The 57,671-nt window shown below is 58.1% G+C and carries 51 protein-coding genes and 1 riboswitch (2 of these 52 running past the window's edge); of the genes, 35 read left to right on the forward strand and 16 right to left on the reverse strand.

Features of this window, described 5'->3' with window-relative positions:
- Positions 1-184 carry the start of a hypothetical protein gene (locus ACR0J7_RS12595; RefSeq protein WP_480914466.1) on the reverse strand. It extends 680 nt beyond the left edge of the window, so only the first 184 of its 864 coding nucleotides appear in the window; it begins with the start codon at positions 182-184; its stop codon lies beyond the left edge, outside the window.
- Positions 185-306: 122 nt separating this feature from the next.
- On the opposite strand from ACR0J7_RS12595, the gene miaB reads away from it, so the two are divergent.
- The 10 genes from miaB to cmk all read left to right on the forward strand — a co-directional run bounded on the left by miaB (position 307) and on the right by cmk (position 10,789).
- Complete coding sequence (miaB, locus tag ACR0J7_RS12600) at positions 307-1,626, forward strand: tRNA (N6-isopentenyl adenosine(37)-C2)-methylthiotransferase MiaB (RefSeq protein ID WP_480900156.1); 1,320 nt, start codon at positions 307-309, stop codon at positions 1,624-1,626.
- 172 nt (positions 1,627-1,798) lie between these two features.
- Positions 1,799-2,563: an outer membrane protein gene (locus ACR0J7_RS12605; RefSeq protein WP_480900154.1), complete on the forward strand. Its 765-nt coding sequence runs from the start codon at positions 1,799-1,801 to the stop codon at positions 2,561-2,563.
- A 136-nt stretch (positions 2,564-2,699) separates the two neighbouring features.
- Positions 2,700-3,722: a PhoH family protein gene (locus ACR0J7_RS12610; protein ID WP_480538620.1), complete on the forward strand. Its 1,023-nt coding sequence runs from the start codon at positions 2,700-2,702 to the stop codon at positions 3,720-3,722.
- Between the two features lie 36 nt (positions 3,723-3,758).
- The gene (gene ybeY / locus ACR0J7_RS12615) at positions 3,759-4,253 is read left to right on the forward strand and encodes an rRNA maturation RNase YbeY (RefSeq protein WP_480900152.1); all 495 of its coding nucleotides are present in this window, start codon (positions 3,759-3,761) and stop codon (positions 4,251-4,253) included.
- A gap of 35 nt (positions 4,254-4,288) precedes the next feature.
- Entirely contained in the window at positions 4,289-5,176 is an 888-nt protein-coding gene (locus ACR0J7_RS12620) for a hemolysin family protein (RefSeq protein WP_480484022.1), read from the forward strand.
- Positions 5,173-6,687 (forward strand): apolipoprotein N-acyltransferase, encoded by a 1,515-nt coding sequence (lnt, locus tag ACR0J7_RS12625; RefSeq protein WP_480900150.1) that lies wholly within the window; start codon positions 5,173-5,175, stop codon positions 6,685-6,687. The genes ACR0J7_RS12620 and lnt overlap by 4 nt, the downstream gene beginning before the upstream one ends.
- 30 nt (positions 6,688-6,717) lie before the next feature.
- A riboswitch (SAM-SAH riboswitch) is annotated at positions 6,718-6,766 on the forward strand.
- Positions 6,767-6,771: 5 nt separating this feature from the next.
- A complete protein-coding gene (gene metK, locus ACR0J7_RS12630) occupies positions 6,772-7,953 on the forward strand; it encodes a methionine adenosyltransferase (protein WP_480484020.1) in 1,182 nt (393 codons plus the stop codon).
- 96 nt (positions 7,954-8,049) lie between these two features.
- Positions 8,050-8,760, forward strand: coding sequence for a tRNA (guanosine(46)-N7)-methyltransferase TrmB (gene trmB / locus ACR0J7_RS12635; RefSeq protein WP_480484019.1), 711 nt, complete (start codon positions 8,050-8,052; stop codon positions 8,758-8,760).
- Positions 8,761-8,828: 68 nt separating this feature from the next.
- Positions 8,829-10,175: a 3-phosphoshikimate 1-carboxyvinyltransferase gene (aroA, locus tag ACR0J7_RS12640; protein ID WP_480914470.1), complete on the forward strand. Its 1,347-nt coding sequence runs from the start codon at positions 8,829-8,831 to the stop codon at positions 10,173-10,175.
- The gene (gene cmk, locus ACR0J7_RS12645; RefSeq protein ID WP_480488256.1) at positions 10,172-10,789 is read left to right on the forward strand and encodes a (d)CMP kinase; all 618 of its coding nucleotides are present in this window, start codon (positions 10,172-10,174) and stop codon (positions 10,787-10,789) included. The genes aroA and cmk overlap by 4 nt, the downstream gene beginning before the upstream one ends.
- A 24-nt stretch (positions 10,790-10,813) precedes the next feature.
- Here cmk and ACR0J7_RS12650 read toward each other — a convergent pair whose 3' ends face one another.
- Positions 10,814-11,290, reverse strand: a complete 477-nt coding sequence (locus ACR0J7_RS12650) for a YHS domain-containing (seleno)protein (RefSeq protein ID WP_480473785.1) — start codon at positions 11,288-11,290, stop codon at positions 10,814-10,816.
- A 629-nt stretch (positions 11,291-11,919) separates the two neighbouring features.
- On the opposite strand from ACR0J7_RS12650, the gene rpsA reads away from it, so the two are divergent.
- The 6 genes from rpsA (at position 11,920) to ACR0J7_RS12680 (ending at position 18,850) form a co-directional block, all read left to right on the forward strand.
- The gene (gene rpsA / locus ACR0J7_RS12655) at positions 11,920-13,596 is read left to right on the forward strand and encodes a 30S ribosomal protein S1 (protein ID WP_480473784.1); all 1,677 of its coding nucleotides are present in this window, start codon (positions 11,920-11,922) and stop codon (positions 13,594-13,596) included.
- Positions 13,597-13,866: 270 nt separating this feature from the next.
- Positions 13,867-14,151, forward strand: a complete 285-nt coding sequence (ihfB, locus tag ACR0J7_RS12660; RefSeq protein WP_050603110.1) for an integration host factor subunit beta — start codon at positions 13,867-13,869, stop codon at positions 14,149-14,151.
- Positions 14,152-14,158: 7 nt separating this feature from the next.
- Entirely contained in the window at positions 14,159-14,509 is a 351-nt protein-coding gene (locus tag ACR0J7_RS12665) for a LapA family protein (RefSeq protein ID WP_267365457.1), read from the forward strand.
- A 5-nt stretch (positions 14,510-14,514) separates the two neighbouring features.
- Positions 14,515-15,159 carry a phosphoribosylanthranilate isomerase gene (locus tag ACR0J7_RS12670; RefSeq protein ID WP_480484014.1) on the forward strand — a complete coding sequence of 215 codons (645 nt, stop codon included), beginning with the start codon at positions 14,515-14,517 and terminating at the stop codon, positions 15,157-15,159.
- Positions 15,160-15,257: 98 nt separating this feature from the next.
- Positions 15,258-16,505, forward strand: coding sequence for a tryptophan synthase subunit beta (gene trpB, locus ACR0J7_RS12675; protein ID WP_209505407.1), 1,248 nt, complete (start codon positions 15,258-15,260; stop codon positions 16,503-16,505).
- Positions 16,506-17,194: 689 nt separating this feature from the next.
- Complete coding sequence (locus ACR0J7_RS12680) at positions 17,195-18,850, forward strand: Ig-like domain-containing protein (protein ID WP_480914472.1); 1,656 nt, start codon at positions 17,195-17,197, stop codon at positions 18,848-18,850.
- A 28-nt stretch (positions 18,851-18,878) separates the two neighbouring features.
- On the opposite strand, the gene ACR0J7_RS12685 is transcribed toward ACR0J7_RS12680, so the two are convergent.
- From ACR0J7_RS12685 to ACR0J7_RS12715, 7 genes are all read right to left on the reverse strand, one after another.
- On the reverse strand, positions 18,879-19,253 hold the full coding sequence (locus tag ACR0J7_RS12685) for a DUF2237 family protein (RefSeq protein ID WP_209505410.1): 375 nt from the start codon (positions 19,251-19,253) through the stop codon (positions 18,879-18,881).
- A gap of 9 nt (positions 19,254-19,262) precedes the next feature.
- Complete coding sequence (locus ACR0J7_RS12690) at positions 19,263-20,426, reverse strand: serine hydrolase domain-containing protein (RefSeq protein ID WP_480774047.1); 1,164 nt, start codon at positions 20,424-20,426, stop codon at positions 19,263-19,265.
- Between the two features lie 83 nt (positions 20,427-20,509).
- Positions 20,510-21,190 carry an aminoacyl-tRNA hydrolase gene (pth, locus tag ACR0J7_RS12695; RefSeq protein ID WP_480507078.1) on the reverse strand — a complete coding sequence of 227 codons (681 nt, stop codon included), beginning with the start codon at positions 21,188-21,190 and terminating at the stop codon, positions 20,510-20,512.
- A 143-nt stretch (positions 21,191-21,333) separates the two neighbouring features.
- Positions 21,334-21,981 carry a 50S ribosomal protein L25/general stress protein Ctc gene (locus tag ACR0J7_RS12700; RefSeq protein ID WP_267366092.1) on the reverse strand — a complete coding sequence of 216 codons (648 nt, stop codon included), beginning with the start codon at positions 21,979-21,981 and terminating at the stop codon, positions 21,334-21,336.
- A gap of 247 nt (positions 21,982-22,228) precedes the next feature.
- Positions 22,229-23,395: an alpha-hydroxy acid oxidase gene (locus tag ACR0J7_RS12705; RefSeq protein WP_480484008.1), complete on the reverse strand. Its 1,167-nt coding sequence runs from the start codon at positions 23,393-23,395 to the stop codon at positions 22,229-22,231.
- A 145-nt stretch (positions 23,396-23,540) separates the two neighbouring features.
- The gene (gene trpA, locus ACR0J7_RS12710) at positions 23,541-24,332 is read right to left on the reverse strand and encodes a tryptophan synthase subunit alpha (protein ID WP_480900144.1); all 792 of its coding nucleotides are present in this window, start codon (positions 24,330-24,332) and stop codon (positions 23,541-23,543) included.
- Positions 24,333-24,411: 79 nt separating this feature from the next.
- Positions 24,412-24,900 (reverse strand): acyloxyacyl hydrolase, encoded by a 489-nt coding sequence (locus tag ACR0J7_RS12715; RefSeq protein WP_267365474.1) that lies wholly within the window; start codon positions 24,898-24,900, stop codon positions 24,412-24,414.
- Positions 24,901-25,100: 200 nt separating this feature from the next.
- On the opposite strand from ACR0J7_RS12715, the gene ychF reads away from it, so the two are divergent.
- The 6 genes from ychF to ACR0J7_RS12745 all read left to right on the forward strand — a co-directional run bounded on the left by ychF (position 25,101) and on the right by ACR0J7_RS12745 (position 33,163).
- Complete coding sequence (ychF, locus tag ACR0J7_RS12720) at positions 25,101-26,198, forward strand: redox-regulated ATPase YchF (RefSeq protein WP_480914474.1); 1,098 nt, start codon at positions 25,101-25,103, stop codon at positions 26,196-26,198.
- A 65-nt stretch (positions 26,199-26,263) separates the two neighbouring features.
- Positions 26,264-27,145, forward strand: a complete 882-nt coding sequence (locus ACR0J7_RS12725) for a LysR family transcriptional regulator (protein ID WP_267365476.1) — start codon at positions 26,264-26,266, stop codon at positions 27,143-27,145.
- A gap of 85 nt (positions 27,146-27,230) precedes the next feature.
- Complete coding sequence (locus tag ACR0J7_RS12730) at positions 27,231-28,934, forward strand: NAD(P)H-dependent oxidoreductase subunit E (protein ID WP_480914476.1); 1,704 nt, start codon at positions 27,231-27,233, stop codon at positions 28,932-28,934.
- 13 nt (positions 28,935-28,947) lie between these two features.
- Positions 28,948-31,731, forward strand: coding sequence for a formate dehydrogenase subunit alpha (gene fdhF, locus ACR0J7_RS12735; RefSeq protein WP_480914478.1), 2,784 nt, complete (start codon positions 28,948-28,950; stop codon positions 31,729-31,731).
- A gap of 111 nt (positions 31,732-31,842) precedes the next feature.
- Entirely contained in the window at positions 31,843-32,631 is a 789-nt protein-coding gene (locus tag ACR0J7_RS12740; protein ID WP_480914480.1) for a cyclase family protein, read from the forward strand.
- A gap of 10 nt (positions 32,632-32,641) precedes the next feature.
- The gene (locus ACR0J7_RS12745) at positions 32,642-33,163 is read left to right on the forward strand and encodes a thioesterase family protein (protein ID WP_480559739.1); all 522 of its coding nucleotides are present in this window, start codon (positions 32,642-32,644) and stop codon (positions 33,161-33,163) included.
- Positions 33,164-33,185: 22 nt separating this feature from the next.
- On the opposite strand, the gene ACR0J7_RS12750 is transcribed toward ACR0J7_RS12745, so the two are convergent.
- The gene (locus tag ACR0J7_RS12750) at positions 33,186-37,232 is read right to left on the reverse strand and encodes a translocation/assembly module TamB domain-containing protein (RefSeq protein WP_480914483.1); all 4,047 of its coding nucleotides are present in this window, start codon (positions 37,230-37,232) and stop codon (positions 33,186-33,188) included.
- 38 nt (positions 37,233-37,270) lie between these two features.
- Complete coding sequence (locus tag ACR0J7_RS12755) at positions 37,271-39,076, reverse strand: autotransporter assembly complex protein TamA (RefSeq protein WP_480914484.1); 1,806 nt, start codon at positions 39,074-39,076, stop codon at positions 37,271-37,273.
- A gap of 328 nt (positions 39,077-39,404) precedes the next feature.
- Between ACR0J7_RS12755 and ACR0J7_RS12760 the strand changes: the two genes are divergently transcribed.
- Positions 39,405-40,340, forward strand: coding sequence for a LysR family transcriptional regulator (locus tag ACR0J7_RS12760; protein ID WP_267366562.1), 936 nt, complete (start codon positions 39,405-39,407; stop codon positions 40,338-40,340).
- 36 nt (positions 40,341-40,376) lie between these two features.
- Here ACR0J7_RS12760 and ACR0J7_RS12765 read toward each other — a convergent pair whose 3' ends face one another.
- The 3 genes from ACR0J7_RS12765 to ACR0J7_RS12775 form a co-directional block, all read right to left on the reverse strand.
- Positions 40,377-41,363 (reverse strand): type I glyceraldehyde-3-phosphate dehydrogenase, encoded by a 987-nt coding sequence (locus tag ACR0J7_RS12765; protein ID WP_480914486.1) that lies wholly within the window; start codon positions 41,361-41,363, stop codon positions 40,377-40,379.
- A gap of 53 nt (positions 41,364-41,416) precedes the next feature.
- Complete coding sequence (locus ACR0J7_RS12770; protein ID WP_267366558.1) at positions 41,417-41,740, reverse strand: hypothetical protein; 324 nt, start codon at positions 41,738-41,740, stop codon at positions 41,417-41,419.
- A 111-nt stretch (positions 41,741-41,851) separates the two neighbouring features.
- Positions 41,852-42,685, reverse strand: a complete 834-nt coding sequence (locus tag ACR0J7_RS12775; protein WP_267366556.1) for a bifunctional allantoicase/(S)-ureidoglycine aminohydrolase — start codon at positions 42,683-42,685, stop codon at positions 41,852-41,854.
- Between the two features lie 225 nt (positions 42,686-42,910).
- Between ACR0J7_RS12775 and ACR0J7_RS12780 the strand changes: the two genes are divergently transcribed.
- Positions 42,911-43,219: a hypothetical protein gene (locus tag ACR0J7_RS12780; RefSeq protein WP_480914488.1), complete on the forward strand. Its 309-nt coding sequence runs from the start codon at positions 42,911-42,913 to the stop codon at positions 43,217-43,219.
- A 14-nt stretch (positions 43,220-43,233) separates the two neighbouring features.
- Here the strand turns inward: ACR0J7_RS12780 and ACR0J7_RS12785 are convergent, their stop codons facing one another.
- Positions 43,234-44,169: a 2-hydroxyacid dehydrogenase gene (locus ACR0J7_RS12785; protein WP_480914490.1), complete on the reverse strand. Its 936-nt coding sequence runs from the start codon at positions 44,167-44,169 to the stop codon at positions 43,234-43,236.
- Between the two features lie 231 nt (positions 44,170-44,400).
- Between ACR0J7_RS12785 and ACR0J7_RS12790 the strand changes: the two genes are divergently transcribed.
- From ACR0J7_RS12790 to ACR0J7_RS12800, 3 genes are read left to right on the forward strand one after another with little or no spacing between them, the layout of a single operon-like run.
- Positions 44,401-45,204, forward strand: a complete 804-nt coding sequence (locus ACR0J7_RS12790; protein WP_480914492.1) for a thioesterase family protein — start codon at positions 44,401-44,403, stop codon at positions 45,202-45,204.
- Between the two features lie 44 nt (positions 45,205-45,248).
- Positions 45,249-45,923: a DUF1007 family protein gene (locus ACR0J7_RS12795; RefSeq protein ID WP_480914494.1), complete on the forward strand. Its 675-nt coding sequence runs from the start codon at positions 45,249-45,251 to the stop codon at positions 45,921-45,923.
- Positions 45,908-46,822 (forward strand): nickel/cobalt transporter, encoded by a 915-nt coding sequence (locus ACR0J7_RS12800; protein WP_480559732.1) that lies wholly within the window; start codon positions 45,908-45,910, stop codon positions 46,820-46,822. Before ACR0J7_RS12795 ends, ACR0J7_RS12800 begins: the two co-directional genes overlap by 16 nt.
- Position 46,823: 1 nt before the next feature.
- Here ACR0J7_RS12800 and truA read toward each other — a convergent pair whose 3' ends face one another.
- Positions 46,824-47,591 (reverse strand): tRNA pseudouridine(38-40) synthase TruA, encoded by a 768-nt coding sequence (gene truA / locus ACR0J7_RS12805; protein WP_480914496.1) that lies wholly within the window; start codon positions 47,589-47,591, stop codon positions 46,824-46,826.
- 107 nt (positions 47,592-47,698) lie between these two features.
- On the opposite strand from truA, the gene ACR0J7_RS12810 reads away from it, so the two are divergent.
- The 8 genes from ACR0J7_RS12810 to ileS all read left to right on the forward strand — a co-directional run.
- The gene (locus tag ACR0J7_RS12810; protein WP_480914498.1) at positions 47,699-49,114 is read left to right on the forward strand and encodes a YcjX family GTP-binding protein; all 1,416 of its coding nucleotides are present in this window, start codon (positions 47,699-47,701) and stop codon (positions 49,112-49,114) included.
- The gene (locus ACR0J7_RS12815; RefSeq protein ID WP_480832751.1) at positions 49,111-49,566 is read left to right on the forward strand and encodes an N-acetyltransferase family protein; all 456 of its coding nucleotides are present in this window, start codon (positions 49,111-49,113) and stop codon (positions 49,564-49,566) included. Before ACR0J7_RS12810 ends, ACR0J7_RS12815 begins: the two co-directional genes overlap by 4 nt.
- Entirely contained in the window at positions 49,559-50,548 is a 990-nt protein-coding gene (locus ACR0J7_RS12820) for a YcjF family protein (RefSeq protein ID WP_480914500.1), read from the forward strand. The genes ACR0J7_RS12815 and ACR0J7_RS12820 overlap by 8 nt, the downstream gene beginning before the upstream one ends.
- A 62-nt stretch (positions 50,549-50,610) precedes the next feature.
- Positions 50,611-51,321 carry a VIT1/CCC1 transporter family protein gene (locus ACR0J7_RS12825; RefSeq protein WP_267367744.1) on the forward strand — a complete coding sequence of 237 codons (711 nt, stop codon included), beginning with the start codon at positions 50,611-50,613 and terminating at the stop codon, positions 51,319-51,321.
- Between the two features lie 76 nt (positions 51,322-51,397).
- Positions 51,398-52,714, forward strand: a complete 1,317-nt coding sequence (locus ACR0J7_RS12830) for an SDR family oxidoreductase (protein ID WP_480900118.1) — start codon at positions 51,398-51,400, stop codon at positions 52,712-52,714.
- A complete protein-coding gene (locus ACR0J7_RS12835; RefSeq protein WP_480900203.1) occupies positions 52,714-53,193 on the forward strand; it encodes a DUF2269 family protein in 480 nt (159 codons plus the stop codon). The genes ACR0J7_RS12830 and ACR0J7_RS12835 overlap by 1 nt, the downstream gene beginning before the upstream one ends.
- Before the next feature lie 80 nt (positions 53,194-53,273).
- Positions 53,274-55,982: a DUF2339 domain-containing protein gene (locus tag ACR0J7_RS12840; RefSeq protein WP_480914502.1), complete on the forward strand. Its 2,709-nt coding sequence runs from the start codon at positions 53,274-53,276 to the stop codon at positions 55,980-55,982.
- Between the two features lie 164 nt (positions 55,983-56,146).
- On the forward strand, positions 56,147-57,671 hold the 5' portion of the coding sequence (gene ileS, locus ACR0J7_RS12845) for an isoleucine--tRNA ligase (RefSeq protein ID WP_480914504.1). It continues 1,388 nt past the right edge of the window; 1,525 of the gene's 2,913 nt are visible here — the first part of the coding sequence; the start codon lies at positions 56,147-56,149; the stop codon falls past the right edge of the window.

Raw genomic sequence — 57,671 nt, forward strand, 5'->3', positions numbered from 1 at the left:
ACGCGGGCTCCAGTCGGAACTCCTGAGGCATGAAGGCGATAACGGATTTGAACCCTAGTTTCAGATGGTGATGCAGAGTACTTTCCAACTCGACCTCATCCTCGGCAAAGACCATCGCAACGGGGCCTTGCGCCATTGCGGGTTGCCCGGCTTTCAGGAAATGGTCGAGGGAATCGTATTGCATCGGCTGTTTTCAGTTTTGTCTTGCTGGAAAGTTCCGCCAAATTCGGGTAATTGCGCCCGCATTGCAAGCGGCGTTCGAAGCATATAGACGACGCCGGTCCAGCGAATGCAAAGGCCCGTCTCATGTCCGAACCGAAGAAGCTGTTTATCAAGACCTATGGCTGTCAGATGAATGTCTATGACAGTGAACGCATGTCCGAGGCGCTGGGCGGGCAGGGCTACGTTGAAACCCAGACCCCCGAAGATGCGGATATGATCCTGCTGAACACGTGCCACATCCGCGAGAAAGCGGCAGAAAAAGTGTATTCCGAACTGGGGCGCTTCAAGGGTCTGAAGGCCGAGAAGCCTGATCTGAAAATCGGCGTGGCGGGCTGTGTTGCTCAGGCGGAAGGCGAAGAGATCATGCGCCGCCAGCCTTTGGTTGATCTGGTGGTCGGTCCGCAAAGCTATCACCGCCTGCCCGAGATGGAGGCAAAGACCCGAGCGGGCGAAAAGGCGCTGGACACGGATTTCCCCGAAGAAGACAAGTTCGAAAAATTGAAAAACCGCCCCAAGGCCAAGCGCGGACCGACGGCGTTTTTGACTGTTCAGGAGGGCTGCGATAAATTCTGCGCCTTCTGCGTGGTTCCTTATACACGCGGTGCTGAAGTCAGCCGCCCAGCCGATCGCATCATCCGCGAAGCCCATGATCTGGTCGAACGCGGCGTGCGCGAGATCACGTTGCTGGGCCAAAACGTCAACGCCTATCACGGTGCCGGGGCGAATGGTGACATGACGCTTGCCGGCTTGATCTGGGAACTGAACAAGGTCGACGGGCTGGAGCGCATCCGCTTTACGACCTCGCACCCAAACGACATGGCCGACGACCTGATCGAGGCACATGGCACCTGTGACAAGCTGATGCCTTATCTGCACCTGCCGGTTCAGTCGGGTTCGGACCGTATCCTCAAGCGGATGAACCGTAGCCATACGGCAGAAAGCTATCTGCGGCTGGTCGAACGCATTCGTGCGGCGCGTTCAGATATCGTGATGTCGGGGGACTTCATTGTTGGTTTCCCAGAAGAGACCGAAGATGATTTTCAGGCCACGATGGATTTGGTCGAAGAGGTCAAATACGGCTATGCCTATTCCTTCAAATACTCCACACGTCCGGGAACCCCGGCAGCTGAACGGTTGCAGGTTGATCCGGCTGCGGCAGATGAACGGTTGCAGCGGCTTCAGGCCTTGATCACGCGCCATCAGCGAGAGATTCAGGACGGTATGGTCGGACGCACTGTCCGCGTTCTATTCGAAAAACCGGGTCGCTTGTCCGGGCAGATGGTTGGAAAGTCCGAATATTTGCATTCGGTGCACGTAAAAGGACCAGAGATCGCCACGGGTGACTTGAGAGAAGTCCGGATCACTGAGTCGGGGGCGAATTCTCTGGCCGGTGAGTTGTTGTAGGTCGGTGTAAACACCTCCCGGACACCATAGTTGGTGTTTGTTTCCGAAATTTACCCTTGATTTATTGCTCGGAACTATGCTCCGAGAGGAGCCATGGTTTTTTGGGCGCAAGGTTCTGCGTCTGCAAATCGGCTGTATGCCGGTCCCGGAAAACGGGATGAGGGAGGTACGAGTGACGACTATCAAGAGCTTTAGGAGCCTGAGCAGGTTGAAAACGCTGACGCTAACTGCCGCTGTTACACTGATTGCCGGCGCATCCATGGCCGGTGATTTGAAAGGTGAGGTAACCGATCCGGAAGTGGTAGGCCCGGAAAGATTCAGCACTGATGTCAGCGCTTTTTACCTGGGACTTACCGGCGGTTATGGGTCTGGTGGGGACGATCGGTTTGGCCTGACAACGCCCAGCAGGCAGTTTGATATCGGTGATCAGGACTTGTCGGGGACATACGGGGGGCTCCGGGGGGGGTGGCGTGGTATTTTACCTGCTACCGGTGGGCGCGACTATGTCTATGGCTTTGAAGTCGGGTATGAATTCGGTTCCCTGGACGACACTGTCAGCAGGCGGATCGGCGGCGTCAATGTGCAAGGCGGAACAGAGATTTCGGATGTTCTGGCAGTCCGATTTCGTAATGGTCTGACAAACCGCAGCGGACGAATTCTGTATTTCTTCAGTGTCGGATATCTGTGGGGCGATGTGGAAACAACCAACAGCTTGGCATTGGGCCCGACGGTTCAGAATTTCTCGGCGTCAGATCGGCGGAACGGTTATTCGGCAAGCATAGGGGCCGAGCATAAGTTGTCCGACAATTGGTCGATTACGGGCGAATATGAATATGTCCAATTCCAATCAAAAAACGTCCAGTTCAGTTCTGGCTTTTCCACAAAGTCCACACCAAAATACAGCGGTTTGAGATTCGGGCTGAACTATACCTTCTGATGTTCGCCCAATCGGCAACCGATCACCGTTAAATCGGCTGTTATGACATCTCAGCGTTTATTTTTGAAACTGTGGCTTGCGCCTACCAAGATTTGTTGTCTACGCTCGGAGTGAACAGCCAAGACAGGAGAGCGGATTGGCCATCGGTGCCCTGACCCCACCGCAAGATGAAATGCCCCAACACGAGGCGTTCGTAGAATTTCCAGACAACCGATTGCTGATTGACCTGTGCGGTGAATATGACCGCAATCTGGCCGAGATCGAAACCAAGCTTTCGGTCCAGATTGTACGTCGCGGCAATCAGTTGGTTGTTATGGGCGATGATGATGCTCAGAAACAGGCGGTTGAAGTGCTTCAATCGCTGTATACACGGCTTGAAGGTGGGCGCGAGGTTGAGGCCGCAGACGTCGATCGCGAGTTGCGGATGGGTGTTTCGGAGCAGGGAACTGGAAGCCGCGATGGCGATCAGCTTGAGATGTTCAAGGGCGGTTCTGTCGAGATCAAGACCCGCAAGAAGCTGGTTGAGCCGCGCACCGACGCCCAGAAAGCCTATGTCCAGTCACTGTTCAACAATGAGCTGGCCTTTGGAATTGGTCCAGCGGGGACGGGTAAGACCTATCTGGCGGTGGCGGTCGGGGTTTCGATGTTCATCGGCGGGCATGTGGATCGAATCATCCTGAGCCGTCCGGCGGTCGAGGCGGGCGAGAAACTGGGCTATCTGCCGGGTGACATGAAGGATAAGGTCGACCCTTACATGCAACCGCTTTATGACGCGCTGAACGATTTTCTGCCCGGAAAACAGTTGGCCAAACTGATCGAAGAGAAACGAATCGAAATCGCTCCGCTGGCCTTTATGCGCGGTCGTACGCTGGCCAACGCATTTGTGGTTCTGGACGAAGCGCAAAACGCCACCACGATGCAGATGAAGATGTTTCTGACCCGTCTGGGGGAAGGAAGCCGCATGGTCATCACCGGCGACCGGTCACAGGTCGATTTGCCGCGTGGTGTTCAATCGGGTCTGGCGGATGCTGAGAGGTTGTTGAAAACGATCCCGAATATCAGTTTTAACTACTTCACCTCGAAAGACGTGGTGCGCCACCCGCTTGTCGCTGCGATCATCGAGGCGTATGAGGCCGATGCGGGCCGTGAAACCACGTGAGCACATAGCCCGTTAACGAGGCTGTTGTGCGGTAAGATGACCCTGGATCTCATTTTCGAAGACGAAAGGTGGCAAGATCTTGAGGTCTTGTCACAAAAGGCGATTAACGCCGTTCTGACCCATTGCGGTTTGACCCCGGAGCTGTGCGAAGTCAGTATTCTGGGGTGCAACGATGCGCGGATTTCCGAACTGAACGCAGAATTTCGGGGCAAACCGACGCCCACCAATGTGCTGAGCTGGCCTGCGGGAGACCTGGCTCCGGACGAGGCAGGGCAATCACCACGCCTGCCAGAGCCGGACTTTACCGGCGAGATTGTTCTGGGCGATGTTGCGATTTCCTATGACACCTGCGCCCGAGAGGCGGCCGAAGCCAACAAGGCAATGAGTGATCACGTGACCCATTTGCTTGTTCACGGAACGTTGCATTTGCTGGGTTATGATCACATTCGTGACCCCGATGCCACCTTGATGGAAGGGATTGAGGTCAAGATACTTGGCAAATTGGGTATTGATGACCCATATAAGGTATAATGTGGGTTCAAGACCCGATCAGTTGGAACAAGGTAATGGGCGATATAGAAGGCAGTTCTAGGGCGGCGCAAAGCGCGCAACCTCAGGACAGCAGTACTGAAACGGAAGAGAAAACCGGTTTGTTTTCTCGAATCCTCGAAGTGTTTTCGAGCGATGATACTCAACCGGACCAGACGGTGAACGGACAAAACGCGGCTGTGGCGCAGCCACGCGGGATGATTAACCTGCGCCGGATGCGCGTTGAGGATGTTGCCATCCCTACCGCTGAAATTGTCTCGGTACCTTCGACGATCACAAAAGATGAACTGGCGGACGTTTTCCGAAGCAGTGGTATGTCGAGGATTCCAGTCTATGAGGGAACCTTGGATACACCGCTTGGTTTTGTTCACCTCAAGGATTTTGCTCTGACCCACGGTTTCAACGGTGGGGGTAAAAAGTTTGATCTGACCTCTATGCTGCGGACGCTATTGTTCGTGCCGCCATCCATGCCAATCGGCGTCTTGTTGACCAAGATGCAAACCGAGCGGCGTCACATGGCATTGGTGATTGATGAATATGGCGGCGTTGATGGTCTGCTGACGATCGAAGACCTGATCGAGCAGGTCGTAGGTGAAATCGCTGACGAGCACGATGCGGATGAAGACCAGCTTTGGGTGCAGGAAAAGCCCGGATGCTATGTGGTACAGGCGCGTGTGCCGCTCGAAGATTTCGAGGCCGAGATTGGCCGGTCTCTGACCAGTCATGAAGACGTCGACGAAGAGGAAATCGATACTCTGGGCGGGCTTGTCTTTATGCTCTCCGGCCGCGTTCCGGCGCGGGGTGAGGTTGTCATTCACCCAGAGGGCCCGGAATTCGAAGTGATCGAAGCCGATCCACGCCGAATCAAACGGCTGCGCGTCATGCTGCCGGACGTTGCTGCATGACCCCAGTAAGGGGCTGGCCATTATCGTTGAGATTGTTGGTCGCTGCCACCCTTGGCGGGGCAGGCGCGTTTGGTCAGGCGCCGCATCTGTATTGGGGCGCAACCGTTTTGGCTCTGGTTCTGATTGTGCCGATTTTCCTTGCCAGCGAAACCCGAGGCCGGGCGGCATGGGTCGGCTGGGCCTTCGCGACCGGCTATTTTGCCCATGCCCTTGGCTGGATCATTGAGCCGTTTCAGGTAGATGCTGAACGCCATGCCTGGATGGCCCCGTTTGCGTTGGTGTTCTTGGCGGGCGGACTGGCCTTGTTCTGGGCTGCCGCCTTTGGCCTGTCGCGCAATAATGGTGCCACGCCCATTCGTCAGGGCATATTACTGGTTGCAGTCTTGTCCCTGGCCGAGGTGGCGCGTGGATATGTGCTGACCGGCTTTCCATGGGCTGGAGTCGCGCAGATCTGGGTGGATACACCGGTGGCTCAGGTGCTGTCTCTGGTTGGGCCATATGGGTTGAACGCGCTGACCTTTGCGGCAACGCTCCCAATTGGCGCGGCATTGGTGCAGGATAAACCCTTGAACGGTTTGGCGCGGACCCTGGGTTTTACAGTCGCGATGGCCGCGCTGGCGATTACTTATGGGTCGACGCGACCCGTCGTTCAGGACGGTTCGCATCTGGTTCGCGTGGTTCAGCCGAATGCCCCCCAGCACCAAAAATGGGATCCGGCATATGCGCCTTTGTTTTTTGCGCGTCAGGTTGAATATACCGCAGCCTTTCCCAGACCCGACCTGATTGTCTGGCCCGAGACCGCAGTTCCAGCTTGGTTAGGTGGCGCACAACCGTTTCTGTCAACTGTTGCGGATGCCGCGCAGGGTGTGCCGGTGATATTGGGGATTCAGCGCGCAGAAGGCCCGAGAATCTTCAACTCGCTGGTCTATCTGGATGAAACCAGGCGTCAGGCAGGGTTGTATGACAAACACCACTTGGCGCCTTTCGGTGAATACGTCCCCTTGGGTGACCTGATGGGGCGTTTCGGGGTCAGTGGCTTGGCAGCCACAACCGGGCACGGGTTCAGCGCGGGGCCGGGCCCCGCCCTGCTGGACCTCGGCAAGCTTGGAAGCGCATTGCCCCTGATTTGCTACGAAGCCATATTCCCGCAAGATGTGAATGGTGCGCCGGGTCGGGCTGACTTCTTATTGCAGATCACAAATGACGCGTGGTTTGGTACGCGGTCGGGACCGTTTCAACACCTGGTGCAAGCCCGGATGAGGGCAATTGAGCAGGGCTTGCCGATGATCCGTTCGGCCAATACCGGTGTATCGGCCATGATTGACCCATTGGGTCGGGTGACTGCGTCGTTGGCTCTGGGTGAGGCAGGATATGTGGACGCCGTGCTGCCGCAACCACACCGTCGCACGACTTATGCACGTATCGGGGACAGTCCGATCGTTGTTGTCTTACTGTTTATTCTGGCGATGGCGCTGTTTGGTACTCGCGGCAACCGGGCAATTAGAGATTGACCCCAACTTTGGGCAAGCGTATGCGTCTGTGGTCTGCCACAACGGCTTCCTGGCGTGGCGGAGAAACCTTAATGGAGCACATTTATGTCCCGACAGAACTATACTTTTACTTCGGAATCCGTTTCTGAAGGGCACCCGGATAAGGTCTGTGACCGTATCTCGGATGCTGTCCTTGATGCATTTCTAAACGAAGAGCCTGAGGCGCGCGTGGCCTGCGAAACCTTTGCCACGACCAACCGCATCGTTATCGGTGGCGAAGTTGGTCTGTCGGACAAGGACAAACTGCATGACTACATGAGCCGCATCGACGAAATTGCGCGCGAGTGCGTGAAAGACATCGGATATGAGCAGGACAAGTTCCACCACGAAACAGTCGAGGTGACGAACCTTCTGCACGAACAATCCGCCCATATCGCGCAGGGCGTGGATGCCGCGGACAACAAGGACGAAGGCGCTGGCGACCAGGGCATCATGTTTGGCTTTGCCACAACAGAAACGCCTGCGCTTATGCCTGCGCCGATCCAGTATTCGCACGCAATCCTGCGGCGTCTGGCCGAAGTGCGCAAGAACGGCACCGAGCCTGCACTGGGGCCGGATGCGAAATCTCAGTTGTCCGTCGTTTATCAAGACGGCAAACCAGTCGGCGTCAGCTCGATCGTTCTGTCGACGCAGCATCTGGATGAGGCGCTGACGTCGGATGACATCCGCGCCATCGTTGAACCCTATATCCGTGAAACTCTGCCCGAAGGCTGGCTGTCGGCTGATACCGAATGGCACGTCAACCCGACCGGCAAATTCGTTATTGGCGGACCGGATGGCGACGCGGGTCTGACCGGTCGTAAGATCATCGTGGATACCTATGGTGGCGCGGCCCCGCATGGTGGCGGTGCTTTCTCGGGCAAAGATCCGACCAAGGTTGACCGTTCGGCGGCCTATGCCGCGCGCTACCTGGCGAAAAACGTCGTAGCCGCCGGTATGGCCGAGCGCTGCACCATTCAGTTGAGCTATGCCATTGGCGTATCGAAGCCGCTGTCGATCTATGCAGACACGCATGGCACGGGTCAGGTTGCAGATGCGGCGATCGAAAAAGCAGTTGGCCAGATCATGGATCTGACACCCCGCGGTATTCGTCAGCACCTTCAGCTGAACAAGCCGATCTACCAGCGTACAGCGGCTTACGGGCACTTTGGTCGCGAACCGGATGCGGATGGCGGTTTTAGCTGGGAACGCACTGATCTGGTCGACGCACTGAAATCAGCAGTTTGATCTGAAAAATCCAAAGCGCGCCTTCAGGGGCGCGCTTTTTCTTTGGGGCGGTGCACGCTCTTGCAACGTACTCCGCTGCGCAGTATGGCCACCGCCATGAGCACCGAGACCCCACAACGCCCGCGCAGAAACTTTTATGGCCGTTTCAAGGGCAAGACCCTAAAGCCCAGTCAAAAGACCTATCTGAACGAAGATCTGGCTGAATTGTCACCCGGCGCTGTGGACTGGGACATTAACCCTGAACGCAAGCCGCTGGACCTGGATGGCCTGTTCGGCGGTAAGCCGGTCTGGTTGGAAGTCGGCTTTGGCGGTGGTGAGCATCTGGTGCACCAGGCGCAAAACAATCCTGACATTGGCATCATCGGGGCCGAGCCTTACATCAACGGTGTTGCCATGCTGCTGGGCAAAATCCGTCAGGCAGGTGTTGAAAACCTCGCCGTGCACCCCGGAGATGCGCGTGATCTGTTCGACGTGCTGCCAGAGGTCAGCATTTCGCGCGCGTTCCTTCTCTATCCCGATCCATGGCCCAAAACGCGGCATCATCGCCGTCGGTTTGTAACCCAGGAACATCTTGAGCCATTCGCAAAGGTGCTGAAACCCGGGGCGATCTTCCGGGTTGCTACTGACATTCCCGATTACGTGCGTCAGACATTGGAAGAGGTTCCGCGCGCCGGGTTTGAATGGCTGGCCGAACGCCCTTCGGACTGGCGCGAACCGTGGAACGACTGGATCTCTACGCGATACGAGCAGAAGGCGCTACGCGAGGGTCGGACACCTCACTACCTGACCTTCCGACGCAAAGGCTGATTGCCGCTGGACCAACGGGCATCAATTCGCTAATCGGCTTGAGCACTGATAGCGCAAAAGGAGCCCTCATGTCCGGACACGGCACGCCCATCCCGATGACCTCGCATCCCTGCGGCCCGCTGACCGGCATGGCAGAGGTGCCCGGCGATAAGTCGATTTCGCACCGGTCGCTGATCCTTGGGGCGATGGCCGTAGGTGAAACCCGGATTTCGGGTTTGCTCGAGGGCGAAGACGTTCTGGATACCGCCAAGGCGATGCGTGCCTTCGGCGCCGAGGTCACAGATCACGGAAACGGGGAATGGACAGTGCACGGCGTGGGTGTCGGTGGCTTCGCCGAACCGGGCCAAGTGATCGACTGTGGCAACTCGGGAACCGGCGTGCGCTTGATCATGGGGGCGATGGCGACCTCTCCGATCACTGCGACCTTTACTGGTGATGCCAGTCTGAACAAACGCCCCATGGCCCGGGTGACTGATCCTCTGGCCCTGTTTGGGGCAGAATCGGTTGGACGGTCCGGCGGGCGCTTGCCGATGACCATCGTTGGCGCGGCGGACCCGACCCCTGTGCGATACGAAGTTCCGGTGCCGTCGGCGCAGGTGAAATCCGCCGTTCTGCTGGCGGGTCTGAATGCCCCCGGAAAGACCGTTGTGATCGAGAAAGAGGCCACGCGCGACCATTCCGAACGGATGCTGGCTGGATTTGGCGCCGAGATCACGGTCGAGGATACCGACGAAGGCCGTGTTATCACGCTAACCGGTCGTCCGGAGCTGAAGCCGCAGGTCATCTCTGTACCACGCGATCCGTCCAGCGCGGCTTTTCCGGTTTGCGCGGCACTGATTACACTTGGATCCGATGTTTTGGTGCCGGGGATCGGTTTGAACCCTACACGCGCGGGCCTCTTTACGACCCTGCGTGAGATGGGCGCTGATCTGACCTATGAAAACGAGCGCGAAGAGGGCGGCGAGCCGGTTGCCGATCTGCGCGCGAAATACTCGCCAAACATGAAGGGCATTAACGTGCCGCCAGAACGCGCGGCCTCGATGATCGACGAATATCCCGTTTTGTCCGTGGTTGCTGCAAACGCCACGGGCACCACGATGATGGGCGGAGTAAAGGAACTCCGGGTGAAGGAAAGCGACCGCATCGATGCCATGGCGCGCGGTCTGCGAGCCAACGGGGTGACTGTCGCTGAAGGCGACGACTGGTGGTCGGTTGAAGGGCTGGGTATCGGCAACGTTCCGGGTGGAGGCGTCTGCGAAAGCTTTCTGGATCACCGCATTGCCATGTCGTTCATGGTGATGGGTATGGGGGCGCAGAATCCCGTAAGCGTGGATGATGGTGGCCCGATTGCAACGTCGTTCCCGATCTTTGAACCACTGATGGCGTCGCTGGGCGCAAAGGTACAGCGCACGTGAGTTTCACGGTTGCCATTGACGGACCAGCGGCTGCGGGCAAGGGCACGATATCCAAGGCTGTGGCGGCGCATTTCGGCTTTGCCCATCTGGACACGGGCTTGCTGTATCGCGCTGTCGGAAGGCGGACCCTGGAAGGGGTTGACGCGCTTGAGGCCGCACAGGCGCTGACAGCGGAAGAACTTGAACAAGGCGACCTGCGCACCGCCGAGATTGCGCAGGCAGCTTCCAAAGTGGCGGTTCTTCCGGAAGTTCGTGCAGCCTTGGTCAATTTTCAGCGCGCTTTTTCCCGCAGGGCAGGTGGGGCCGTTCTGGACGGTCGTGATATCGGCACGGTGATTTGTCCGAATGCCGAAGTGAAGCTGTTTGTAACAGCCAGTGCTGAAGTGCGCGCCGAGCGACGCTTCCTGGAGCTAAGTGCAAAAGGCGCTGACGTAACCCGTGAACAGGTTCTGGCAGATGTCAGAGAACGGGATGCGCGAGATGCTGAGCGCAGCACCGCTCCGATGAAACCCGCTGAGGATGCCGTGCGGTTGGACACCACCGATTTGAGTATCGAGGCGGCGTTGGCCAAAGCCCTTGAGGTGATCAACGCAAAACTGCCCGCGACGCGTTAACGCCGCAGGCAAACGGGGCAGGTCTTACAGCTCGCCCACGGCGACGGTTTTGATATTCGCCCATTGGTCATCCGCCGTCTTTGCGGTGGCGACAACGTCCTTCAAAAAGGCTGCCCGGGTTTCCGCGTTCAGGAACAGAAACAGTTTTCCGTCTGCGACAAGGTATTGATCCGGGTCACCGTCAAACTTCTTGCCGACCGATACGCCGAATGAACAGAAGCCACCATGCTGCGGCAGGTATGCAGCAGGGTTTGCCTCGAACGCTTCACGGTTCGCGGCGGACGTGAAATAATAGGAGGCTCCGTCATAAGTTGACGAGTGAGTGGCGAAGCCTTCGACCGGGTTGCCATCATTGACCAATGCAACCAGATCAACCCCATGTGCGGCCAGCGGCGCACCAGCGGCTGAAATGCCGTTGGACACGTTGATTTCGTCAGCAGCAAAGGCCGGGGTGGACAGGGCAATTGCAGTCGCCATGGCGGCAAAGATGAGAGATTTCATGATATTTTCCTTTTGGTTCTGGTTTCGGGTCGACCTCTTTGTCGACCGATAAAGCTAAGTTAGGGAAAGGATACGGAACGTTTAATCTCAGATACGTCACCAAATCTTGCAGATCGTACAAACAGACGAATGGTTGGCGTTCACTCTCCAATTCTCCACCGTCCATCCTGTGACGCAGAAAGCCGGGCGCCGCGTGACGCGCGAAAAGTTGAGACATATCACCTTTGCGTTGCATGCTGAGGCTTAGCCGCGTGGTTCGGTTCCCGGTACCAAGATTCCTTCGGACAAGAACCTGCCGCGGACCATGCAGACTTTTTCAGTCAGAACCTGCTATCATTCAGGTTGCCATCTCGCATTGGGGATCAGCGCTAGGCAGGAGTTCCTGCGCGCGCTGCCGCGCACCATAGGCTTTGCACTTGCACCGGTTCAAGATTCAGCCTATACGCGCGCTGTCGATACAAGGGCGGTCAACGTCCGGATGACGTTTCTGAGCAGGGCCGGGTTAACTCGGCCCTTTGTGTTTGTTTGCTCGGGGCGCACCGGATCACGCCTGAAGACGTCATGAAACAAGACCGGCGGAGACAACCGCTCGGCCAGCAAAAACGTACTGTAAAGGAAATGAACGCCACATGGCTAACACATCCATGGAGGAATTCGAAGCCCTCCTGAACGAAAGCTTCGAAATGGACACGCCCGAAGAGGGTTCTGTTGTCAAAGGCAAGATCCTGGCGATTGAAGCCGGTCAAGCCATCATCGACGTCGGCTATAAGATGGAAGGCCGCGTTGATCTGAAAGAATTCGCAAATCCCGGCGAAGCCCCTGAAATCGCTGTCGGCGACGAGGTCGAAGTTTACCTGCGTGCCGCAGAAAACGCCCGTGGCGAAGCCGTCATCTCGCGCGAGATGGCCCGCCGCGAAGAGGCATGGGATCGTCTGGAAAAAGCATATGCCGACGACCAGCGTGTCGATGGTGCAATCTTTGGCCGCGTCAAAGGTGGCTTCACCGTCGATCTGGGTGGCGCAGTTGCATTCCTGCCTGGTTCGCAGGTTGACGTACGCCCCGTACGCGACGCAGGCCCGCTGATGGGTCTGAAGCAGCCGTTCCAGATTCTGAAAATGGACCGCCGCCGTGGCAACATCGTTGTGTCGCGCCGCGCAATCCTGGAAGAATCGCGTGCCGAACAGCGCGCCGAAGTCATCGGCAACCTGACGGAAGGTCAGAACGTCGAGGGCGTGGTCAAGAACATCACCGAATACGGTGCATTTGTTGACCTGGGCGGCGTTGATGGCCTGCTGCACGTCACTGACATGGCATGGCGCCGTGTAAACCACCCGTCCGAGATCCTGACGATCGGCGAAACCATCAAGGTTCAGGTCATCAAGATCAACAAAGACACCCACCGCATCAGCCTGGGCATGAAGCAGCTTCAGGAAGATCCGTGGGATCTGGTTGCAGCCAAGTACCCGCTGGGCTCGGTCCATCAGGGTCGCGTCACCAACATCACCGACTACGGCGCATTCGTCGAACTGGAAGCCGGTGTCGAAGGTCTGGTGCACGTGTCCGAGATGTCCTGGACTAAGAAAAACGTCCACCCCGGCAAGATCGTCTCGACCAGCCAGGAAGTCGACGTCATGGTTCTGGAAATCGACGGCGCCAAGCGTCGCGTGTCTCTGGGCCTGAAACAGACACAGCGCAACCCATGGGAAGTGTTTGCAGAAACACACCCCGAGGGCACCGAAGTCGAAGGCGAAGTCAAGAACATCACCGAATTCGGTCTGTTCATCGGCCTCGAAGGCGACATCGACGGCATGGTTCACCTGTCGGACCTGTCCTGGGACGAGCGTGGCGAGGATGCGATCCAGAACTACCGCAAGGGCGACATGGTTTCGGCCGTTGTCTCGGAAGTGGATGTCGAGAAAGAGCGTATCTCGCTGTCGATCAAAGCTCTGGGCGGTGACAAGTTCGCAGAAGCCGTTGGCGGCGTGAAGCGTGGCTCGGTCATCACTGTCGAAGTGACTGCAATCGAAGATGGCGGCATCGAGGTCGAGTACGAAGGCATGAAGTCGTTCATCCGTCGTTCCGACCTGTCGCGTGACCGTTCCGAACAGCGCCCCGAGCGTTTCTCGGTCGGTGACAAGGTTGATGTCCGCGTAACCAACGTCGACAGCAAGACCCGTCGTCTGGGTCTGTCGATCAAGGCACGCGAGATCGCAGAAGAGAAAGAAGCCGTGGAACAGTACGGTTCTTCCGACTCGGGCGCGTCGCTGGGCGACATTCTGGGTGCAGCGCTGAAGTCTGGCGACTAAGCCCGGGGCGCATCCCAAGCATGATTTACGGCCTCGCATGGAAGTGCGGGGCCGTTTTTGTTGCGAATCAACATGTTCCAAACACGCTGTTTAAACTCGATAATGTTCGCGCTTGAAGTGTGTAAATCGCCCTGTCGGGCAAAATTTCGCGTGAGAATATGGCAAAATAAAGCCTTAACACGCAGAGTATCCGTTCCCCCGTTCTGGGTTTTTTCCTATACTGTCAAAACAGTAGACCTGTCACACCGGCTGCCTGGGAGGGTATCACGAATGATCCGTTCAGAACTGATTCAGAAAATCGCTGACGAAAACCCGCATCTCTATCAGCGTGATGTCGAGCGGATTGTGAACACCGTGTTCGAAGAAGTCACCGATGCCATGGCGCGCGGCGACCGGGTCGAACTGCGTGGCTTTGGCGCGTTTTCGGTGAAAAAGCGGGATGCCCGCGTTGGGCGCAACCCCCGTACCGGTGAAACCGTTCAGGTCGAGGAAAAATGTGTGCCATTTTTCAAAACTGGTAAGTTGCTCAGGGATCGTTTGAACGGTAAAGCCTGACCTCATGATGCGTTACCTTCGATATGCTTTTCTTGGGACTCTCGGGATCGTTCTGATTTCCGTTTCCCTGGCGAATGTTCAGTCTGTTGAACTGAAACTGATGCCCGATGCTCTGGCCGAGCTTTTGGGCTTTAACGTCAGTACCTCTTTACCGCTTTTTCTGGTCGTTCTGGGCGGTGTTGTCGCCGGTTTGATCATCGGTTTCATGTGGGAATGGCTGCGGGAACACAAACACCGCCGCGATGCGACCGTGAAAAAGGGCGAGGTCCGCAAGCTTGAACGCGAGGTCAAGAAGCTCAAGAAAAAGCAGAACGAGGGTAAGGATGATGTTCTGGCCCTGCTTGACGAGGCCAGCTGAGGCTTATGTCTACCGATGTGTCCGTTAAAATCTGCGGTTTGACCGCCTCAGAACATGTGCGCGCAGCCGTTGCAGCCGGTGCGCGCTATGTCGGGTTCAACTTTTTTCCCAAATCGCCCCGTTACGCACCGATACCGCAAGCCGCGGCGTTGGCCGCCGAAGTACCAGTCGGCGTCGCCAAGGTCGCTCTGGCCGTGAATTTCTCGGACGCGCAGCTTGATGAGATTGTCGCGGGGGTTCCGCTGGATATGTTGCAGCTTCACGGCGGAGAGAGCCCCGAGCGTGTGGCAGAGATCAAGCAGCGCTATGGCCTGCCCGTCATCAAGGCGATCGGTGTTGCCGAGGCCGAGGATTTGGCTGCGATTGATCTGTATTCCGAAGTTGCAGACCAGCTTCTGATCGATGCAAAGCCGCCGAAGAATTCGGAACTTCCCGGCGGCAACGGTCTTCCTTTTGACTGGCGGCTGCTGGCAGGTCGAAAATATTGGCGCAGGCCGTGGATGTTGTCCGGTGGTCTGAACCCAGACAATGTCGCTGAGGCGATCCGCATGACGGGTGCGCGGCAAGTCGATGTGGCGTCGGGTGTTGAAAGCGCGCCGGGCGTAAAGGACGCTGGACTGATACAGGCATTTATCGACGCGACACGCTGATTTTGTTTGCCGCTGCCAGGGGGCGACGTGGTGCGTTTTGCCATGGCAAATCCCGCGACGACCACCTATGACAGTCAGGTACGACGAGGGAGACACCCATGGCCAACGATCTTTTCAATTCCTTCATGTCCGGCCCTGACGAGCAAGGGCGCTTTGGCATCTTCGGCGGGCGTTTTGTCAGCGAAACGCTGATGCCGCTGATCCTGTCACTGGAAGAGGAATACAACAAAGCCAAGGATGATCCGACCTTCTGGGCCGAGATGGATGATCTGTGGGCCAACTATGTGGGCCGCCCCTCACCTCTGTATTTCGCGGAACGCCTGACCGAGCATCTGGGCGGGGCGAAGATCTATCTGAAACGTGATGAGCTGAACCACACCGGCGCACACAAGATCAACAACGTGCTGGGCCAGATCATTCTGGCGCGACGCATGGGCAAGACCCGGATCATTGCCGAGACCGGGGCAGGGCAGCACGGTGTGGCCACAGCCACGGTCTGCGCGAAATTTGGTTTGAAATGCATCGTCTATATGGGTGCCCATGACGTGCAACGTCAGGCCCCGAACGTGTTTCGTATGCGCCTGCTGGGGGCCGAGGTGATCCCTGTGACCTCTGGTCGCGGTACGCTGAAGGACGCGATGAATGACGCGCTGCGTGACTGGGTGACCAATGTGCGCGATACGTTCTACTGCATCGGCACAGTGGCCGGTCCGCACCCATACCCGGCGATGGTGCGTGATTTCCAGTCGATCATCGGCAAGGAAGCGAAAGAGCAGATGATGAAGGCCGAAGGCCGTCTGCCCGACACGATCATTGCAGCTATCGGCGGCGGCTCGAACGCGATGGGCCTGTTCTATCCTTTCCTTGATGACAAGGCCGTCAACATCATCGGTGTTGAGGCCGGCGGTAAAGGTGTAAACGAAAAGATGGAGCATTGTGCCTCGCTGACAGGCGGTCGCCCGGGCGTTCTGCATGGCAACCGGACCTATCTGTTGCAGGATGATGACGGGCAGATTCTGGAAGGCTATTCGATTTCGGCTGGTCTGGACTATCCGGGTATCGGGCCCGAACATTCCTGGTTGCATGAGGTCGGTCGCGCGACTTACGTCTCGATTACCGACAAGGAAGCGCTTGAGGCATTCCAGCTGTGCTGTGCCACCGAGGGTATCATTCCGGCACTGGAACCCAGCCACGCTCTGGCGCATGTCATGAAGATCGCGCCCGAGTTGCCCAAGGACCACCTGATCTGCATGAACATGTGTGGACGCGGTGACAAGGATGTTCAGACCGTCGCAAAATACCTGAACTTCGATATGTCTGACACCGAGGGTCGCACTGTCGGTTGATTTCGAACCGGAGCCACATGCCCCGGTTTACAGTCTCGATCAATCAAGCTGCCGGAACACCCTTCGGTCCACCCGTGATTGTAATGCTGCTCCGAAATGGCCTTCGGATCTAATTGGTGTTTTAACGGGCGCAGACGGATTGTTGTTCCTGCCCTGGTGTGGCATCCGGTTTTGTCACCGTATGTTGGCCCTCGCAGGCGATCTTTTTGGACCCGACGGAGCCCGGTTAAAGAATCGTCCACAAGCGATATTACCCCGTTCAACCTGCGCCCGAAGGTTTCCAATTGGAGATCAGTGTAGCAAGCGGTGCCGTACTGTTGCAAAATTGCTGGACTGTCAGTGACTATGTCCTTTCTGTCTTTGCAGGTGATTTTCCAGCGCAGCCTGCCTCAGGTTTCCTTCTTCGCGCGACGACACTGTAAATATTGGGTGTTTCAAGCCGTTTGAGATTGGGTCCAGGTCAAAACCCGGTTGTTCCAACAACACGACGTGTCCCGCACGCCCCAGTTGATTCCTGCCGCGTTCTATACAGTGTCTTCCAATTGAATTAACTTCGCATTAACCGGCGATTTGCCGCCGGTTCTGGGGATGTCTCTGCGAAGATGGGGCAAGGATGACGCTGCTTGGGATGCGATTTTAACCCCGGGCACTCTGGTGTTTGGCACCCACGCGGTGCTGTAGGAGGTAATATGGTTTGGTCCGCAATTACGAGGCTGTCGTGCCTGGGTCTTTTGGTTTCCGCGCTTTTGATGGGAAGCGTCAAAGAGGGTCTGGCGTTTGGCAACCCTTCGTTTCCGTCCCAGACCGTCGCAACACCTAACGGCGGGCAGATTTTCTTTTCCAATCTCCAAAGTACTGCGACAGCGTTCATGTCGTTGGGCGGCTCGGGTGAAGGCCCGGGAGGATCGTTCTATTTCAACAATGGTGTTTTGACTCAACCTGCTATTACGCCAGCAGGATTGGCCAATCTTGGATATATTGGCGCGACGATACTCAGCCAGAATGGAGCCGATTCCACTTACGCCGCTGATGGCTATCTTGGGGTCATGTTCACCGCGCGCGAAACCGTCGGAGGGCCACTATACCTTTATGAAATCGCGCTGTCGGGTGTCACGAATACCCAGATTATCAACACTCGGACTTTGGCAGACACGACGCAGCCGACGGCCTCAATTGGTGCGCTGACAACAATCGGGAACGGTACGTTCCAAGCGGTGATCACACTGAGTGAACCCAGCACAGATTTCACGGTGGGCGACTTGTCGGTCACCAATGCGTCCGCCACCCTGACTGGGTCCGGATCCAATTATGTCGCAACGCTGACTGCGCAAAGTAACGGTACAATTGAGCTGTTTATTCCCGCAGGCGTTTTTTCGGATGCCGCCGGGAACCTGAACCTTGCGTCCAACAGGGTCAGCACACAACAGGGTGTAACGGACACACAGCGACTGGTGCAGGCCTTTCAGAACGCCCGGGCCAACAGCCTCGTGACCAATCAGCCAGAGCTGACGCAGTTTCTTCAGCAATCAGGATCAGGTGCGCTGGACTCGTCGGTGACGCAGGGATCGGGGTATCTGAAATTTGCAAGTGATCCAACCCAACCGGTCTGGTTCAATCTGTCCGGGAACTGGAGCTCGCAAAACGATTACGACAGTTCTTATGCCTTGGCCGTGGTGGGGGCGCATGGCTGGGTGAACTCGAACCTTCTGATCGGCGCCATGCTGCAGATCGATTATGCCGAAACCGAAAACGGCCCGGCCAGCGTGGATGGCACAGGGTGGCTGGTCGGACCTTATGTCGTCGCCAAACTGCCCAACCAGCCAGTGTTTTTCGAAGGGCGTGTTCTGTACGGTCAGGCTGATAACGACATTTCTCCACTGGGCACCTATACCGACAGTTTCGATAGTGAACGCTGGCTGATCCAGTCGCGCGTAACCGGAGAGTTCAAGCGCGGTGACCTGACGCTTATGCCGTTGCTGGATGTTAGCTATGCCAGCGACGATCAGGAGGCTTATACCGATAGTCTGGGCAACCTGATCCCACACCAGGATTTCAGCCTGACCACTGCACGGCTGGGTATGGATTTCAGTCACCCAATCCAGGTGTCGCGCGGTCAGATGATGCTGACCGGTGGTCTGTCTGGTATTTGGAGCACAACATCCGGCACAGGCACTGTTCCTGGCTTGACACCCATTGGCGACACCGCCCGCGCCCGCGCTGATCTGGGTTTTGACTATCGGCTGGAAAACGACAGCCTTCTGGCTGCAAACCTGTTCTATGACGGTATCGGCGAAAGCGGTTTTGAAAACTACAGTGTCAGCCTGATCTGGCAAATGGCATTCTGAATCAGCCATGCGCCCCTTAGGGGGTCCTTTAGGTCTTTGCCTTATTTTGAAGCAAAATGTCGAGCGGTACGATCTCAAGCGCGCGTTGATGTGTCGCCTCCAGATGAACCTGCGGTGCACATCCTTCGTCATGAGCTTGCAAAAACCGGCTGGCGCATAAACACCAACTGTCGCCGGGGCGAAGGCCTGGAAAGTCGAATTCGGGTCGTGCCGTGCTCAGATCATTGCCGACATATTTTGAGAATGCCAGAAACTCGGCCGTCATCACGGCGCAGACGGTATGACTGCCCTGATCCTCGGGGCAGGTATTGCACGCGCCATCCCGGAAAAACCCTGTCAAAGGGTCGCGAGAGCACGGGGCCAGAACGCCACCCAGTACATTGATACTTTCTTGTTTCTGCATAATGGCATCTTACAGACTTTCCGCAATCTTGCGGAACATTTCGATGTTAAGATCATTCACGCCGGGTTCACGGAATAGCCTGTCTGCACCAGTGGACACAATCAGAACGCCCCTGGGCTGGTTGAAATAGATGTATTGCCCATAGACGCCACGGGCCAGAAACTCTCCTTCATGCGCGCCGCGGGGAATCCACCATTGATACCCGTACCCGATCTCTCCTTGTGCGGTCGGTGCGCTGGGTTGGGTGGCTTCGAAAATCCATTCGGCAGGAACCAGTTGTTTTCCATTCGCGATGCCGTCCTGCAGGATCATTTGTCCGAACCGGGCGAAATCGCGCGTAGTAAAGTTGAGGCCCCCCAAAACAAAAGCGACCCCTGCACCATCAGTGATGTAGTATCCGTCCCGCTCCAGCCCCAACGGTTGAAGGATCTTTTCCGTCAGAAGATCTGCCACGTTCCGCCTGGTCGCACCGCGTATCACCATGCCCAGAACATGGGTGTCGATCGACACGTATTGCCAGGTTTCACCCGGCGTCGCAAAGCTGTCTTGCAGCGAGGCTGCAAAATCGTCCAGCTCACCGCCCAGGGCAACCACACGCCCCATCCGGTTGATGTCGGAATTTGGGTCGAGATAATCTTCATCAAACGTCACGCCGCTTGCCATGTTCAGCACGTTGCGGATCGACGCGGTTTCATACGCGCTGCCTTTCAGTTTGGGCGCATATTTGACGACCGGGTCATCCAACGACCCGATTGCGCCCTCTTGCAGCAGGACACCGAAAAGCGCCGAAAGATAGCTTTTGGCGACCGACCAGGAAATCCTCCGGTCATCCGGCCCGGTGCCAAGATAATATTCCTCGAATCTGATCTTGCCGTTCTGCATGACCAGCAACGACGTGACCGATCGTTCATCGATCCAGCTGTCGGTTCCTTCCGGCAAGTCGAATCCTTCGCCATAAGGCAGGTCCCAGGTTGGCGCGTCTCCGCGCGGCAGGTTTACGGTCAGAAAAGCCTCATCCATATGCGAGAAATTGTGAACGATCTTCTCTTCCGAAAATAACGAGTTTACGGCCAATAGGCGCTGCAACTCTTCGCGCTTCCACAGCCCGACGGCAGTGGCGGCCAGAACCAGCGCCAGTACGATGCGCAGCACCCACTTCAATATGGATTTCATCGCATTGCCTCCCTAGTTGGCCGGTATTGGAACGCGGGAGGTTGCATTCTGCAACCTCTACGTAACGGAAAGAGGCCGGGGTGCTACCTGAATTTGTCCAAAAGCTTCTGCATGGCAGACCGGTCGTCGCCCGCGGCGTCGGGTGCGGCTGTTGAAGCTGCGTCGGCTTTTGGTGCGGCGGTCTTTGATGATCGCGGCGGGGCAGTGCGCAATGCAACTGCATTCATGAACTTGCCGCCCTCGTCCTGAGCCAGATAAGCAGCCCCGTCCGAAACACCCCGAAGAACGTCGTCCAGCCAGCTGGTTTCGGATTTCGCAAAATCACTGAGCACGTACCCCGAAACCATTTCCTTGCGGCCCGGATGTCCGATCCCAAGGCGTACACGGTCATAGGCCGCCCCGATATGCTCATGGATCGAGCGCAGACCGTTATGCCCGGCGTGCCCGCCCCCTGCCTTGACGCGCAACTTGCCCGGGGCAAGGTCCAATTCGTCATGAAATACAACAACGTCGGTGGATTCGAGCTTGTAAAACCGCATCGCCTCACCCACGGATTGACCCGATCGGTTCATGTAGGTTTGCGGTTTCAACAGCAGGACTTTCTCGGTGCCAAGCCGACCTTCCGAAATCTCGGCCTGAAACTTCGATTTCCAGGGACCAAACCCGTGATTTTCTGCGATCCGGTCCAGGGCCATGAACCCGATATTGTGCCGGTTCCGGGCATATTTCTGGCCCGGGTTTCCCAATCCAACAAACAGCTTCATGTTTCCGTTTTGCCTCTGTAGCTCCAAAGCCATTTCATGCCCGGAAATCGTCAGGAAATCCAGTCAGGCCCGATTATTGGACCCGCAAAAAAAAACGGGGCTCACCCGAGCCCCGCTTCAAAGTCGGAAACACTGTTCCAGACTTATTCTTCTTCTTTTCCGACAACTTCGACTTCATCGGCTGCAACTTCACCATCTTCATCGTCGTCGCTGGTGGACAGACCAGTCGGCGCCGAGATGTTGGCAATCACAAAATCACGGTCGATGGTTGGTTTGGTGCCCTCAGGCAGTTCAACCGACGAAATGGTCACAACGTCATTGATGTTCAGACCGGTCAGATCAACGGTGATCTTTTCAGGAATGTCACCGGCGGTGCACATCAGTTCGACTTCCGGGCGGACAACGGTCAGAACGCCACCCTTTTTGATGCCAGGGGCCGCACCTTCATTGATGAACTCAACGGGGATGAACAACGCGATCTTGGTGGTCCGGCGCAGGCGCATCAAGTCCAGATGGGTCGGCAGGTCTTTGACGACATCACGCTGAACGTCGCGGCAGATGACGCGGACGTCATCGTGGCCTTCAACTTTCAGGTTCCACAAGGTCGACTTGAACCGGCCCGCTTTCAGGCGCTTGAACAAGACGTTGAACGGGATCTGGATTGGCAACGGTTCTTTGTCGCCACCAAATACGATGCCCGGAACCATGCCGTCGCGGCGTGCTTGACGAGCGGCGCCCTTGCCTGTCCCCGTCCGTTCCAGAGCTACGAGATCAGGAATCTCACCAGCCATGATATATTCTCCAATGTTAGGGCGGGCATCCTCCAAGGCTGTATACCCGCGTGAAGCCGCGTCCTTAGCTTGATTCACCCGATTTGGAAAGAGGTATTTCTTGCCGTGCCGTTCGGCTGGGTTCTATCGCCTGTCCTGGAGTATTATCGGGTGGACGATTGAAGGATCCCCAGCTTCATCTGGCCAAAAATATCCCGGGGGAGGCGCCCGGAACGGGCGTCGGGGGCAGAGCCCCCTGATTGACCGGTTACGCTTGCCAGCGACCCCCGAAGTTTTCAGGTATCAGCAGATTGTGACGCCCCAACGCAGCCACATTTTTCTCACCACAAAGCGCCATTGTCGTATCAAGCTCCCTCTGGATCAGCTCAAGCGCCGTGGTGACACCTTTCTGACCCATGGCACCCAGACCATACACAAACGCGCGGCCAACATAGGTCCCTTTGGCCCCAAGCGCTAAGGCTTTGAGCACGTCTTGTCCGGATCGGATACCGCTGTCCAAATGCACCTCGATATCGCCCCCAACCGCATCCATGATCTCGGGCAGGACACGAATCGAGCTTAGCGCGCCGTCAAGCTGACGCCCACCATGGTTTGACACGACAATGGCATCGGCACCCAGCTTGGCGGCCATCCTTGCGTCATCCGCATCAAGGATGCCCTTAAGGATCACTTTCCCGCCCCATTGCTCCATCAGTTTTTCAACCTTCGACCAGTCGAGGCTGGGGTCAAACTGTTCTGCGGTCCAGGCCCCCAATGAAGACGCGTCCGAAATACCATGCACATGCCCCACGATATTGCCGAACTCGCGCCGCTGGGCCCGCAGCATTTCAATGCCCCAGGCCCATTTGGTCATCAGGTTGGCGATGGTTTTTGCGGTCAGTTTGGGCGGGGCCGACAGACCGTTTTTCAGGTCCTTGTGCCGTTGGCCCAGAATTTGCAGGTCGAGCGTGATTACCAGTGCGGAACATTTGGCGTCTTTTGCTCGCTGGATCAGGCGGTTGATGTAGTCCGTGTCCTTCATCGTATAAAGCTGGAACCAGAATGGTTTGTTGGTATATCCGGCCACATCTTCGATAGAGTTGATGGACATGGTGGACAGCGTAAAGGGCACACCAAATTCCTCGGCGGCTTTGGCGGCCTTCATCTCTCCGTCTGCATGTTGCATCCCCGTCAACCCGACCGGGGCAAGCGCAACAGGCATTGAAACGTCTTCGCCAATCATTTGCGAAGATGTCGACCGACCGGACATGTCGACCGCAACCCTTTGGCGAAGGCGTATTTTTTCAAAATCGGTCGTGTTTTCGCGAAAAGTCTGTTCTGTCCAGCTGCCGCTTTCGGCGTAGTCATAGAACATACGGGGCACGCGGCGTTCATATATGCGTTTGAGGTCTTCGATATTGGTGATCACAGGCATGAAAACAGGGCTCCGCGTACATTGGTTAGTTTTCTTTACCAATTCATTCCCAAGGCTGCAATGTCTTGGCGTCACAGTGAAGGGTCACAAAAAACCCGCCGCGGTATCCGCGACGGGTCATAACTCTCGTATGTTGGCTGCGAGATCAGGCGCTGTGCGCGCCATCCGAAAGAGATTTCACAAAGGTCAGCACGTCGGCCACAGGTTTACCAGCGCCGATCTGGCTGACGATCGCTGACCCGACCACCGCGCCATCCGACACCGAGGCAATATTGCGCGATTTCTCAGGCGTGTTGATCCCGAACCCCACGATTACCGGCAGATCGGTCGCGGCCTTGATGCGGGCAACCTCGGGGCCAACATCTGTTGCTTCTGCCTCGGCTGCGCCAGTGATCCCGGTGATCGAGACATAATAAACAAAGCCCGAAGTGTTTTGCAGAACACGTGGCAGGCGTTTGTCATCCGTGGTTGGGGTTGCCAGGCGAATAAAATTCAGACCCGCCGCTTGCGCGGGCAGGCAGAGTTCTGCGTCCTCCTCGGGGGGAAGGTCCACCACGATCAACCCGTCAATACCAGCTGCTTTTGCATCGGCCAGAAACGCATCGACACCCCGGCTGTAGATCGGGTTGTAATACCCCATCAGGACAATGGGGGTTGTATCGTCCGTTTCCCGAAAGGTTCGTGCCAGATCCAATGTGCTTTGCAAGGTCATGCCCTGCTCAAGCGCACGTTGGCCCGCGGCCTGAATTGTCGGGCCGTCGGCCATCGGGTCAGTAAAGGGCAGGCCCAGCTCGATAACATCCACGCCAGCACCAGGCAGGCCTTTGACCACTTCAAGCGAAGTGTCATAGTCGGGATCTCCGGCCATGACATAGGCGACAAAGGCTTTTTTACCTTCGGCTTTCAGGGCGGCGAACTTGGCGTCGATACGGGTCATCGGATGTCCTTGCACTCGGGTTTCGACCTGATGTGCAGAAACTTTGACCGAAAATCAATCCCGCCCAGACAGGAATGGATCAGAAGCCCAGATGATAGCGTACCAACAGGGCATTCACGCCTGGGTTCTCGTCATTGGTGCTGGCGTTGGATTTATGGGTCAGCGCGACAGACACGCTGTTGCCATTGTTCAGGTTATAGCCAAGTCCCAAAAGGCTGCGAATCTGAAAATCGCCCCCAAGATCATTCAGGTCGTTGCTGGCATTATAGTAGCCGGGCATTACACTGCCTTCCAAAAACCAGCGATCGCTTAGCGCATACTGCCCGATCAAACCCGCGCCGATATGCGTGTCACCATCTTCATCTACAGTTAGGGCCGCACCCCAACCGGCGCGAAACCGCGTGGCCTGATGAAATGGCGTGTGGTGGTATTCGATCGAGATCAGACCCTGATCTTCGGATGTGTCTTCAGAATAGTCCGCGTATCCGGCACCAAAAACAACGGTTTGAGCCTGGGCTGACGCGCAGGCCGTTGCCGCCAGAACGGTTGCAAGAAAAAGGTGTTTCATCAGTGTCCGCCAACAAATAGTGATCGTGCGCTATTAACTGGTAATCGTAGGAGTTGTTTTTCAATTTCGGCAAGAACACAATTTTCAAACGATTTTGTGATGTGGCGAAATGGACTCGGCAAAGGTGCCGCCAGCAATCCCTTGCGCATTCAGGCGGACCTGCATAGAAGCTGCGATCGTATTCTATGCAGGAGGCCGTGATGGGCTTTAAAATGGGAATCGTGGGTCTGCCGAATGTCGGCAAGTCGACCCTGTTCAATGCGCTGACCAAAACCGCTGCTGCGCAGGCCGCGAACTTCCCGTTCTGCACCATAGAGCCTAATGTCGGGGACGTTGCGGTTCCCGACGCCCGCCTCGACAGGCTGGCGGCGATTGCGTCCTCAAAACAGATTATCCCGACGCGGATGACTTTTGTGGATATCGCGGGTCTGGTGAAAGGCGCGTCAAAGGGCGAAGGGCTGGGCAACCAGTTTCTGGCGAATATTCGCGAAACGGATGCGATTGCACATGTGCTGCGCTGTTTCGAAGACGGCGACGTGACACATGTCGACGGGCGTGTTGATCCGGTTGCGGACGCTGAAACGATTGAAACCGAACTGATGCTGGCCGATTTGGAAAGCATCGAAAAGCGCCGGGCCAATCTGGTGCGCAAGCTGAAGGGCAACGACAAAGAGGCGCAACAGCAAGATCGCTTGTTGGCCGAGGCGCAGGCCATGCTGGAAAGCGGCAAACCCGCACGTCTGGTCGAAGTCAGCGACGAGGACGCCAAGGCGTGGAAGATGTTGCAACTGCTGACAACCAAACCGGTGCTTTACGTCTGCAACGTGTCCGAGGAAGAAGCCGCACAAGGCAACGAATACTCTGCCCGCGTGGCCGAATTGGCCGCCGCGCAGGGCAATGCCCATGTCATCATCAGTGCCAAGATCGAAGAAGAGATCAGCCTGCTGGATGAGGACGAAGCCCAGATGTTCCTTGAGGAGATGGGACTGGAAGAGCCCGGCCTCGACCGTCTGATCCGCGCAGGTTACGATCTGCTGAAGCTGGAAACCTATTTCACCGTCGGCCCGAAAGAGGCCCGCGCCTGGACCATCCGCACCGGCACCGCTGCACCGCAAGCAGCAGGTGTGATCCATGGCGATTTCGAAAAGGGTTTTATCCGCGCCGAGACTATCGCCTATGACGACTATGTCACCGCAAATGGCGAGCAGGGCGCGAAAGAGGCGGGAAAGATGCGGGCAGAGGGTAAGGGCTATATCGTCAAGGACGGCGATGTGATGCACTTTTTGTTTAATACCTGATCAATTGGGCTGTTCCTGTCGGGTTAGCGGGGTATCCTGCCTTATCCGCAGCATTGGAGCTTTCCTTGATCGAAATCCGCGACCTGCAACTGCTCAGCGCATTGGCGCGGCATCGGCATTTTGCCAAAGCAGCCGAGGAATGCGGGATTTCTCAGCCCGCGTTTTCGATGCGCATCCGCAATCTTGAGGACCGGTTAGGTGTCTCGATCGTCCGTCGCGCCAACCGCTTTCAAGGGCTGACCGAAGAGGGCGAGATGATCGTCCAGCGGGCGCGGCGTATTCTGGACGACACCAAGGCGCTGGAACAGCAGGTGCTGGCCGCCAAGGGTGAGATTACGGGCACACTGATCCTCGGCGTGATCCCGACCGCAATCGCCTTCACGGGACGGTTGGTCAAAAGGCTGCGTGACGCGCATCCTCGTATCGTCACACGCATTGAAACCATGTCTGCCACCGCAATTCAGCACCGGCTGGACGAAGGCAGCCTTGATGCCGGGGTGACTTATGGTGACAGCATCGGCACGGACTTCCGGCAGGTTCAACCTCTTTACGAGGAAACCTATGTGTTGTTGGTGCCCACGCATCTGACGGACCAGAGCGGCCCGATTCCGTGGGCGCAGGTCGCAGAATTTCCGCTCAGCCTTTTGGAGCCGCAGATGCAGAACCGGCGTATTCTGGACCGGGTGTTTGCCGAACAGGGGCTGCACCCCGATATCGTTGCCGAAACCAGCGGTTTCACGGCGTCGATGGTCATGGTGCGGGAGGGGCTGGCGGCGACGGTTGTTCCTCGGGTTCTGGTACGTGCGCTGGGCGATTTGAAGGGAACGAAAGTGTTGCCGCTGATCGAACCTGTTGTCAGCAAACCGATTTGTCTGGCGACCCTCAGCCGCGACCCCGAGTTGCCGACGGTCAAGGCTTTGCGGGATGTGGTGACCTCTTTGCGGTGATAAGGTGTCGTTATCGTGCGATTGCCAAAAGCGATTTGACGATATGTTTGCCTGATGAGAGACGGAACCTCAATCGGAGGGCATCATGGCACCATTAGATACCAAGCCATCAGGCACACCCAAGGGCGTCTGGAAGTCAGGTAAAGGCAAGGGGCGGCACACACCCAAAGGCCGTCAGTTCACGGATGAGGCGCAGGCTGAAATCACACGCCTGCTGGGCGATCGTCCGCGCCGCCGCGATCTGTTGATCGAATTCCTGCATTTGATTCAGGACGAACACGGTCATATCAGCGCCGACCATATCGCGGCATTGGCCGTCGAGATGCGGATCGGTCAGGCCGAGATCTACGAAACCGCGACTTTCTATGCCCATTTTGATGTGGTGAAAGAAGGTGAGACGCCACCTCCGGCGTTGACCATCCGGGTTTGTGATTCCCTCTCCTGCGAAATGGCTGGTGCCCAGCAGTTGCAGAAGGCGCTGGAAGATGGTTTGGACCCTGCCGAAGTTCGCGTTGTTCGCGCGCCCTGCATGGGGCGTTGCGATACCGCTCCGGTATTGGAGATTGGCCACAATCACATTGATCATGCGACCCCCGAAAAGGTGCAGTCGGCGATTGCAGCAGGGGACACCCATGCGCATCTGCCCGACTATGAGACCTTCACGGCCTATGAGGCAAACGGCGGCTACGCCAAGCTTAAAGAGCTGCGCGACGGCGGTGATTGGGAACAGGTGCAAGAAGACGTCCTGTCCTCGGGTCTGCGTGGTCTGGGCGGCGCTGGCTTCCCGTCGGGTAAGAAATGGGGCTTTGTTCGTATGAACGAAGGTCCGCGCTATCTGGCGGTAAACGGCGACGAGGGTGAGCCCGGCACGTTCAAAGACCGCTATTATCTGGAGCGCACGCCGCATGTCTTCCTCGAAGGTATGCTGATCGCCGCTTGGGCAGTCGAGGCCGAGACCTGCTTCATCTACATGCGCGACGAATACCCGGCAGTGCTGGAAATTCTGCGCCGTGAGATAGCGGCATTGGAAAATGCCGGTATCGTCGCAAAGGGTTACATCGACCTGCGCCGGGGGGCCGGTGCCTATATCTGCGGTGAAGAATCCGCGATGATCGAATCGATCGAGGGCAAGAAGGGCCTGCCGCGCCACCGTCCTCCGTTTGTGGCGCAGGTTGGGGTCTTTAACCGTCCGACCTTGGTGCACAATGTCGAGACGCTGTATTGGGTCTCAAAAATCTGCCGCGAAGGGCCGCAGGTTCTGAACTCTGTTGAAAAGAACGGTCGCAAGGGCCTGCGCAGTTATTCAGTCTCGGGGCGTGTGGCGAAGCCGGGCGTTTACCTGCTGCCCGCAGGTTCGACCATTCTTGATGTGATTGATGCCGCCGGCGGCATGGCTGATGGCCATGTGTTCAAGGCGTATCAACCGGGCGGGCCGTCGTCTGGCCTTCTCCCCTCGAGCATTGACGACGTCCCGCTCGACTTCGACACGCTTCAACCGCTTGGCACTTTCATCGGGTCTGCCGCCGTTGTGGTTCTGTCCGATCAGGACACCGCCCGCGATGCCGCGCTTAACATGCTGCGGTTCTTCGAGGATGAAAGCTGTGGCCAGTGCACCCCCTGCCGGGCAGGCTGCGAAAAGGCGGTCAAGCTGATGCAGGCCGACAAGTGGGACACCGATCTGTTGGAAGATTTGTGCCAGGTCATGAGCGATGCCTCGATCTGCGGTCTGGGGCAGGCGGCCCCGAATCCGATCCGCCTGGTCATGAAACATTTCGCTGACGAAATCTGAGGGAGACAGAGCCATGCTTGACGCAAGCCCAACCAAGACCGTCACCTTCAACCTGAACGGCGATGACGTCACCGTGCCCGCGGGCACCACGATCTGGGAAGCGGCTAATGGCCGGGGCCTGGTGATCCCGCATCTGTGCCACAAGCCTGCACCGGGATACCGCCCCGATGGCAACTGCCGCGCCTGCATGGTCGAGGTGGAGGGCGAGCGCACGCTGGTCGCCTCGTGCATCCGCCCGGCGGCCGATGGGATGGTGGTCAAGACCGACACCGACCGCGCCGAAAAATCGCGCGCCATGGTCATGGAACTACTGGTGGCCGATCAGCCCGAGCAGCCGCATGACGTATCCAGCCATTTCTGGGATATGGCCAAGCTGAACGATGTCAGCGACAGCCGTTTTCCTGCGAAAGAGGCCGAGAAAATCCCGCTTCTGGATGACAGCCATGTGGCGATGCGTGTCAATCTGGATGCGTGTATCAACTGCAACCTTTGTGTTCGGGCCTGCCGCGAAGTGCAGGTGAATGACGTGATTGGCATGGCTGGTCGCGGTCATACCGCGCAGGTGGTGTTCGACCAGAATGACCCGATGGGTACCTCCTCCTGTGTTGCTTGCGGTGAATGTGTTCAGGCCTGCCCCACCGGTGCGCTGATGCCTGCCACCGTGCTGGACGATCAGCAGCAGGGGGACAGCAAGGATTACGATAGCGAAACCGAAAGCGTTTGCCCCTTCTGCGGTGTGGGCTGCAAGGTGTCGCTGAAGGTCAAGGACGGCAAGGTGAAGTATGTCGAGGGCATCAACGGCCCCGCAAACGAAGGTCGTTTGTGTGTCAAAGGTCGCTTTGGCTTTGACTACATCCACCACCCGCACCGCCTGACCAAACCTTTGATCCGGCGCGAGGATGCGCCTGCCAAGGGGCTGAACGTTGATCCGGGTAACCTGTCGACCCATTTCCGCGAGGCGACCTGGGAAGAGGCGATGGACTTGGCCGCGACCAAGCTGATGGCCCTGCGTGCCGAAGACCCACGTTCGGTTGCGGGCTTTGGTTCGGCCAAGTGCACCAACGAAGAGGCGTACCTGTTCCAGAAGTTCATCCGTCAGGGCTTCAAGCACAACAACGTCGATCACTGCACCCGTTTGTGCCACGCCTCATCCGTTGCGGCGCTGATCGAGAATGTGGGTTCGGGCGCGGTGACGGCGACCTTTAACGAGATCGAGAACGCCGATGTGGCGATCATCATCGGTTCGAACCCGATCGAGAACCACCCTGTCGCGGCGACCTATTTCAAGCAGTTCGCCAAGCGTGGCGGCAAGCTGATCGTGATGGACCCCCGCGGCGTTGGTATGCGCAAGTTCGCCGACGAAATGCTGCAGTTCCGCCCCGGCGCGGATGTCTCGATGCTGAACGCGATCATGAACGTGATCGTCGAGGAAGAGCTGTATGACAGCCAGTACATCCATCGCTGGACCGAGAACTGGGAGGCCGAGAAAGAGCACCTGCGCGCCTTCACGCCCGAAGCGATGGCCCCGATCTGTGGTATTGAACCGGATCAACTGCGCCGGGTCGCCCGCACCTTTGCGCAGGCCAAAGCGGGCCTGATCTTCTGGGGCATGGGCGTCAGCCAACATATTCACGGCACCGACAACTCACGCTGCCTGATTTCGCTGGCTCTGATGACGGGCAATGTCGGTAAACCCGGCGCTGGGCTGCACCCGCTGCGGGGGCAAAACAACGTGCAGGGCGCATCGGATGCGGGCCTGATCCCGATGTTCCTGCCGGACTATCAGTCGGTGACTGACGACGGCGTTCGCGCCAGGTTCAATGATGTCTGGCATTCGGATGACTTCTCGAACGAGAAGGGTCTGACGGTGACCGAAATCATCGATCAGGCCTATGCGGGCAATATCAAGGGCATGTATATTCAGGGTGAAAACCCGGCCATGTCCGACCCGGATGTGAACCACGCCCGCGCGGCGCTGGCCAAACTGGATCTGATGATCGTGCAGGACATCTTCCTGACCGAGACGGCGAACTATGCCGATATCATCCTGCCTGCCTCGGCGCTCTATGAAAAGAACGGTACGGTGTCGAACACCAACCGTCAGGTACAGCGTGTACGGCCTGCCGTTACCCCCCCGGGAGAAGCGCGCGAAGATTGGAAGATCACGGTCGAGCTGGCACAGCGCATCGGGCTGAACTGGGATTACACCGATGTCTCTCAGGTCTTTGCCGAGATGAAACTGACCATGGCATCGCTTGACAACATCACGTGGGAGCGTCTGGAGACCGAGACGATTACCTACCCGTCGCTCAGCGAAACCGACCCGGGTCAGGCCATCGTGTTCGGGGATGGTTTCCCCCGCTCGGGCGGTAAGGCGAAGTTCACCCCCGCCAGCGTCATTCCGCCGGATGAGGCCCCGGACGAGGAATACCCGATGATCGCCACCACTGGCCGTCAGCTGGAACATTGGCACACTGGCTCAATGACCCGCCGGTCCAACGTTCTTGACGCGGTGGAGCCCGAGGCGAATTGTTCGATGAATCCACGTACGCTCAAGCTGATGGGAATCGAACCGGGCGACATGATCCGCCTGACCACACGCCGTGGTTCGATTGAGATCATGGTCCGCGCGGACCGGGCGATTGCCGAGGATATGGTGTTCATCCCGTTTGCCTATGTTGAGGCAGCGGCGAACATCCTGACCAATTCGGCCATCGATCCTTATGGCAAAATCCCCGAGTTCAAATTCTCGGCCATTCGCGTCGAAAAGATCGAAAGCGCAGTTGCGGCTGAGTAAGATCAACACATATCAAGCAAAGAAGGCGGCCAGACAGGTCGCCTTTTTCTTTTCTTGACAGACGCTTGTGCTCGACCAACCTTGTCCGGGAATATGGTGGAGGAATTTTTTATGGCACGTCGTTTCGTCGATCTGTCCGTTCCGTTGGAAACCGGGATCGTGTCTGACCCGCCAATCATGTTGCCGCAAATCGAATATCTGACCCATGACCAGACGGCAGAACAGGTCATGTCTTTCTTTCCGGGCCTGGAACGGCAAGACTTGCCGAACGGTGAAGGATGGGCAATCGAACGGTTGCAGATCGCGACCCACAACGGCACGCATCTGGATGCGCCGTATCACCATCATTCCACGATGAACAAAGGTGAACGGGCGATAACCATCGACGAAGTGCCGTTGGAATGGTGCATGAACCCTGGCGTCAAGCTGGACTTTCGGCACTTCGAGGATGGGTATGTCGTTACCGCGGCAGATGTCGAAGCCGAATTGAAGCGCATCGGCCACAAGCTTTGCCCCTTGGATATCGTCGTAGTCAACACTGCGGCAGGGACACGTTATGGCGCGCCGGACTATCTAGTCAAAGGATGTGGAATGGGGCGCGAGGCGACGCTTTTTCTGACTGAACGTGGCGTGCGTGTCACCGGCACCGACGCCTGGAGCTGGGATGCCCCGTTTCCGCTCACCGCTCAGGAATACGCTGAGACCCGAGATCCATCTATTATCTGGGAAGGACACCGCGCGTCGATGGATATCGGGTATTGCCACTTGGAAAAGCTGACCAATCTGGAAAATTTGCCGCCCACCGGGTTCGAGATTTCCTGTTTCCCTTTCAAGATAAAAGGGGCCTCTGCCGGATTTGTCCGGGCCGTGGCTATATTTGACGAGGAAAACGCACAGTAAAGGGGGCCAGATGCAGCCGACTTCGACACCTCCTGGCGGGCATGATGGCCCGTATGCCGCGCCGGTGGAAATTCGCGGCTTTGAAGTACGGCCCGAATGGATCGACTACAACGGCCATATGAATGTCGGGTTTTACGGTGTCGCCTTTGACATGGCGTTGGAAAAGCTGATGGTTGACCATCTCGGGTTGGGCGAGGTGCAGGTCAAGGCGTTGGGGCAGGGGCCTTACATCCTGCAGTCTCATCTGCATTTCGTGCAGGAGGTCAAAGACAGTTCATCGTTTTATTTCAGGTTCCGTATGCTGGATGCTGACAGCAAGAGAGGACATTATTTCGCCGAGATGCTTTTGGCAGAAACTGACGAGATTTGTGCGACGCAAGAGGCGCTTTTTATGAATGTCAGCCACAGCACCGGGCGATCCACACCCTACCCGGATTGGGCAGCGGCGCGTCTTGCGCAAATGGTGGAGGATCACAAGTCTCTGGAACCGGCTTCGCAGATCGGCCAACCGATAGGAATTCGCCGGAAATAGTTTGCTGGGGTCGGACGCGATCCTAATAGTCCTTTGAAAAGAACACTCCGATGCCCGTTTCGCCACGACCGTCAACCGTGCCCTTGACCGAGAAATTGTCGGTTACATCAAGGTTCAGGTTCACCTCGGTATTGCCTTCGGTATTGACAGTGAAGTCGGTGTAGAGGTTTTCACCCAAATAGGCCCCGGCACCCAGTCGGCCCGCGCCACCCTCTGACGCACCAACATCAATCGTATCAACACCGGTAGAGTCGCGTAATCCCTTGGTCGCGTCCCCGCCAGCACCGCTGAGTTGCGCCAGCGATGCGGCCATCTGCGCAATCAGGAACGGTGAGATTTCCGAGAACCTGTTCCCAAAGAGCAGCATCGCCAGCGCCTCTTCAGCCGGACGCTCGGGATCGGAAAACACGTTAACCTCGGGTGAATCCAGTGGCCCTGCGATTTCGATGGTCGCGGTGCCGTCCGAGGTGCTGGCAGAGGATTCAAACTCGATATAAGGCGTCAAGTCACCCTGTAGGGTCACGATGCCTTTGGTCAGGGCCAGCCTACGGCCCAGAATATCGAAATTACCGCGGATCAATTCAATCTGACCTGACGGGACCACCGAGGTCGTCGTACCACCAATGGAGATCCGGCCGCCCAATTCGGCATTTACACCGCGCCCTCTGACGAACACAGCTTTGGGTGCCAGCAAGTTGACGTCCAGTGCTATTCTGGACGTGCGTTGCCCCTTGTCTTCGGTGGCTACCAGACCTGCGCGCTCACGCGTGATGAAACTGGCTCCGCTTTCGTTGACATGCTGTATCTCAGGGATTGGTGCGGCACCTACAGCCCCCGAAGCCGCAGCGAGGTTGATATTGGTCTCACCAAAGGTGATCTGCCCGGCCAGCGAACTGTTCCCGGCTAGGGCGCCGGTCATCGCAATCTGACCGTTCAAAGTCGTCTCGTATAAGAGCCGATCGGTCAGGACGAGGCTGTTGATTGTTGTCGCGATCTGCGCGTTGAACGGGGGCGTCAGATCGACAGGTCCATTGACGGTAAAGCCACCACCGGCCCGCACACCACCCTTCAGCGAGATGGTTGCACGGCTTTGCGCCAGATCCACCTGTCCGTTGATCCCGGTGATGGTCTGGCCTGCACCGGGAAGTGCAAGGGATGTTCCCGAAGTGGTAATCGACCCGCTTAGGGACGCCAGATCAGCCGGGCCCTTGAGGGCCAGATCAAAACGTGCGGACCCTTCAATCTTGTTAGGCGTGATGAAGACGTTTGCTATCCCCAGGTTTACGCCACCCTTCGCTGAAATATCTGCATTGCTGCTGGTTTCATCAAAGGTGCCTGCAACCGTGCTGACGATGTCCGCGGGACCTTGCGCCTTGGCGTCGATGGTCCAAACGCCACTGTCCCGCTTTGCATTGCCCGCAGCGGTAAGGGTGCCGGGAAACTCTGGCACAAACCTTTCGATGCGGTTGAACTTGGCATCAAAGTCCAGATCGGCGGATCCATTTGTGTCCACCGTACCGGCCACTTTGGCATAGGAACTCTCTGGCCCCAGCAGATGAGCTGACCCTTCCAGCCCGGATTGTGTCGGAGCGACGTTGCCGTCCAGCTTCAGAGGCCCGGAGAGTGTTTTCGACAGCCGCCCCAAATCATCCAGCGCAGCGGTAAAGGTCAGTCCGCCAGCATCGCGGTCCAGTTTGCCGGATGCATCCGCAGAAAGGGCGGTGCCGATCAGCTGGAATGTGCGAATATTCAGACCGGCCTCGTCATTCACCGCATCCACCGTCAGGTTCGTTCGCCCCTGGATCAGGTTGTCAACCGCATTGATGCCGGATTTGATGTCATCAGCAGCCAAGTTGCCTTTGACGTCAAATGCCTTGCTGCCAACCGTACCTTTGCCTGCAACGTCCGCGATGATCGAACCTGCAAGATCTCTCCCGGCAAGAGTTGAAAAGGGTGACAGGTCCGGGATGTTCAGACTGACCTGCCCGTCCACGGCCAAAGCATCCGTCGGATCGTCAATTGTTGCTGCGGCGCTTGCCACAAGGGCTGAACCTTTGATCACCGCGTCGCGGATTTCAATCTGCTTCTGGCTCAGCGCGCCGTCGAACGTGATCTCGGTCCGGCCGACCAGCAGCGGGTCAATCTCGGGCATGCCCGTTTTGACATCCCGGCTCATCACGCTGGCGGTGCCATCAAATTCGAGCGTCTGAACAGTGCCTTTGCCGTCCAGTTTCGCCTGTACCGCACCGCCAAGCTCACGTTTGGCGAGGCCCGAGAACACGGAAAGGTCCTGCGCGTTGACTGTTGCTTGCCCATCAATCGTCACGTTGCCGTCAGGGGTGGTAACCGTGCCATCCGCCTGCGCGCGCAGAGTGTCGCCGATCAGCGTAAAATCCCGGATCGTTACGCCATCCGCTCCGCGTTTGGCGTCCAGCGTGATTGTTGTGTTGCCCCTTATCACCGGGTCAATGTCGTCGCGCCCTGTGGAAAGATCGCGCCCTTCGACCTCAAGCTTGCCATCGAAACTGCCTTCAAGCGGAGAGCCCTGACCCGAGAGCCGGGCAGAGGCCTGACCGCCCAGTTCCAGCTGCGCCAGACCCGAAAACCGCGACAGATCGGTCGCCTGCAACGTCGCAGCACCATTGACGGCCAAACCACTGGACAAGCCGCTGATCTCGGCATCAACGCCCAGTTCATAGTCCGAGCCGACCATCTCGACCCCTGACAGGTTCAGGGTCTGATCCCTGCCATATTGGAACGTACCGTCCAGCGTAATGCGGTCGCCAACGGCGGTGTTCAGGGCGTCGTCAGCCAGGTCGATACCGTCCAAAGCAGCCTGCAAATCACCGTCGATCCGCAAAACGTCACCCTGTTCCAAGGTCCCTTGCGCCGTAATCTGCGCGCGTTGCAGGTTCAGGGTGTCGGATCTTACGGCGTTTGCGGTCAGGCTCAGGTCCCAGAGGTTGCCGTTTTTCTCATCAAACAACGCAGAAACCTGAGCAGCCTCGATCGATGTGTCGCCACCTGACAACGGAAGGACGACGCTTTGCCCCTCTCGCGGCGTAATGCGTCCTTGCAGGGCCGCCAGTTGCAGCCGACCGCCCGGCGCCAGTTGCAACGCCCCTTTCAGGTTCAGTGCCTGAGAACTGAGTTCCAGATCACTGATATCCAACGCTCCTTCAGGCAGGGTTCGCCCATCCACGATCAACCGCGTTTTGGGGCCGAAAAATGTATCCATATTCTCGGCGACAAAGGGCGTCAGGTCACCGCCCAGATCTGCCGTAAAGGCGATGCCCTCCTCCGCGCTAGCCGCGGCTGTTGGGGCAGAACGCAACCGAACCTGCCCGGTCACCCGTGGCTGCCCATCACTGCTCAGGCCAATATCGGCCGTAAAATCCGTCACCGGCCCGGACCCTTTCGCGGACAATCCGATCGGAGGGCTGTCCGGCATTTTTAGCGCGGTCGAGATCAGACCCCCCGCAGCTTCGGTGACCTGAAGGTCAAGATCGATCTGGCTGTCAGTGTTCCTAAAACCCGCAGCCAAAGAGATTTCATCACCGGCCCGATCCAGTCGGGTGATGTCCAGTTTGGTGTCCAGCGTGCCGTCGGCCAGCGACAGGTTGCCATTGACGGCCAGTTCCGCCGCAACGCCGATCAAAGGTTTGCCCAATGCCAGCTCGCCAATACGGATTTCGCCGATTTCGATGGCCACAGGCAGTTCAGGCAGTTGAAAAGCCTGGGTCTCGGCAGAAGGGGACGGCGTGTCCTTGGTCGTGGTGCCCGGCGCACGGGCCACGTCGATTTCCTGTGCGGTCAGCGCGTTGACCGAAAACCGCCCGCGGATCAGCGCCAACCGGTTCCAATCCAGTTCCGCTCCCCGAATGGTCAGCCAGACCCCTTCATCATCGGCCACCGTGATCTCGGCAATGGTGGCGCGTGAACTCAGCGCGCCTTGCAGGCCTTTGACGGTGACATTCTGATCGTCGCCCGACAGCGTGTCCTGTAGGAACCGCTCGATCATGCTGCCGCCTTCGTCCTCCTGCGCGGGGCCGGCCACTGGCACAAGCATCAGCGTGCCAATCAGCAGAGGGTATGAAAGGTGCCGTCTCAAAACGCTTGCCCGATCCCGATATAGAATTGCAAACCGTCTCCGGTGGGGCCGCTTACCGGGAAGGCCAGGTCAAACCGCAGGGGTCCGAAGCCGCCCAAATCATATCTTACGCCGATACCGGCACCTGCATGATCTTCCGCGCCACTTCCAATAAAGGAAGAGGTATCGACGACACCGTAGTCGTAAAACCCAACCAGCGACAGAGAATCTGTCACCTTGCCCCGGATCTCGCCGGAAAGTCCAAGAAAGGACTTGCCGCCTGCGACACCGGTCCCGACAGGGATGCCAAGGCTTTCATAGGGTTGCCCGCGCACGGTTCCCGCACCACCGGAAAAAAACAGAAAGTCGGGTGTGACACCATCTGCTGGTGGACCAATGATTGATCCAATTTGCGCCCGCCCCGCCAGCACTATCCTTCCACCCGTGCCAAGGCTGGTATAGGCCCGACCGTCGAAGAACATGCGAATGCCAGTGTCTGTGCCAGAAAAACCGACAAACGGCATTATCTGAGAATCCAGATAGAAACCGCGTGTGGCACTAACTTTGCTGTCTCGCTCATCCCATTCCGAGCGGAAGGGCAGGATAAAGTATCTGAACTTGCGGCCACTTCCATAGGCGTCGTCAGCATCTGACCACTGTAACCCAGCCGAGGCTTCGGCATAGAGCGTGTCCGAGAATGTGCGGCGCGCACCATATGCCACAGACGCAACCGAGACATTGTAGTTTTCGGTGTTGCGGCGCTCCAGCAACGCGTTCCAGAAAGTATTGTCGTCCGGACCCAGACGATCGGGCTGATCCAGGCGCAATCCGATCCGCCCATCAAGATCTTCGGAACCACCGATATTTCGTATCGCGGCCTCGAACCGCAGGCGTTCCGCGCGTTTGAACATGTTTCGATGTGTCCAGGTCGCGGTCACGTCGAGGCCGTCGCGCGAGGCCAGCTCGAGCCCAAAGGTCAGCTGACGCTTTGGCAAGTCTTCGAATGTGGCGTCGAAATCCAGTGTCCCGTCGGGGTTTGCTGTCTCATGTTCCTGCAAAGAGACGACGTTGAACGTGCCGGTGCGGCGCAAACGCGTTCCAACCTTCTGGATTTTTTCTGGTGAGTAAACTTCCCCGCTTGGGAAACCGGCGATTTTTTCGATGGACCGGTGGCGCACATCCGTCTCGCCCTTAATGAACATTCTGCCAAACGTCAACCTGCGCCCCGGGTCCAGATCAATCTGCGCATCCAGACGGGCCTGCGCGTGGCGGGCGATAATGGTCTGATCCTCAATTTTCGCTTTTGCATGGCCCGCATTCCGCCACCCCTGCACACCGTCCGAGCCTGCTTTTTGAATGGCTCCGGTCGTTGCCAGTTTGCCGGGGGCGAAACCTTCGGGCAGCACGGTGCCAGACGCCAGCGGCTGAACAATGGCCGTGCCAAATTTGAAGCTTGGTCCGGTTTCAACGGTAATTGCGGCCCTGTTGATCTGTGCTGGCACTGTCAAAGAGCTCAACTCAGCGGCTTCCTGCCCGTCAAGCTTGATGCTGACAACCGGGCTGAAATACCCTTCATCATACAAGATCTGTACAAGCGTGCGGTAATCCGACAAGGCGGCAGACAGGATCTCAAGTGGCGTATCCAAGCCCCGCTCTTTCGCTGTTGTAACCGATGATGTCTTTTTCAGGCGTTCAACCAGTTCCTTCGAAGCGCCCGGCGCCGTCAGAGAGGTTTCCAGCGCCATCAGAGCAGTCGGGGTCAGTGAAATGACAATGGCACTCAGCCAGAACTTCAAACGGCCTTGCGGCGTGCGCCCTTGCATGAATTGCCCCAATTGTCCCAGTTCCAAATCTCAGCTACCGTGTCACGGACGGTCTTATAGTGTCAGGTTAGAACATCTGAATGCTATTGGGAAAAGGGATAAACGCGGGATCGGGTAATTTTGGTCAAATTGTCCCGGTTTGTGCCGACAAATCGTATTGCGCATCTAGATTGGCAGACTGGAATTGCCGCGTTGCAGGCGATAGTCAACCGTATGCAACAAATGTCCGGGCTGGCCTTTGGTCTTGGCCAGTGCAATTCACTAGGCAAACGGGCGGTTCTTCGGTATTCCCAGTATATTGTCAACGGGTATCAAAAAAACCGAAAAAATGTCCTATCTCGACAACATCCGAACCTTTGTCAGGGTTTACGATCTGGGCAGCATGTCTGCGGCCGGGCGGGATCTTAGGATTTCGCCAGCGGTGACATCGGCGCGAATATCGCAGCTTGAGGACCATCTGGGTGTACGTCTGTTCCAGCGCACCACACGCAACCTGTCCCCGACAGAGCAGGGAAAGGCATTCTATCCCGGTGCGGTGGCGGTTCTGGATGCGGTGGACGAGGCCGAGGCTCAGGTCACGCATCTGACCGAGGCACCGCGCGGATCGTTGTTCGTGGCGTCTCCACTGGGGGTGGGGCGACGTTTGCTTGCTCCGCATGTGCCCGAGTTTCTTGCGGAATACCCCGAGATTGATGTCCGCTTGCGCCTGACGGATCGCTCGGTTGACCTGACCACGGAAGGTCTGGATCTGGCGTTTTTCATTGGCCAGCCCGAGGACAGCACGTTGCGTATTCGCAAGATTGCCGACTGCCAGCGTGCGCTATGTGCTGCGCCGGATTATGTGGCGCGGCGCGGTATGCCTAAGACCGGGGCTGACCTGATTGCCGACAAGCATGAATGCCTGAATCTGCGCTTTCCGGGGGCGACCGAGTTTCAGTGGATGCTGATAACGCCCGATGGTCCGAAACGTTTTGCCGTGTCCGGGCGGTTTGAATGTGATGATGGGGATGTTTTGACGGATTGGGCGTTGTCCGGTCAAGGCATTGCAATGAAGCCGGTTTTCGAGGTGGCCGAGCATCTGAAATCCGGCCGCCTCGTACCGGTTGCGACGGAAACTCCGCCTGTTTCAGTTCAGATGGCCTGCCTATACACGCATCGGCGCCATCAGGATCCAAAGGCACGCCTGTTCATGGATTTCATGATTGAACGGATCAGTAAGGTGGTCCGTGTTACAGAATACCCTGTCGCGGGGCCTAAACCATAGGCTCCGACCCGACGCTGAGTACGAAGGTAAGTCCGGTCACGGCGCGGCCATCAGGCGGGCCACGTCCAGCATGCGGGCCGAAAAGCCCCATTCGTTGTCGTACCAGCCGAAAACGCGCACCTGATTTTCACCGACCATGCGGGTTTCCGGCCCGGCGATGACCAGCGATTCCGGGCGCGCCCGCAAATCGGACGAGACCAGCGGCATATCTGTCCAACCCAAAACCGGTGACTCGACAACAGCCTGACGCAAAGCATGATTAAAATCCTCGGCCCTCATGCCGCGTTCCAACGTGACCACGAGGTCGACCGCCGAAACGCTGGCTGTCGGGACGCGAACTGCGGCGCCCGAGATGCGCCCGGCCAGATGTGGAAGGACCACGTCGATCAGGTGTGTGGCGCTGGACGTTGTCGGAACCATGGACAGCGCACCGGCCCGCGACCGGGCAAGGTCGCCGCGCGGGGCGTCAACCATGGGCTGGCTGTTGGTATAGCAATGGATAGTTGTCATATGGCCTGACAAAACACCGCCAATGTGGTCCAGCACTTTGACCAGTGGTGCCAGCCCATTTGTTGTGCAGGAGGCGTTCGATACGATCCGGGCGCTGCCCAACTGATCTTCGTTCGCCCCCAAAACGACGGTTAAGTCGGCCGCAGGTGAAGGGCCCGAGATCAGGACCTTGCTGGCGCCCGCAGATAACCCGCGACGCGCCACGTCGGATGTGCGCGCGACCCCAGTACAATCCAGCATTACGTCTACGCCAGACAAGTCAACGCGTGTCAGATCGGCACTGTGGGTCATAGGAACAGAGCGTCCATCCACGATCAGCGTAGCATCGCCCTGTGACACATCGCCGGGATAGGGGCCGAAGGTGCTGTCGTATTTGAACAGGTAAGCACAGGTCTCCAGCGGCGCGATGTCATTGATCAGCACCAGCTCGATATCCGACCCTTCGGGCAGGGCCAGAACCTGCCGCAGGATCGTGCGGCCAATGCGGCCGAATCCGTTTATCGCGAGTTTCATGCGCAAGCTATGGCAGGGCGTCGGGTCGATCTCAATGCCTGATCAGCAACAGCTTACTTGCACCTGACCTGAGAAAAGAACTGACCCGATATATTCTGGTACATGCTGTTGAAGATCACCTTGCATCCCGTCGCTTGTTGAATGGCAGCAATTGCTTGCGTCGTGCGAAGGCGTGGGGGCGGGCCGAACGGGTTCAGGTTGTTGTTGTCGCGTGTGGCGCGATAAATGACCGGTTCGTCTGCGACCTGTGTCACAGCCCAGTTGCGGCTCATGACGAAGACGGATTTGGTCTCTTCCCCCGCAATGGCGGGTGCGGTGTGCAGGATTGCAGAGGTAGAGAGTGTGGCAACGGCTATCAGGGCAAGGCGCAGTTTCATGGACAAATCTCCAATGCTCAAAACAAGAAGTTACCTGGATTTCAGCAAATTCCGACCCTTGTGTGAAGCCCCGGGGCAAAAGATCACTGCGATTCCCAGCCAGCCCAGCGTTTAGCGGCGCGACAGGGACAGGGGCATATGCCGGTTGACGTCCTTGTAAAGCAGATACCTGAACCGGCCCGGCCCCCCTGCGTAACAGGCTTGCGGGCAAAAGGCGCGCAGCCACATGTAATCTCCGGCCTCAACTTCGACCCAGTCCTGATTGAGGCGATAAACCGCTTTCCCTTCCAGAACATAAAGCCCGTGTTCCATCACATGGGTTTCGGCGAAGGGAATGACCCCGCCTGGTTCGAAATTGACGATGTTCACATGCATGTCATGGCGCAGGTCCTGCGGGTCTGCGAACCGCGTGGTGGACCATCGGCCTTCGGTGCCCGGCATTTCGACAGGCGTCACATCGCGTTCGTTGGTGATGATCGGGTCTGGCGCGGACAACCCGGGAACGGACTCATAGGCTTTGCGGACCCAGTGGAACCGGGCTGCCGTCTGGCCAGTGTTCCGCAATGTCCAGTCGCTGCCGGCGGGGATATAGGCGTATCCGCCTGTCTCCAACACATGGTTTTCCGAGTTCAGCGTCAAAGTGACTGTTCCTTCGACGACAAAAAGCACTGCCTGTGCTTGCGCGTCTGTCTCTGGCTGATCGCTGCCGCCGCCGGGCTGCACTTCCATGATGTATTGCGAGAACGTTTCGGCAAATCCGCTGAGCGGGCGTGAAAGAACCCACAGGCGTGTTCCTTCCCAGAACGGCAGATAGCTGGTGACAATGTCGCGCATCGTACCTTTGGGAATGACCGCATACGCGTCTGTGAACATGGCGCGGTCGGTCAGCAACTGGTTCTGGCCGGGGTGGCCGCCGGTCGGGGCGAAGTAGGTCGGATGGGTCATTTGTGTGCCTCGGGATCGTTTGAATGGCACTATGGGCACAAAGGCGCGGCGCTATTAGGTCCTGACGCGCGATAGGTTTGTTCGGGATATTTTGAAGGTCGGTACCCCGGGGGCTTGGCCCTGCTGAAACAGAGGTATATCCTTGGTCACAAATGATTTCAGTTCTGTGAGGCCGCTATGAAAGCCCAGTTTTTACCCGTCATTGCCGCGTGTGGCGCCCTATTGATGACCGGTTCCGCCGACGCCAAGTCACTCTCCCGAATCATAGCTGAGATGGGGCTGTCCCCGGCAGACTTTGAAGTGGTCAGCGCAACCTCGAATGCGCTTTTGAACAATGGCACGCCCTCTGTAGGGCAGGAACGGTCCTGGCAAAACGACGAAACCGGCTCGAAAGGAACGGTCCGGGTGCAAAACGTTCAGGGCAACTGCGTCGGCCTTCAGCATGTCATCCAGCCTGAAGGCAGCGATCAAAGCCGCGAGATCAGGACTCGCCGGTGCAATGACGGTAACGGAAACTGGATCCTGACGCCCTGATCTCTGACTTGGTATCAGTACCCCAGGTCGCGACTGACTTCGTGCAACAGGGGATCGCCGGACCTGAGCCTATGGTAGTTCTCAGCCACATCCGACAGTGCGTCCCCCAGATACCAGCCCGAGACATGCGGTGTGATCGTCACAGAAGGGTGCCGCCACAAGGGGCTGTCTTTTGGCAGCGGTTCCTGTGACGTGACGTCCAACACGGCATGGCCCGGTGAGCCGTTATCCAGCGCCGCGATCAGCGCCGCCTCGTCAATCAGGTTTCCGCGTCCGGCGTTCAGCAACTGACTGCCCGGCTTCATCGCGGCCAGCGTCTGTGCGTCAAACAAACCCGCGGTTTGCGGCGTCGAAGGAAGGATGGCACAGACGTGATCACATTGCCCCAATAGCCGAGGCAGCGCGTCTTGCCCATGCAGGCAGGTGACACCATCGATGGACTTTGGTGAGCGGCTCCAGCCCATGACCTGAAACCCGACGGCACGTAACATGCGGGCAGTGCGGGCCCCTATATGGCCCAGACCCAGAACGCCCACAATCGTATCAGGTGTGAAGATAGGCGCGCGCGGCAACCATTCAGCGCGGCTCTGGGATGCCTCGTGATAGACCATGTGGCGCTGAGCGCGCAGAATATAGGCCAGAAACCATTCGGCAATGCCCTGCGCAGGCGCGTCTGGCTTCAAACGTGCCACTCGGATATGCGGAGGCAGGTCCGGATGGCCAACTATGGTCTCAACCCCGGCCCCCAGCTTCTGAACCAGTTTCAGGTTGGGCAACTTCTCCGGGTGATTGCTTTGCATGCTGACCACTGCAAGCATCGTAATGTCGTTGGGGTCGCCCAGCGTTCCGGGTGTGCGGATGTCTGCACCGGGCGCCAGGGCCTGCAATGTGGCGGCGATTTCCTCATCCCCAATCCAGTCCGACAACCCGGTTTCAATCAACAACGCCATATGCGACCCCACTTGGATGTGATGTGGTGACGTCCCGTCACAGCGGTGGACAGGATCAGGTCTGTTAAGCCATCCTCGTGCCTAAAAGTACAGCCCGGTTTCAAAACCCGAAAAGGACAGTTTCGTGAAGATACCACTCACCTCGCGCAAGGGAAACCACGTTACTTCGCAACCGGTTACCGGTATGAGTGAGCCGAGGAACACAACGCAGCGAATGACCAGAGGGGACTGATGGCAGGGCTCGACTTCACCGATCAGACCTATTTTCATCAGCGCGAGGATGGGGCGTTTGTCGGACATGATCCTGCACGCGGTCCATGGTCTGCCGATCATTGCCACGCAGGGCCGGTAAGCGGGTTGATAGTGCGGGCGGCGGAAACCGAGATTGGCCCCGAAAAGATGCTGACCCGCCTGACAGTTGACCTGTTGCGCCCTCTGCCCTTGGCCGGGTTGCGGGTTGCCGCAGAAACCACGCGCCATACCAAGACGCTGGCGACCACACGGGTTACGGTGCACGACCTGGATGACACACTCTGCGCCACGGCCACCACCATGCATCTGGCGCGACGCGATCTGGGCGCGGTGGCAAACGTCGAAATCAGTGCGCCACAGTTGGAAGACGCAGTAGAAGGTCCTTTTCCAATCGGCGAGATTCGTCATGATTTGAAGGGGTTTGCCCACTACAGTGACATCCTTTATCCCAAAGACGGCAAACAGGGGGCCGGACCCAAAACGGTCTGGATGCGCACCCCAAAGCTGTTGAGCGGCGAAGATCAGTCGCCCATTCAGGCACTGTGCCCGTTGGCGGATTGCGGCAATGGTATCTCGTGGAATGCTCCGACGTCGGAGATGGGGTTCATGAACACCGATCTGACCGTGAATATCCACCGCGAACCGGTTTCAGATTGGCTGGCGTCCAGTTCGGTTTCACATTGGCAACCTACGGGCATCGGCATGTCTCAGTCGGTGCTTTTTGATACGCAGGGTCCTGTAGGAACCGCCCTGCAAACACTGGTGCTGTTCCCGCCAGTCTGAAGGTCGGCCAGTTTCCGCATGCGTGTGTAAAGGCCGTTGTCACCGTGTCCCGTCAGACCTATCTTGCGCATATGCGCTGGCTCTTCACCTTCATGACCTGTTGCCTGCCGATCCCGGCACTATCCCACCCGCATGTCTTTATCGACACCGGGCTGGAATTCATCGTGGATGAGGCCGGTCACCTGACCCATATCCGGGTGACGTGGGCATATGACGAATTCTACTCTCTGCTTGTTCTGGAAGACATGAATCTGGATCAGGATGCTGACGGCATTCTGACGGAAAACGAAGAAAAACGTCTGAGAGGGTTCGATATGCAATGGGTCGAGGGGTACAACGGCGACCTCGTGCTCACCAAAGACGGCGCACTGGTGGCTCTGTCCAGTCCAATGGAGCCCAGTGCGACAACGGAAGACGGGCGGATTGTAACCACCCATTTGCGAGCGGTCGAAGGCGACGCAATACTTGCCACAGGGCTTTCCGCCAAGGCATTTGATGAGTCCTTCTATACGGCCTATGAGATAACGCGCCCTGTAACTGTGACAGGCCCAGCTTTATGCCAGATGGATCGTAACGAACCCGACATAGACGGGCAGCTTGCACAGATGCAGGCGTTTCTGTTGACACTGGACGCGGATTACGACCTCGAGGAAAACGATATTCCCTTGGTTGGTGAGAACTTTGCGACTGAGATACTTGTTTCATGTCCCGTTTCCTGATTGTTCCGGTCGCTCTGGCCTTTGGTTTGCTGCTTTGGTTCTGGGGCAGCGGTGGGTTTGACAGTCTGGCAGGTTGGGCTGCCGGAGAGCAGCGGGACTTTCAGAACCAGATCGCGCGGTCCCTGCGTGCCGCGCGCGCGGAACAGCCTCAGGCGGTGGCCACGCTTCTGACCGTCTGTTTCGCCTACGGGTTCTTTCATGCTGTGGGTCCGGGCCACGGGAAGGTTTTGATAGGGGGCTACGGTTTGGGTCGGCGTGTCGCCTTCTGGCGGTTGTCGGCGATCAGTGTATTGTCCAGCCTTGGTCAGGCGGTGACGGCGGTTGTGCTGGTCTACGCGGGGGTGCTGGTCTTTCAGATGTCCCGCGAAAGCCTAGTTGGGACGACCGAACAGGTGATGGCTCCGATCAGCTACGGAGCCATTGCGTTGATTGGGCTTTGGCTGGTTGTACGGGCTGTGCGCAATTTCGCACGACAGCAGAAAAAGCATGTCTCTAACGATCACACCCATCAGCACCATCATGATGAGGGAGCCTGTGCGGAGTGCGGTCATCGTCATGGTCCAACCGCGGACGAGGTCGCAAATGTGGGCACGTTGCGCGAAGCCCTGATCCTGATCGCAGGCATAGCAGCTCGGCCTTGTACCGGTGCCTTGTTTGTACTGATTCTGACGTGGCAAATGGGCATCGCCATGGTGGGGATCGCGGGTGCTTTTGCCATGGCGCTTGGCACGGCGACTGTGACTACGCTGGTCGGGTGGACGTCTTTTGGTCTGCGCGGCGGGCTGCTGGCTTCGGCTTCGGCCACGCGCTTTGCGTCGGTTCTGGCACCCTCCATCGAACTGGTGGCGGGGCTTGTCATTGCGGTGATTGCAGGCGGGTTGCTTCTGCGCGCGGTTTAGATCAGTCGAACACCGGTTCCGGGTATCCGACCCGCGCCAGATACAGCCCGTGCGGCGGACACACCGGCCCGCAGGCAGCGCGGTCGGCGGCTTTCAAAGCCTCACGCACATCTTCCGGGGTCCACGCTCCGGCGCCCACACGTTCCAGCGTTCCGACGAAACTGCGCACCTGATTGTGCAAAAACGACCGGGCGCGCACGTGGAAATGAACCTCGGGGGCGGAAAAGCCCTCGACCCATTCAACGCGCAGTTCATCAAGGGTTTTGACCGGGCTGGCCGCCTGACAGATCGACGACCGGAACGTAGTGAAATCATGACGACCCAGCAGCATGTTTGCGCCTTCCTGCATGGCGTCGACATTCAGCTGGTGGCTAATCTGCCAGACCTGTCCCCGGTCGTGGGTTGCGGGCGCTCGGCGCATCAGGATGCGGAACAGATATTGCCGTTCAACCGCTGAAAACCGCGCGTGCCAATCCTCGGTCACGGGGGCGGCCTTTACGATGGCCACTGGGAGAGGCTTGAGGTGATAGTTCAGCGCCTCAGACAGGCGGAACGGGTCCCATTCCTTTGCCAAGTCGCAATGGGCAACCTGTCCCAGGGCGTGAACGCCGGCGTCCGTGCGCCCCGCTGCAGCAATCGTATGCGTACCCGGTTGAATGCGGGACAGGGCCTGTTCGATGGCACCTTGCACCGACGGCTGATCCTTTTGCCGCTGCCATCCGGCAAAGGGTTCCCCCTGGTATTCGATTTTCAACGCGTATCTGGGCATGTGCCGCTGGTACAGCGCGGCGCAGGATCGGGCAAGGGGGCGAAAGCGCTGGTATGTGTCGCAACCGCTACCTATCTTGGGCAAAAGGAAAATTGCGGGGCGGCGGATTGGTCATCTCTTCACTGGCAGACAGTCTTGCACGTGGCGTCGAAAGTATCAGCGACAGCGTGTCCGAGACATTTTTCGAGCCGGTCATCCGTTTGGGTGTCACCGGGCTGGCACGATCCGGCAAAACAGTATTCATCACTTCGTTGGTTACCAATCTGCTGGATCGGGGCCGTATGACCGGGCTGGTTGCGCAGCAGGAGGGGCGAATCAATGCCGCCTTTCTGCAACCCCAACCGGATGACACTGTGCCCCGGTTTGATTATGAATCGCACCTGTCCGCCCTGACGGGACCGACACCGCACTGGCCAGACAGCACGCGCGCGGTATCTGAATTGCGCTTGTCCTTCAAAGCCCGTCCCGCCGGGCTGCTTGCCGGGCTGCAGGGGCCGCGCACGATCCATCTGGATATCGTCGATTATCCCGGTGAATGGCTGCTGGATCTGGCCTTGCTGGACAAATCTTACGCAGACTGGTCTCAGGAAACACTGGCACGGATTAAGACCCGCGCAGAGGCTGCCGCATATCTGGCGCTGGTCCAAGATACAGACCCGTCGGCAGGGCACGATGAACCTGCCGCACAAGCTTTGGCCGCGTCGTTCACCGCCTACCTCAACGCAGCGCGCGATGCCGGGTTTTACGACTGTACCCCCGGACGTTTCCTGTTGCCGGGTGATCTGGCGGGATCTCCGGTTCTGACCTTTGCACCGTTGGCAATCACTGGCCCGTCGCGGCGCAGGACCCTTCAGCGCGAGATGGAACGGCGGTTCGAAGCTTATAAATCTCAGGTCGTCAAACCATTCTTTCGGGATCACTTCTCGCGGATTGACCGGCAGGTGGTTCTGGTTGACGCGCTGGGCGCAATTCACAAGGGTCCTCAGGCCGTTGAAGATATGCGCCGCGCGATGGCGGATATCCTGTCGGCTTTTCGTCCGGGCCGGAACGCATGGCTGAGCCAGCTTTTGCTGGGTAAAAAGGTCGAACGCATCCTGTTTGCTGCGACAAAAGCGGACCACCTGCACCACACTCAGCATCCCCGCCTGACCGCGATTATCGAAGCTTTGACGCGCGAGGCACGCGATCGTGCGAATTTCGCCGGGGCCCGGACTGCGGCCCTGTCTCTGGCCTCGCTGCGTGCAACGACCGAAGAGATACGCAGCCATGACGGAACCGATCTGCCATGCGTGCGTGGCACTTTGTTGGACAGCGGCAAACAGGCTGCTTTTTATCCCGGAGAATTGCCCGAGGATCCGGCGCATCTGTTGGGTCCGGCGCGAAATGGGGCGGAGAGCTGGTTGAACGAAGATTATGGGTTCATGGCCTTTGCGCCTGCAAAACTAACCCTGAAACCTGGTGACGGCCCCCCGCATATTCGACTGGATCGTGCAGCGCAGTTTCTGATCGGAGACAGATTGTGATCACGACACTGCGCCCCGCACGCACCACAGATGCCGGTACAATCGGTACGATCCTGCACGATTTCGCTTTGGAAAACGACTGGATGCCCAAATTGCACAGCTGTGCTGAAACCATCGCCTTTTGCGGCCGGATGATTGATCAGGACTGGGTCACTGTGGCCGAGGCTGAGACAGGCGTGGTCGGGTTTCTGGCGCTGAATGGGGGTGAAATCCATTCACTTTATCTGGATGCACAAGCTCGGGGGCAGGGGATCGGCCAGCAATTGCTGGATCACGCGAAATCAAGCCAGCGGCGGCTGGGCTTGTACGCGTTTCAGGATAATTCCCGTGCCTGTCGGTTCTATGAGCGAAACGGCTTTGCCGAGGTGGCGCGCAGCGATGGGGCAGAAAACGATGAAAACCTGCCGGACATAAGGTTTGTCTGGCACAGCAGGGATACGACAAATGGCTAAAGGTCCGGTTTTGATCGATCTTGACGATGATGAACCCGCTGCTGATGTCGCGCAGGCAAAACCGGTGCCGGATACTGTGCCACCTCAGGGGCAGGCGATGCAAAGCGCGGCCCGGCTGGCGGCCAGCAAACCCTCATTCCTTGCGCGCTGGTTCTGGGGGCTTGCGCTTTCGGTGGTCGGGGCCGCCATATCGGTGGCCGCCTGGGATTTTGCAACCTCTCTGGTGACGCGGATGCCCGTTCTGGGTTGGATCGTTGCCGGATTGTTGGCTGCATTGGTTCTGGTGGTGGTGATCATCGCGCTACGCGAGCTCGCGGCTTTGGGGCGGTTGTCCCGTGTTGATGGGATGCGCCGTGCAGCGGATATTGCATTGGCTGATGAAGACCTGGCTCAGGCGCGTGCGGTCACACATCGCATCATTGCATTCTACAAAGGGCGCGAGGATACCCGCTGGGGTCGCGAGCGGTTGTCCGAGCGTATGGGGGAACAGTTCGATGCCGAGGCGCTTTTAAACCTTGCCGAGGATGAATTGTTGGCCCCGCTCGACGCCGCTGCCAGCCGTGAGGTTGAGGCCGCAGCACGGCAGGTTGCCACCGTGACCGCTTTGGTCCCTCTGGCACTGGCGGATGTTGTAACGGCTCTGGCCGCGTCCCTACGGATGATCCGCCGCGTCGCGGAAATCTACGGGGGGCGGGCTGGCACGCTGGGAAGCTGGCGTCTGACCCGTGCCGTCTTTGTGCATCTGGTCGCAACTGGGGCGGTGGCCGTTGGTGACGATCTGCTGGAACCTGTTCTGGGCGGGTCCGTTCTCAGCAAATTGTCCCGACGGTTCGGAGAAGGTCTGGTCAACGGTGCGCTCAGCGCCCGAGTGGGCGTGGCCGCGATGGAGGTCTGCCGCCCGCTGCCATTCTCAAAACGCCACAAACCTTCCACGCGAGGCATCATTAAACGCGCCTTGCAGGGTCTGTTCTCCAAGGGTTGATCCAGAGCAAAGCGTCAGACCACACCCTTCTGCACTCTGCCAGTGAGCAATAGGAGCAAACCATGACGGATCACGGTCACAGTCCGCAGGAAATTGCCGACCGGATCAACGCTCCGCCCGGGCGCGGTGTGTTACGCGACGTTGTGTATGGCGGCATTGATGGTTCCGTCACCACGTTTGCCATTGTCGCCGGTGTCGCGGGGGCGGGTCTCTCCCCGTTTGTTATCGTGGCACTTGGTTTGGCAAACGTTCTGGCGGACGGGTTTTCAATGGCTGCCGGGAATTACTCGGGCACCAAGGCCGAACTGGACAACATACGGCGCATTCGGGCGATCGAGGAACGCCACATCGCACTCTACCCCGACGGCGAGCGCGAGGAGGTCCGTGAAATTCTGTCGCAAAAAGGGTTGTCAGGGGAAATTCTGAACGAAGCCACCGCCGCGATCACGTCGAGCCACGAACATTGGGTCAACCTGATGATCGAGGGTGAATATGGGCTGGGCAGTGTCGACCCACATCCGATGAAAGCCGCGTTGGCCACGTTTTTCGCGTTCCTTGTGGCCGGGATGATCCCGCTGTTGCCGTTTTTGGCGTCGGTGGAGAACGCTTTTGAGATGTCGGTCTGGATGACGATGGGGGTCTTCTTTGCGATTGGTGCGTTCAAAAGCCGGTGGTCGTTGGCGCCCTGGTGGCGGTCAGGTATCGAAACGCTGTTGATCGGTGGTCTGGCGGCACTGATCGCGTATCTCGTCGGGTCTCTGTTCCATCCATAAATGTCGCAGCACGGTGGTCGCGACTGGTCAAAACTTCCCGGATAGGTAGAGTGGCGAAAAACAGGTGCAAAGGCCGATGGCAGATCACGAGCTTTCTGGAAAGAACGTATTGGTTCTGGGTGCTTATGGGTTCATCGGCACCGCCGTCACACGGGCATTGTCGGCCGCAGGTGCCACGGTTCAGGGCTTGGGGCGCAATCTTGCCCAAGGGGCAAAGGTCCTGCCGGGGGTTATGCTGAAACAGGGCGATATGCGCGATCTGTTGCACAAGGACGATTGGCAGGACCTGCTGGCCGACGTCGATGTCGTGGTGAATTGCGCAGGGGCTTTGCAGGATAACGCGCAGGACAACCTTGAAGCGGTGCACCATATGGCGGTCGCAGCCCTTGCAGGGGCCTGCGCGGCAGGTGGCATAAGCGTTGTTCAGATTTCGGCCATCGGGGCAGAGCCGGACGCCAGCACGCATTTCCTGCGCAGCAAGGCACGCGGAGATGCCGCTTTGCGCGCATCGGGCGTAACACTTTGGATCCTAAAGCCGGGGCTTGTTATCGGGCAAACGGATTATGGGGGAACGGCGTTGCTTCGAATGCTGGCGTCTGTTCCTTTTGTTCAACCGCTGGCTTACCCCGATACACCTGTTCAATGCATGGGGATGCCCGATCTGTGTGACGTGGTGATTGCTGCCGTTGCCGGTTGCCTACCGCAGGGTAATTACGATCTGGTCGAGGATACCCCGCATAGTTTGTCGGACGTGGTGCGCTGCACGCGACAGTGGCTTGGGTTTCCTGCCGCGCGCTTCCATCTGGTCCTGCCGCCTGTCCTGACAAAAGCCGTTGCGGCCATTGCGGACTGTTTGGCCTTGTTGGGTTGGCGGTCTCCGCTGCGCAGCACGGCGATGACGGTCATGGCGGATGGCGTGATCGGCGATCCCGGCCCTTATCGTGCAGCGGCCGGGCGCGGGATTGCCGCCTTGCCTGAGGTCTACGCCATGCTGCCTTGCGCGCGCGAGCATCGGTTGACTGCGCGGATGACGCTGTTGATGCCACTGATCGTTGCAACACTCAGCCTGTTCTGGTTGCTGTCGGGCCTGTTTGGTCTGGCGGGTTTGTCCGCGGCTTCGGGTATGCTGGTCGAAGCCGGGTGGTCATCCGCCTTGGCGGTGACCAGCGTTGTGTTCTGGTCCCTGATCGACATAGCACTTGGTCTGGCCATCCTGTGGCGCCGATGGGCGGCGCGGGCCTGTGTGGCGCAGTTGACAGTGGCCATATTCTACCTGATTGCCGCTTCGGTCACGATGCCGGAATTGTGGTTAGATCCGCTGGGGCCGCTGGTGAAAATCCTGCCCGCGATGATCCTGTCGCTTGTGGCGTTGCCCTTGTTTGAGAGCCGATGATGGACCCTGAACTGATCTTGCGATGGCTGCACGTCATAGGTGCATGTGTGCTGCTGGGAACCGGGGCAGGGATCGCCTTTTTCATGCTGATGGCGCACCGGACAAACGACCCGCACGTCATCGCCCATACGGCGGGTATCGTGGTACTGGGTGACCTTCTGTTCACCACGACCGCCGTCATCCTGCAACCGGTGACCGGAGCGCTGCTTGCCTGGCAGATCGGATGGCATTTGGGTGAAGGATGGATCGTGTTGTCTCTGGTGCTTTATGTTTTGACAGGCTTGTTCTGGTTGCCGGTGGTTTGGGTTCAAATCCGGTTGCGGGACCACGCGCGAACGGCGGCAGAGCGGGGAATGCAACTGCCACCGGAGTATTACCGCTTGTTTCGGTTCTGGTTTGCTTGCGGGGTTCCGGCATTTCTGGCGGTTTTGACCATCCTTTGGCTGATGATCGCTCGTCCGGCGATTTCTGTACTTTAGACTTTGTCACGGCTTTCCTGACTGTTGCTGACCGACAGCACAAGATAGCTTGGCCGAAATTATGGATCGGAGAGACTCGGTTGGAAACGCTGCTTGTTCTTATTGGCCTGGTTGTTCTGGCCATCCCGGTGACATTGATTGCACTTCTGGTCGGACATTCCCGATTGCGTCGCCGGGTCGAACAACTGGAAGGGCAGATCAATGCGTTGGTGTCGGGTGATGCACCGGCGTCGCTGCAACCGGAACAGGATGCACCTGCACCGCAACCTGTGGCAGAGGAACAGGTTCACAGCCCGGGGCCGTGGGCCGCGCCAAAGCGACAGGAAGACGAAAGCGCCGAAGATGTAGACACCGACGCCGCTACTCCTGCAATTGTATTTCGCCATGACAGGTTTGCTGCGCTGGGCGCGTGGCTGCGTGAGAACTGGTTTTATGCGGTCTCAGCACTGTCGCTGGCATTGGCCGGTATTTTCCTCGTGCAATATGGCGTTGAGAACGGATTGTTACCTCCGGCGGCCCGCGTTTTTGCCGCGCTTGGCTTCGGCTCGGTTTTGATTATCGGGGGTGAGGTTCTGCGCCGCAGGTTCGGGGATGACGAAGCGGTGGCCACTGCCTATTTGCCATCGGTCTTTTCCGGGGCCGGCCTTGTTACCTTGTTCGGCGCCATCCTGTCTGCGCGGCAGCTTTATGGCCTGATCGGGGCCGAGACGGCTTTGGCAGGAATGGTTGTCATCGCGCTTGTTGGGCTTGTTCTGGGGTGGTTCCACGGCCCGCTGCTGGCTGCGGTTGGACTGATCGGAGCTTTTGCAGCACCCTTTCTGGTTGGAGGCGCATCTGACGATCCATCGTGGCTCTATGCCTATTTTCTCTTGGTTGCCGTTTTGGGGCTGGGTATCGACACGGTGCGGCGCTGGGCGTGGATTTCGGTTCTGACGTTGGTCGGGGTATATGCGGCAAACCTGCTTTTGGTCAGTGGCGCTCCGAATACGGAACCGGGATATCTGGTCGCGACAACAGTGCTCGCACTTCTGGCGACGGCCATTCCGGTGCGGCGCGTTTGGCCCGATCATGCAGGGTGCATGATGTCTCAGGTGATCCGCACCCCCGGAACCCGCCCGTGGCCCGAGTTTCCAACTCGGCTCGCCGCCGGAGCGATTGCGGCCAGCACAGCAATCCTGTCCTGGCATTGGGCAGACTCAGCGGCTGAATTCTGGTTGGGTGTCTGCCTGCTGTCCGCCCTGCTTCTGGCGCTGCTATTGTGGGCCAAGGATGCGCCTGCGTTACAGGATCTGACCGTCCTGCCTGCGGCGGGCCTTGTGTTTTTTGTGGCCTCTCACGGGCTGGAATACGGAGTAGTTCTTCGCAGTTTCACCGACACCTATGCCGAGACGCCCGAGGCCGACTTTCCGATGGCAGCCACCGCGCTGGTTGCTTTGGGCGCGCTCATGTCGGTTTTGATGGCATGGCGGTCATTCAGGGCAAACCAGTATCGTGCAATCTGGGCCGGGGGCGCTGTAATTCTTGCACCGGCGCTGGCCATCGCTTTGGAATTGGGCTGGCGTCCTGCCACGGTTATCGGTGCGTACGCCTGGGCCCTGCACGCGATTGTCCTGGCAATTCTGATGGTGGTTCTGGCCGGGCGTTTTGGTCGCGCCGATGGCGACGACCGGATGCGGGCTGCTCTGGCCACGTTGTCCGCGTTGTCTTGTCTGGTCTTTGCTTGCGTCATCGTGCTCAGCTCGGCCGCGCTGACGATTGCGCTGGTGGCCAGTGTCGTCGCAGCAGCAGCCTTGGATCGCAGGTTCACCTTGCCGCAGATGAGTTGGTTTATCTGGGCCGGTGTCTTTACCGTCACCGTACGCTTGGTACTTGATCCGGGTCTGGACTGGGCTAACGTGGCCCCGCTTCCCGAAATGGCGATGGTCTATGGCGCGGCCACGTTGGGTTTCGTGGCTGGCTGGTGGCTGTTGCGTCCCTTGCGGCGGCCGGTTGCAGCACTGTTGCTGGAAAGCGCGGCATGGGCGACGGGCGGCATTCTGCTGTCCCTGTTGCTACTGCGGTGGCTTGAAGGTTTCGGTGAAGGCGGGGCCGACAACAGCCATTGGGGTCTGGGCCTGCTGGCGGTCATCTGGCTGCTGCTGGCCTTCGCTCAGGTTCAGAGGTTTGGGCTGGGTGGCAAGCTGAATTATGCACGGTACGTGTTGGCGGCGTTCTTTGCCGGTCATGGCGTGTTCCGTCTGACCCTGGCGTTGACCGACCAAAACCCGCTTCTGAACCCCAACGCCGACCCGGTGCTTGGCCCACCGGTTCTGAACACCCTTGTCCTTGCCTATCTGGTGCCTGCACTGACCATTGGATTCTCGGTCTGGCGGATCAAGGACATGCCAAGGCAGATCAGGCTGGCAAGCTACGCCATTGCGGGTGCGTTGATTGCTGTGTGGTTTGGCCTGACTATCCGCCATGTCTGGCAGGGAGCAGCAGGCATGTTTGAAGGCAACGGCGTCACGCAGCCCGAGCTTTATACATATACCCTTGTTCTGCTGCTGGTTGGGGCGGTGCTGTTCTACCAATCTCTGGCACGCGGTTCGGATGTGATGCGCAAGGCGGGGCTGGTGGTGATCGGGCTGGCGGTGGCCAAGGTCTTTCTGATCGATATTGCCGGTCTGGGCGGGCTGATCCGCGTGTTCTCACTGCTGGCGCTGGGGCTTGGGCTGGCCGGTCTGGCATGGTTGAATCGCTGGGCCAAGCTGCGCCATTCGCCGCATGGGCCGGAACCTCTGGACCATTGAAGGCAGGCGTCTTATAAGCGCGGCCATGTATGACCGGACGGCCATCATTATTCGAATTATATCCCCGGCGCTCTGACCCTCTGAGACGCCGGGCAAAGGTGTTTGAGAATTCGCACCGACCGCTTCGATCCTAGTACGACCAGATCATCCAAAGGACGCTCAAAATGTGCGCCGACACGACCCAAACGCCTGACTATAAAGACACGCTGAACCTGCCCAAAACCGATTTTCCCATGCGCGCGGGCCTGCCTGCACGCGAACCCGCATGGCTGGAGCGGTGGGAGACCATCGGTGTCTATGACCGCCTGCGCGAGAAAACGGGGCGCAAACCCTTTACTCTGCACGACGGCCCCCCCTATGCGAACGGCCACCTGCATATCGGCCACGCACTGAACAAGACGATCAAGGACATGATCGTGCGCTCTCATCAGATGATGGGCTTTGACGCGCGTTACGTGCCCGGTTGGGACTGCCACGGCCTGCCGATCGAATGGAAGATCGAAGAACAGTACCGCAAGAAGGGCAAGAACAAGGACGAGGTGAACATCGTCGACTTCCGTCAGGAATGCCGCAAGTTCGCCGAAGGCTGGATCGACATCCAGCGGGAAGAGTTCAAGCGCCTGGGCATCACCGGCAACTGGCCTGATCCCTACATCACCATGGACTTTCATGCCGAGGCCGTGATCGCCGACGAGTTCATGAAATTCTTGATGAACGGCACGCTGTATCAGGGCTCGAAACCCGTGATGTGGTCGCCCATCGAAAAAACCGCGCTGGCCGAGGCCGAGGTCGAGTATCACGACAAGGAAAGCTTTACCATCTGGGTGAAGTTCAAGGTCATGAACGCGGGTGATCTGGATGATGCGTTCGTCGTAATCTGGACCACCACTCCCTGGACCATGCCGTCGAACAAGGCGGTCGTGTATGGCAACGACATCTCCTACGGCCTGTACGAAGTCACCGGCGCGCCTGAGGAATGCTGGGCTAATGTGGGTGACAGATTCCTGCTGGCTGACAATATGGCCGCAGATGTGTTGGGTCGTGCCCGTCTGAACGACGATCAGTGGACCCGTGTACGCGGTGTCGCCACCGATGAACTTGAAGGTGTTCAACTGACCCACCCGCTGGCCGGGGCCGAGGGCGGCAATGGCGAATGGGACGACCTCCGCGACTTCCGCGCGGCTGACTTCGTGACCGATACCGAAGGCACCGGTTTCGTCCACTGTGCGCCGTCACATGGTATGGAGGAATTCGAACTCTACCGCGATTTAGGCATGTTGGAGCAGGTCATCACCTATAACGTGATGGATGATGGTTCGTTCCGCACCGATCTGCCGTTCTTTGGTGGCAAATACATCCTGTCCCGCAAGGGTGGTGAGGGTGACGCGAACAAAGCTGTCATCGACAAGCTGGCCGAGGTTGGCGGGCTGCTGGCGCGCGGCAAGATCAAGCACAGCTATCCGCATTCGTGGCGCTCCAAGGCTCCGATCATCTACCGCAACACGCCGCAGTGGTTTGCATCCGTTGACCGCAACCTGGATGACGGCATGGGTGAGATGGGCGACAGCATCCGCGAACGTGCCCTGCGCTCGATCGACGAACTGGTCAAATGGACGCCGCAGACGGGGCGCAACCGCCTCTATTCGATGATCGAAGCGCGTCCGGACTGGGTTCTGTCGCGCCAACGCG

The sequence above is a fragment of the Ruegeria sp. O4 genome, assembly GCF_056535125.1.

Excerpts from the sequence above, each read along its gene's own strand:
- miaB (WP_480900156.1), top strand. The coding sequence starts at position 307 with ATGTCCGAACCGAAGAAGCTGTTTATCAAGACCTATGGCTGTCAGATG.
- ybeY (WP_480900152.1), top strand. The coding sequence starts at position 3,759 with ATGACCCTGGATCTCATTTTCGAAGACGAAAGGTGGCAAGATCTTGAG.
- ACR0J7_RS12620 (WP_480484022.1), top strand. The coding sequence starts at position 4,289 with ATGGGCGATATAGAAGGCAGTTCTAGGGCGGCGCAAAGCGCGCAACCT.
- lnt (WP_480900150.1), top strand. The coding sequence starts at position 5,173 with ATGACCCCAGTAAGGGGCTGGCCATTATCGTTGAGATTGTTGGTCGCT.
- metK (WP_480484020.1), top strand. The coding sequence starts at position 6,772 with ATGTCCCGACAGAACTATACTTTTACTTCGGAATCCGTTTCTGAAGGG.
- trmB (WP_480484019.1), top strand. The coding sequence starts at position 8,050 with ATGAGCACCGAGACCCCACAACGCCCGCGCAGAAACTTTTATGGCCGT.
- aroA (WP_480914470.1), top strand. The coding sequence starts at position 8,829 with ATGTCCGGACACGGCACGCCCATCCCGATGACCTCGCATCCCTGCGGC.
- ACR0J7_RS12650 (WP_480473785.1), bottom strand. The coding sequence starts at position 11,290 with ATGAAATCTCTCATCTTTGCCGCCATGGCGACTGCAATTGCCCTGTCC.
- rpsA (WP_480473784.1), top strand. The coding sequence starts at position 11,920 with ATGGCTAACACATCCATGGAGGAATTCGAAGCCCTCCTGAACGAAAGC.
- ihfB (WP_050603110.1), top strand. The coding sequence starts at position 13,867 with ATGATCCGTTCAGAACTGATTCAGAAAATCGCTGACGAAAACCCGCAT.
- ACR0J7_RS12665 (WP_267365457.1), top strand. The coding sequence starts at position 14,159 with ATGCGTTACCTTCGATATGCTTTTCTTGGGACTCTCGGGATCGTTCTG.
- ACR0J7_RS12670 (WP_480484014.1), top strand. The coding sequence starts at position 14,515 with ATGTCTACCGATGTGTCCGTTAAAATCTGCGGTTTGACCGCCTCAGAA.
- trpB (WP_209505407.1), top strand. The coding sequence starts at position 15,258 with ATGGCCAACGATCTTTTCAATTCCTTCATGTCCGGCCCTGACGAGCAA.
- ACR0J7_RS12680 (WP_480914472.1), top strand. The coding sequence starts at position 17,195 with ATGGTTTGGTCCGCAATTACGAGGCTGTCGTGCCTGGGTCTTTTGGTT.
- ACR0J7_RS12685 (WP_209505410.1), bottom strand. The coding sequence starts at position 19,253 with ATGCAGAAACAAGAAAGTATCAATGTACTGGGTGGCGTTCTGGCCCCG.
- ACR0J7_RS12690 (WP_480774047.1), bottom strand. The coding sequence starts at position 20,426 with ATGAAATCCATATTGAAGTGGGTGCTGCGCATCGTACTGGCGCTGGTT.
- pth (WP_480507078.1), bottom strand. The coding sequence starts at position 21,190 with ATGAAGCTGTTTGTTGGATTGGGAAACCCGGGCCAGAAATATGCCCGG.
- ACR0J7_RS12700 (WP_267366092.1), bottom strand. The coding sequence starts at position 21,981 with ATGGCTGGTGAGATTCCTGATCTCGTAGCTCTGGAACGGACGGGGACA.
- ACR0J7_RS12705 (WP_480484008.1), bottom strand. The coding sequence starts at position 23,395 with ATGCCTGTGATCACCAATATCGAAGACCTCAAACGCATATATGAACGC.
- trpA (WP_480900144.1), bottom strand. The coding sequence starts at position 24,332 with ATGACCCGTATCGACGCCAAGTTCGCCGCCCTGAAAGCCGAAGGTAAA.
- ACR0J7_RS12715 (WP_267365474.1), bottom strand. The coding sequence starts at position 24,900 with ATGAAACACCTTTTTCTTGCAACCGTTCTGGCGGCAACGGCCTGCGCG.
- ychF (WP_480914474.1), top strand. The coding sequence starts at position 25,101 with ATGGGCTTTAAAATGGGAATCGTGGGTCTGCCGAATGTCGGCAAGTCG.
- ACR0J7_RS12730 (WP_480914476.1), top strand. The coding sequence starts at position 27,231 with ATGGCACCATTAGATACCAAGCCATCAGGCACACCCAAGGGCGTCTGG.
- fdhF (WP_480914478.1), top strand. The coding sequence starts at position 28,948 with ATGCTTGACGCAAGCCCAACCAAGACCGTCACCTTCAACCTGAACGGC.
- ACR0J7_RS12740 (WP_480914480.1), top strand. The coding sequence starts at position 31,843 with ATGGCACGTCGTTTCGTCGATCTGTCCGTTCCGTTGGAAACCGGGATC.
- ACR0J7_RS12745 (WP_480559739.1), top strand. The coding sequence starts at position 32,642 with ATGCAGCCGACTTCGACACCTCCTGGCGGGCATGATGGCCCGTATGCC.
- ACR0J7_RS12750 (WP_480914483.1), bottom strand. The coding sequence starts at position 37,232 with ATGCTTGTGCCAGTGGCCGGCCCCGCGCAGGAGGACGAAGGCGGCAGC.
- ACR0J7_RS12755 (WP_480914484.1), bottom strand. The coding sequence starts at position 39,076 with ATGCAAGGGCGCACGCCGCAAGGCCGTTTGAAGTTCTGGCTGAGTGCC.
- ACR0J7_RS12760 (WP_267366562.1), top strand. The coding sequence starts at position 39,405 with ATGTCCTATCTCGACAACATCCGAACCTTTGTCAGGGTTTACGATCTG.
- ACR0J7_RS12765 (WP_480914486.1), bottom strand. The coding sequence starts at position 41,363 with ATGAAACTCGCGATAAACGGATTCGGCCGCATTGGCCGCACGATCCTG.
- ACR0J7_RS12770 (WP_267366558.1), bottom strand. The coding sequence starts at position 41,740 with ATGAAACTGCGCCTTGCCCTGATAGCCGTTGCCACACTCTCTACCTCT.
- ACR0J7_RS12775 (WP_267366556.1), bottom strand. The coding sequence starts at position 42,685 with ATGACCCATCCGACCTACTTCGCCCCGACCGGCGGCCACCCCGGCCAG.
- ACR0J7_RS12780 (WP_480914488.1), top strand. The coding sequence starts at position 42,911 with ATGACCGGTTCCGCCGACGCCAAGTCACTCTCCCGAATCATAGCTGAG.
- ACR0J7_RS12785 (WP_480914490.1), bottom strand. The coding sequence starts at position 44,169 with ATGGCGTTGTTGATTGAAACCGGGTTGTCGGACTGGATTGGGGATGAG.
- ACR0J7_RS12790 (WP_480914492.1), top strand. The coding sequence starts at position 44,401 with ATGGCAGGGCTCGACTTCACCGATCAGACCTATTTTCATCAGCGCGAG.
- ACR0J7_RS12800 (WP_480559732.1), top strand. The coding sequence starts at position 45,908 with ATGTCCCGTTTCCTGATTGTTCCGGTCGCTCTGGCCTTTGGTTTGCTG.
- truA (WP_480914496.1), bottom strand. The coding sequence starts at position 47,591 with ATGCCCAGATACGCGTTGAAAATCGAATACCAGGGGGAACCCTTTGCC.
- ACR0J7_RS12820 (WP_480914500.1), top strand. The coding sequence starts at position 49,559 with ATGGCTAAAGGTCCGGTTTTGATCGATCTTGACGATGATGAACCCGCT.
- ACR0J7_RS12825 (WP_267367744.1), top strand. The coding sequence starts at position 50,611 with ATGACGGATCACGGTCACAGTCCGCAGGAAATTGCCGACCGGATCAAC.
- ACR0J7_RS12830 (WP_480900118.1), top strand. The coding sequence starts at position 51,398 with ATGGCAGATCACGAGCTTTCTGGAAAGAACGTATTGGTTCTGGGTGCT.
- ACR0J7_RS12835 (WP_480900203.1), top strand. The coding sequence starts at position 52,714 with ATGGACCCTGAACTGATCTTGCGATGGCTGCACGTCATAGGTGCATGT.